General features: G+C 65.4%; 64 protein-coding genes and 1 pseudogene (2 of these 65 only partly in view). 8 read left to right on the plus strand and 57 right to left on the minus strand.

Annotated features, from left to right (window positions below):
* Positions 1-333, plus strand: the final stretch of a protein-coding gene (locus tag ACOGI7_RS15125; protein ID WP_419849572.1) for a KamA family radical SAM protein. It extends 1,032 nt beyond the left edge of the window; 333 of the gene's 1,365 nt are visible here — the last part of the coding sequence; its start codon lies off the left edge, out of view; its stop codon occupies positions 331-333.
* Between the two features lie 12 nt (positions 334-345).
* On the opposite strand, the gene guaA is transcribed toward ACOGI7_RS15125, so the two are convergent.
* The 3 genes from guaA to ACOGI7_RS15140 all read right to left on the minus strand — a co-directional run bounded on the left by guaA (position 346) and on the right by ACOGI7_RS15140 (position 4,779).
* On the minus strand, positions 346-1,899 hold the full coding sequence (gene guaA, locus ACOGI7_RS15130) for a glutamine-hydrolyzing GMP synthase (RefSeq protein ID WP_419851528.1): 1,554 nt from the start codon (positions 1,897-1,899) through the stop codon (positions 346-348).
* A 29-nt stretch (positions 1,900-1,928) separates the two neighbouring features.
* Positions 1,929-3,092, minus strand: a complete 1,164-nt coding sequence (locus ACOGI7_RS15135; protein WP_419849573.1) for a GuaB3 family IMP dehydrogenase-related protein — start codon at positions 3,090-3,092, stop codon at positions 1,929-1,931.
* 91 nt (positions 3,093-3,183) lie between these two features.
* Positions 3,184-4,779 carry a pyridoxal-dependent decarboxylase gene (locus ACOGI7_RS15140; protein WP_419849574.1) on the minus strand — a complete coding sequence of 532 codons (1,596 nt, stop codon included), beginning with the start codon at positions 4,777-4,779 and terminating at the stop codon, positions 3,184-3,186.
* Positions 4,780-4,915: 136 nt separating this feature from the next.
* On the opposite strand from ACOGI7_RS15140, the gene ACOGI7_RS15145 reads away from it, so the two are divergent.
* A complete protein-coding gene (locus tag ACOGI7_RS15145; RefSeq protein ID WP_419849575.1) occupies positions 4,916-5,182 on the plus strand; it encodes a hypothetical protein in 267 nt (88 codons plus the stop codon).
* Complete coding sequence (locus ACOGI7_RS15150) at positions 5,179-5,409, plus strand: hypothetical protein (protein ID WP_419849576.1); 231 nt, start codon at positions 5,179-5,181, stop codon at positions 5,407-5,409. Before ACOGI7_RS15145 ends, ACOGI7_RS15150 begins: the two co-directional genes overlap by 4 nt.
* 57 nt (positions 5,410-5,466) lie before the next feature.
* On the opposite strand, the gene ACOGI7_RS15155 is transcribed toward ACOGI7_RS15150, so the two are convergent.
* The 8 genes from ACOGI7_RS15155 to ACOGI7_RS15190 all read right to left on the minus strand — a co-directional run bounded on the left by ACOGI7_RS15155 (position 5,467) and on the right by ACOGI7_RS15190 (position 11,458).
* Complete coding sequence (locus tag ACOGI7_RS15155) at positions 5,467-5,910, minus strand: NUDIX hydrolase (RefSeq protein ID WP_419849577.1); 444 nt, start codon at positions 5,908-5,910, stop codon at positions 5,467-5,469.
* A 59-nt stretch (positions 5,911-5,969) separates the two neighbouring features.
* Positions 5,970-7,616 (minus strand): chaperonin GroEL, encoded by a 1,647-nt coding sequence (gene groL, locus ACOGI7_RS15160; RefSeq protein WP_419849578.1) that lies wholly within the window; start codon positions 7,614-7,616, stop codon positions 5,970-5,972.
* On the minus strand, positions 7,613-7,903 hold the full coding sequence (gene groES, locus ACOGI7_RS15165; protein ID WP_419849579.1) for a co-chaperone GroES: 291 nt from the start codon (positions 7,901-7,903) through the stop codon (positions 7,613-7,615). Before groES ends, groL begins: the two co-directional genes overlap by 4 nt.
* Before the next feature lie 85 nt (positions 7,904-7,988).
* Positions 7,989-9,077 carry a tRNA (adenosine(37)-N6)-threonylcarbamoyltransferase complex transferase subunit TsaD gene (tsaD, locus tag ACOGI7_RS15170; protein WP_419849580.1) on the minus strand — a complete coding sequence of 363 codons (1,089 nt, stop codon included), beginning with the start codon at positions 9,075-9,077 and terminating at the stop codon, positions 7,989-7,991.
* Entirely contained in the window at positions 9,074-9,598 is a 525-nt protein-coding gene (gene rimI / locus ACOGI7_RS15175; RefSeq protein WP_419849581.1) for a ribosomal protein S18-alanine N-acetyltransferase, read from the minus strand. The genes tsaD and rimI overlap by 4 nt, the downstream gene beginning before the upstream one ends.
* A 113-nt stretch (positions 9,599-9,711) precedes the next feature.
* Positions 9,712-10,401 (minus strand): tRNA (adenosine(37)-N6)-threonylcarbamoyltransferase complex dimerization subunit type 1 TsaB, encoded by a 690-nt coding sequence (gene tsaB, locus ACOGI7_RS15180; RefSeq protein WP_419849582.1) that lies wholly within the window; start codon positions 10,399-10,401, stop codon positions 9,712-9,714.
* Complete coding sequence (gene tsaE, locus ACOGI7_RS15185; RefSeq protein WP_419849583.1) at positions 10,395-10,898, minus strand: tRNA (adenosine(37)-N6)-threonylcarbamoyltransferase complex ATPase subunit type 1 TsaE; 504 nt, start codon at positions 10,896-10,898, stop codon at positions 10,395-10,397. The genes tsaB and tsaE overlap by 7 nt, the downstream gene beginning before the upstream one ends.
* The gene (locus tag ACOGI7_RS15190) at positions 10,895-11,458 is read right to left on the minus strand and encodes a uracil-DNA glycosylase (protein WP_419849584.1); all 564 of its coding nucleotides are present in this window, start codon (positions 11,456-11,458) and stop codon (positions 10,895-10,897) included. Before ACOGI7_RS15190 ends, tsaE begins: the two co-directional genes overlap by 4 nt.
* Positions 11,459-11,611: 153 nt before the next feature.
* On the opposite strand from ACOGI7_RS15190, the gene ACOGI7_RS15195 reads away from it, so the two are divergent.
* The 4 genes from ACOGI7_RS15195 to ACOGI7_RS15210 are packed head-to-tail and all read left to right on the plus strand — an operon-like array spanning position 11,612 to position 15,747.
* Positions 11,612-12,739, plus strand: coding sequence for a DUF1295 domain-containing protein (locus tag ACOGI7_RS15195; RefSeq protein WP_419849585.1), 1,128 nt, complete (start codon positions 11,612-11,614; stop codon positions 12,737-12,739).
* 39 nt (positions 12,740-12,778) lie between these two features.
* Positions 12,779-13,915: an ergosterol biosynthesis protein gene (locus tag ACOGI7_RS15200; protein ID WP_419849586.1), complete on the plus strand. Its 1,137-nt coding sequence runs from the start codon at positions 12,779-12,781 to the stop codon at positions 13,913-13,915.
* 54 nt (positions 13,916-13,969) lie between these two features.
* Entirely contained in the window at positions 13,970-14,860 is an 891-nt protein-coding gene (locus ACOGI7_RS15205) for a P1 family peptidase (RefSeq protein WP_419849587.1), read from the plus strand.
* A 23-nt stretch (positions 14,861-14,883) separates the two neighbouring features.
* The gene (locus tag ACOGI7_RS15210; protein ID WP_419849588.1) at positions 14,884-15,747 is read left to right on the plus strand and encodes an SDR family NAD(P)-dependent oxidoreductase; all 864 of its coding nucleotides are present in this window, start codon (positions 14,884-14,886) and stop codon (positions 15,745-15,747) included.
* Here the strand turns inward: ACOGI7_RS15210 and alr are convergent.
* The 36 genes and pseudogenes from alr to rplC all read right to left on the minus strand — a co-directional run bounded on the left by alr (position 15,744) and on the right by rplC (position 39,581).
* Positions 15,744-16,853, minus strand: coding sequence for an alanine racemase (alr, locus tag ACOGI7_RS15215; RefSeq protein ID WP_419849589.1), 1,110 nt, complete (start codon positions 16,851-16,853; stop codon positions 15,744-15,746). The genes ACOGI7_RS15210 and alr overlap by 4 nt on opposite strands.
* A 34-nt stretch (positions 16,854-16,887) precedes the next feature.
* Positions 16,888-18,291, minus strand: a complete 1,404-nt coding sequence (locus tag ACOGI7_RS15220; protein WP_419849590.1) for an NAD(P)H-hydrate dehydratase — start codon at positions 18,289-18,291, stop codon at positions 16,888-16,890.
* Between the two features lie 66 nt (positions 18,292-18,357).
* Entirely contained in the window at positions 18,358-21,834 is a 3,477-nt protein-coding gene (locus tag ACOGI7_RS15225) for an SIS domain-containing protein (protein ID WP_419849591.1), read from the minus strand.
* Between the two features lie 55 nt (positions 21,835-21,889).
* Positions 21,890-23,200: a phosphoglucosamine mutase gene (gene glmM / locus ACOGI7_RS15230; RefSeq protein WP_419849592.1), complete on the minus strand. Its 1,311-nt coding sequence runs from the start codon at positions 23,198-23,200 to the stop codon at positions 21,890-21,892.
* 40 nt (positions 23,201-23,240) lie between these two features.
* The gene (gene rpsI / locus ACOGI7_RS15235) at positions 23,241-23,654 is read right to left on the minus strand and encodes a 30S ribosomal protein S9 (RefSeq protein ID WP_419851529.1); all 414 of its coding nucleotides are present in this window, start codon (positions 23,652-23,654) and stop codon (positions 23,241-23,243) included.
* A complete protein-coding gene (gene rplM / locus ACOGI7_RS15240) occupies positions 23,633-24,091 on the minus strand; it encodes a 50S ribosomal protein L13 (protein ID WP_419849593.1) in 459 nt (152 codons plus the stop codon). Before rplM ends, rpsI begins: the two co-directional genes overlap by 22 nt.
* A 93-nt stretch (positions 24,092-24,184) precedes the next feature.
* A complete protein-coding gene (truA, locus tag ACOGI7_RS15245) occupies positions 24,185-24,934 on the minus strand; it encodes a tRNA pseudouridine(38-40) synthase TruA (protein WP_419849594.1) in 750 nt (249 codons plus the stop codon).
* Positions 24,935-24,947: 13 nt separating this feature from the next.
* Complete coding sequence (gene rplQ, locus ACOGI7_RS15250) at positions 24,948-25,301, minus strand: 50S ribosomal protein L17 (protein ID WP_419849595.1); 354 nt, start codon at positions 25,299-25,301, stop codon at positions 24,948-24,950.
* A 13-nt stretch (positions 25,302-25,314) separates the two neighbouring features.
* Complete coding sequence (locus tag ACOGI7_RS15255; protein ID WP_419849596.1) at positions 25,315-26,256, minus strand: DNA-directed RNA polymerase subunit alpha; 942 nt, start codon at positions 26,254-26,256, stop codon at positions 25,315-25,317.
* 80 nt (positions 26,257-26,336) lie between these two features.
* Positions 26,337-26,954, minus strand: coding sequence for a 30S ribosomal protein S4 (rpsD, locus tag ACOGI7_RS15260; protein ID WP_419849597.1), 618 nt, complete (start codon positions 26,952-26,954; stop codon positions 26,337-26,339).
* A 1-nt stretch (position 26,955) separates the two neighbouring features.
* A complete protein-coding gene (gene rpsK, locus ACOGI7_RS15265; RefSeq protein ID WP_419849598.1) occupies positions 26,956-27,354 on the minus strand; it encodes a 30S ribosomal protein S11 in 399 nt (132 codons plus the stop codon).
* A 22-nt stretch (positions 27,355-27,376) separates the two neighbouring features.
* Complete coding sequence (gene rpsM / locus ACOGI7_RS15270; RefSeq protein WP_419849599.1) at positions 27,377-27,757, minus strand: 30S ribosomal protein S13; 381 nt, start codon at positions 27,755-27,757, stop codon at positions 27,377-27,379.
* A 3-nt stretch (positions 27,758-27,760) separates the two neighbouring features.
* A complete protein-coding gene (gene rpmJ, locus ACOGI7_RS15275) occupies positions 27,761-27,874 on the minus strand; it encodes a 50S ribosomal protein L36 (RefSeq protein ID WP_419849600.1) in 114 nt (37 codons plus the stop codon).
* Positions 27,875-27,923: 49 nt separating this feature from the next.
* Positions 27,924-28,148, minus strand: a complete 225-nt coding sequence (gene infA, locus ACOGI7_RS15280; protein WP_419845009.1) for a translation initiation factor IF-1 — start codon at positions 28,146-28,148, stop codon at positions 27,924-27,926.
* A 131-nt stretch (positions 28,149-28,279) separates the two neighbouring features.
* Positions 28,280-28,837 carry an adenylate kinase gene (locus ACOGI7_RS15285; RefSeq protein WP_419849601.1) on the minus strand — a complete coding sequence of 186 codons (558 nt, stop codon included), beginning with the start codon at positions 28,835-28,837 and terminating at the stop codon, positions 28,280-28,282.
* Complete coding sequence (secY, locus tag ACOGI7_RS15290) at positions 28,837-30,186, minus strand: preprotein translocase subunit SecY (RefSeq protein WP_419849602.1); 1,350 nt, start codon at positions 30,184-30,186, stop codon at positions 28,837-28,839. Before secY ends, ACOGI7_RS15285 begins: the two co-directional genes overlap by 1 nt.
* Before the next feature lie 36 nt (positions 30,187-30,222).
* On the minus strand, positions 30,223-30,708 hold the full coding sequence (gene rplO, locus ACOGI7_RS15295; protein ID WP_419849603.1) for a 50S ribosomal protein L15: 486 nt from the start codon (positions 30,706-30,708) through the stop codon (positions 30,223-30,225).
* Positions 30,705-30,890 carry a 50S ribosomal protein L30 gene (gene rpmD, locus ACOGI7_RS15300; RefSeq protein ID WP_419849604.1) on the minus strand — a complete coding sequence of 62 codons (186 nt, stop codon included), beginning with the start codon at positions 30,888-30,890 and terminating at the stop codon, positions 30,705-30,707. Before rpmD ends, rplO begins: the two co-directional genes overlap by 4 nt.
* 5 nt (positions 30,891-30,895) lie before the next feature.
* A pseudogene (gene rpsE, locus ACOGI7_RS15305) lies at positions 30,896-31,429 on the minus strand (30S ribosomal protein S5); the annotation flags it as partial.
* Positions 31,430-31,488: 59 nt separating this feature from the next.
* Positions 31,489-31,851 (minus strand): 50S ribosomal protein L18, encoded by a 363-nt coding sequence (gene rplR / locus ACOGI7_RS15310; protein ID WP_419849605.1) that lies wholly within the window; start codon positions 31,849-31,851, stop codon positions 31,489-31,491.
* Positions 31,852-31,866: 15 nt separating this feature from the next.
* Positions 31,867-32,406 (minus strand): 50S ribosomal protein L6, encoded by a 540-nt coding sequence (gene rplF, locus ACOGI7_RS15315; RefSeq protein ID WP_419849606.1) that lies wholly within the window; start codon positions 32,404-32,406, stop codon positions 31,867-31,869.
* Positions 32,407-32,416: 10 nt separating this feature from the next.
* Positions 32,417-32,821 carry a 30S ribosomal protein S8 gene (gene rpsH, locus ACOGI7_RS15320; protein WP_419849607.1) on the minus strand — a complete coding sequence of 135 codons (405 nt, stop codon included), beginning with the start codon at positions 32,819-32,821 and terminating at the stop codon, positions 32,417-32,419.
* Between the two features lie 50 nt (positions 32,822-32,871).
* Positions 32,872-33,057, minus strand: a complete 186-nt coding sequence (locus ACOGI7_RS15325; protein WP_419849608.1) for a type Z 30S ribosomal protein S14 — start codon at positions 33,055-33,057, stop codon at positions 32,872-32,874.
* Positions 33,058-33,061: 4 nt separating this feature from the next.
* Entirely contained in the window at positions 33,062-33,628 is a 567-nt protein-coding gene (rplE, locus tag ACOGI7_RS15330) for a 50S ribosomal protein L5 (RefSeq protein ID WP_419849609.1), read from the minus strand.
* Positions 33,628-33,936, minus strand: coding sequence for a 50S ribosomal protein L24 (gene rplX / locus ACOGI7_RS15335; protein ID WP_419849610.1), 309 nt, complete (start codon positions 33,934-33,936; stop codon positions 33,628-33,630). Before rplX ends, rplE begins: the two co-directional genes overlap by 1 nt.
* Before the next feature lie 5 nt (positions 33,937-33,941).
* Positions 33,942-34,310 (minus strand): 50S ribosomal protein L14, encoded by a 369-nt coding sequence (gene rplN / locus ACOGI7_RS15340; RefSeq protein WP_419849611.1) that lies wholly within the window; start codon positions 34,308-34,310, stop codon positions 33,942-33,944.
* Positions 34,307-34,597, minus strand: coding sequence for a 30S ribosomal protein S17 (rpsQ, locus tag ACOGI7_RS15345; RefSeq protein WP_419851530.1), 291 nt, complete (start codon positions 34,595-34,597; stop codon positions 34,307-34,309). The genes rplN and rpsQ overlap by 4 nt, the downstream gene beginning before the upstream one ends.
* Positions 34,598-34,625: 28 nt before the next feature.
* Positions 34,626-34,865, minus strand: a complete 240-nt coding sequence (gene rpmC, locus ACOGI7_RS15350; protein WP_419849612.1) for a 50S ribosomal protein L29 — start codon at positions 34,863-34,865, stop codon at positions 34,626-34,628.
* Positions 34,866-34,870: 5 nt separating this feature from the next.
* On the minus strand, positions 34,871-35,284 hold the full coding sequence (gene rplP / locus ACOGI7_RS15355) for a 50S ribosomal protein L16 (protein ID WP_419849613.1): 414 nt from the start codon (positions 35,282-35,284) through the stop codon (positions 34,871-34,873).
* Positions 35,285-35,336: 52 nt separating this feature from the next.
* Positions 35,337-36,239: a 30S ribosomal protein S3 gene (gene rpsC / locus ACOGI7_RS15360; protein WP_419849614.1), complete on the minus strand. Its 903-nt coding sequence runs from the start codon at positions 36,237-36,239 to the stop codon at positions 35,337-35,339.
* On the minus strand, positions 36,239-36,901 hold the full coding sequence (gene rplV, locus ACOGI7_RS15365; RefSeq protein ID WP_419849615.1) for a 50S ribosomal protein L22: 663 nt from the start codon (positions 36,899-36,901) through the stop codon (positions 36,239-36,241). The genes rpsC and rplV overlap by 1 nt, the downstream gene beginning before the upstream one ends.
* Positions 36,901-37,179 (minus strand): 30S ribosomal protein S19, encoded by a 279-nt coding sequence (rpsS, locus tag ACOGI7_RS15370; protein ID WP_419849616.1) that lies wholly within the window; start codon positions 37,177-37,179, stop codon positions 36,901-36,903. Before rpsS ends, rplV begins: the two co-directional genes overlap by 1 nt.
* A gap of 11 nt (positions 37,180-37,190) precedes the next feature.
* A complete protein-coding gene (gene rplB, locus ACOGI7_RS15375; protein ID WP_419849617.1) occupies positions 37,191-38,027 on the minus strand; it encodes a 50S ribosomal protein L2 in 837 nt (278 codons plus the stop codon).
* An 8-nt stretch (positions 38,028-38,035) separates the two neighbouring features.
* Entirely contained in the window at positions 38,036-38,326 is a 291-nt protein-coding gene (rplW, locus tag ACOGI7_RS15380) for a 50S ribosomal protein L23 (RefSeq protein WP_419849618.1), read from the minus strand.
* A complete protein-coding gene (rplD, locus tag ACOGI7_RS15385; RefSeq protein ID WP_419849619.1) occupies positions 38,323-38,976 on the minus strand; it encodes a 50S ribosomal protein L4 in 654 nt (217 codons plus the stop codon). Before rplD ends, rplW begins: the two co-directional genes overlap by 4 nt.
* Positions 38,973-39,581: a 50S ribosomal protein L3 gene (gene rplC, locus ACOGI7_RS15390; RefSeq protein WP_419849620.1), complete on the minus strand. Its 609-nt coding sequence runs from the start codon at positions 39,579-39,581 to the stop codon at positions 38,973-38,975. The genes rplD and rplC overlap by 4 nt, the downstream gene beginning before the upstream one ends.
* Before the next feature lie 283 nt (positions 39,582-39,864).
* Here rplC and ACOGI7_RS15395 point away from each other — a divergent pair, with 283 nt between their 5' ends.
* A complete protein-coding gene (locus ACOGI7_RS15395) occupies positions 39,865-41,025 on the plus strand; it encodes an AI-2E family transporter (protein ID WP_419849621.1) in 1,161 nt (386 codons plus the stop codon).
* 7 nt (positions 41,026-41,032) lie between these two features.
* On the opposite strand, the gene tpx is transcribed toward ACOGI7_RS15395, so the two are convergent.
* From tpx to ACOGI7_RS15445, 10 genes are all read right to left on the minus strand, one after another.
* Positions 41,033-41,533 carry a thiol peroxidase gene (gene tpx / locus ACOGI7_RS15400; protein WP_419849622.1) on the minus strand — a complete coding sequence of 167 codons (501 nt, stop codon included), beginning with the start codon at positions 41,531-41,533 and terminating at the stop codon, positions 41,033-41,035.
* Between the two features lie 58 nt (positions 41,534-41,591).
* The gene (locus ACOGI7_RS15405; RefSeq protein ID WP_419849623.1) at positions 41,592-42,461 is read right to left on the minus strand and encodes an HpcH/HpaI aldolase/citrate lyase family protein; all 870 of its coding nucleotides are present in this window, start codon (positions 42,459-42,461) and stop codon (positions 41,592-41,594) included.
* A 12-nt stretch (positions 42,462-42,473) separates the two neighbouring features.
* Positions 42,474-43,646, minus strand: a complete 1,173-nt coding sequence (gene serB / locus ACOGI7_RS15410; protein WP_419849624.1) for a phosphoserine phosphatase SerB — start codon at positions 43,644-43,646, stop codon at positions 42,474-42,476.
* Between the two features lie 51 nt (positions 43,647-43,697).
* The gene (rpsJ, locus tag ACOGI7_RS15415; protein WP_419845036.1) at positions 43,698-44,018 is read right to left on the minus strand and encodes a 30S ribosomal protein S10; all 321 of its coding nucleotides are present in this window, start codon (positions 44,016-44,018) and stop codon (positions 43,698-43,700) included.
* 5 nt (positions 44,019-44,023) lie between these two features.
* Positions 44,024-45,214: an elongation factor Tu gene (gene tuf, locus ACOGI7_RS15420; protein ID WP_419849625.1), complete on the minus strand. Its 1,191-nt coding sequence runs from the start codon at positions 45,212-45,214 to the stop codon at positions 44,024-44,026.
* Between the two features lie 36 nt (positions 45,215-45,250).
* Positions 45,251-47,329 (minus strand): elongation factor G, encoded by a 2,079-nt coding sequence (fusA, locus tag ACOGI7_RS15425; protein ID WP_419849626.1) that lies wholly within the window; start codon positions 47,327-47,329, stop codon positions 45,251-45,253.
* Between the two features lie 22 nt (positions 47,330-47,351).
* The gene (gene rpsG / locus ACOGI7_RS15430; protein WP_419849627.1) at positions 47,352-47,822 is read right to left on the minus strand and encodes a 30S ribosomal protein S7; all 471 of its coding nucleotides are present in this window, start codon (positions 47,820-47,822) and stop codon (positions 47,352-47,354) included.
* 43 nt (positions 47,823-47,865) lie between these two features.
* Positions 47,866-48,237 carry a 30S ribosomal protein S12 gene (gene rpsL, locus ACOGI7_RS15435; RefSeq protein ID WP_419849628.1) on the minus strand — a complete coding sequence of 124 codons (372 nt, stop codon included), beginning with the start codon at positions 48,235-48,237 and terminating at the stop codon, positions 47,866-47,868.
* A 66-nt stretch (positions 48,238-48,303) separates the two neighbouring features.
* Positions 48,304-52,230, minus strand: coding sequence for a DNA-directed RNA polymerase subunit beta' (locus ACOGI7_RS15440; protein WP_419849629.1), 3,927 nt, complete (start codon positions 52,228-52,230; stop codon positions 48,304-48,306).
* Positions 52,231-54,435, minus strand: the 3' portion of a protein-coding gene (locus ACOGI7_RS15445; RefSeq protein WP_419849630.1) for a DNA-directed RNA polymerase subunit beta. The gene runs 1,422 nt beyond the window's last position; only the last 2,205 of its 3,627 coding nucleotides appear in the window; the start codon falls outside the window, past its right edge — the gene reads right to left on this strand; it ends in the stop codon at positions 52,231-52,233.

Raw genomic sequence — 54,435 nt, forward strand, 5'->3', positions numbered from 1 at the left:
GCCTACCAGATCTACACCGACGCCTATAAGCAGGTGTCGGGGCTGGCCCGCACCTGGCGGGGGCCGTCGATGTCGGCCACTCCGGGCAAGGTGCTGGTGGACGGCATCGTCGAGGTCGGCGGCGAGAAGGCGATCGCCCTGAAGTTCGTCCAGGCCCGCGACCCCGACTGGGTGAACAAGATCTTCTTCGCCGCCTATGACGAGGAGGCGTCGTGGCTCGACGAGCTGCGCCCGGCGTTCGGCGAGGAGAAGTTCTTCTACACCGACGAGCTGAACAACATGAAGACCGACACCCCCCAGCGGGTGCAGCTCATCACCACCAGAGCCGCCTAGCTTCGGCTCAGCTCACTCCCACTCGATGGTGCCGGGGGGCTTCGAGGTGATGTCGTAGGCCACCCGGTTGATGCCGTCCACCTCGTTGATGATGCGGCTCGACATCTTCTCCAGCAGTTCATAGGGCAGCCGGGCCCAGTCGGCGGTCATGGCGTCTTCGCTGGTCACCGCTCGGATGACCGCCACTTGGCCGTAGGTGCGCTCGTCGCCCATCACGCCCACGGTGCGGATATCGGGCAGCACGGCGAAGGTCTGCCAGATTTCCCGTTCCAGCCCCGCGGCGGTGATCTCGGCTCGAACGATGGCGTCGGCCTTGGCCAGCAGGGTCACTTTGGCCGGGGTGACCTCGCCGATCACCCGCACACCGAGACCGGGGCCGGGGAAGGGGTGGCGCCACACGATCTCATCGGGCAGACCCAGTTCGTGGCCCACGGCCCGCACCTCGTCTTTGAACAGGTCGCGCAGCGGCTCCACCAGCTCGAAGTCCATCTCCTCGGGGATACCGCCCACGTTGTGATGGCTCTTGATCTTGGCCGCGGAGTCGGAGCCCGACTCGATCACATCGGGGTACAGCGTGCCCTGCACCAGATAGGCCGCCCCGTCCACCTGGTTGGCCGCCTCCTCGAAGATGCGGATGAACAGCTCGCCGATGATCTTGCGCTTCTCCTCGGGGTCGATCACCCCGACCAGGGCGTCGAAGAACCGGTCGGCGGCGTCCACCGCGATCAGCTCGATGCCCTGGGAGCGGCGGAAGGCGTCGATCACCTGCTGGCCCTCGTCTTGGCGCATCAGGCCGGTGTCCACGAACACGCAGGTGAGCTGATGGCCCACCGCCCGATGGACTAGGGAGGCGGCCACCGCGGAGTCGACCCCGCCGGACAGGCCGCACACCGCCCGCCCGTCGCCGATCTGAGCCCGGATGGCGGCCACCGCCTCGTCGATGAACGACTCGGTGGTCCACGAGGGGGCCAGGCCGGCGCCCCGGTACAAGAACCGCTCCAGCACCGCCTGCCCGCCAGGAGTGTGGGCCACTTCGGGGTGGAACTGGACGCCGAAGATGCGCTGCTGAGGATCCTCCAGGGCGGCCACCGGGGCTTGGGGGGTGGAGGCGGTGACCACAAAGCCGTCGGGCGGGGTGGAGATGGAATCGAAGTGGCTCATCCACACTGGGCGCTCGGTGTCCTCGTCGGGACCGAACAGCGTGCCGGGGTCGTTCACGCTCATGGCGGTGCGGCCGTATTCGCCGATGCCGGTGCGGGACACCTCCCCGCCGAGCTGGGCGGCGATAAGCTGGGCGCCATAGCAGATGCCCAGTATGGGGATGCCCAGGTGGTAGATGGCAGGGTCGATGCGGGGCGATCCCTCGACGTGGACCGACTTGGGCCCGCCGGAGAAGATCACCGCCCCGGGCTGGCGGGCGGCGATCTCAGCGGCGCTGATGGAGTGGGGGACGATCTCGCTGTAGATGTGGGCCTCGCGCACCCGGCGGGCGATGAGCTGCGCGTACTGGGCACCGAAATCCACCACCAAGACCGGGTGGTCTCGGCTGGCGGTATCGGTGCCGATGGCCGCCGATAATCCGTCGGCGGTGCTGCTCAACGGCCCATCCCGATGCCCTGGGAGCGCTGGAGGGACTTGCCCTCGGTTTGCAAGGAGGGGGCGATCATGATGTCGGCCTTCTGGAACTCCTTGAGCGACTCATAGCCGCAGGTGGCCATAGAGGTGCGCAGACCGCCGAAGAGGTTGAGGCGACCGTCGTTCTCCCGGGCCGGGCCAACCAGGATCTCCTCCAGCGTGCCCCGGGGGGTGGTCTGCACCCGGGCGCCTCGGGGCAGGGTGGGATGGAAGGTGGCCATGCCCCAGTGGTGGCCCCGGCCGGGAGCCTCTTGGGCGGCGGCCAGCGGTGAGCCGATCATCACCGCGTCGGCCCCGCACACGATGGCCTTGGCGATGTCCCCGCCGGTGGCCATGCCGCCGTCGGCGATGATGTGAACGTACACCCCGGTCTCGTCCAGGTGGCGCATCCGGGCCGCTCGGGCGTCGGCGATGGCGGTGGCCTGGGGCACGCCGATGCCCAGCACCCCCCGAGTGGTGCAGGCCTGGCCCGGCCCCACGCCCACCAGGATGCCGGCGGCCCCGGTGCGCATGAGGTGAAGCGCGGCGTCATAGCTGGCGCAGCCGCCGACGATCACCGGAATCTCCAAGCGGCGCACGAACTGCTTGAGGTTCAACGGCTCGTGGTTCTTGGACTTGTGCTCGGCGGTGACCACCGTGCCCTGGATGACCATGAGGTCGAGTTCGGCGGCCAGCATGTGGGGGGCCAGTTGCTCGGTGCGCTGGGGGGTGACCGACGCGCAGGAGATCACCCCGGCGTCTTTGATCTGACGGATGCGCTCGCCGACCAGTTCGGGTTTGATCGGCTCGGCATACAGCTCCTGCATCCGCAGGGTGGCCTTCTCCGGGGACTGGGCGGCGATCTCGTCGAGGACCGGCTCGGGATCGTCATAGCGGGTCCAGAGCCCTTCCAGGTTCAGCACCCCCACCCCGCCGAGCTGGCCGATGGCGATGGCGGTCTCGGGGCTGACCACGCCGTCCATGGCTGAGGCCATGAGGGGAAGGTCGAAGCGGTAGGCATCGATCTCCCAGGCGATGCTCACATCTTCGGGATCACGGGTGCGGCGAGTGGGCACGATGGCAATGTCGTCGAACCCGTACGCCCGCCGTGCGGTCTTGCCCAGCCCGATGTCAATCTCGGCCATCACGACGCCCCTTTTGCTTGGAAACCAGGAATTCTAAAGCCTTCCGCCTCGCTATAGGGGGATTTACTCCCTCACCAGGAAGGAGGTGAAATCAGGCGGCCGATTGGATGAGATTCCAGAGCTCTTGCACGTGATGGCGCTCGGTTTGAGGGCTGCCGATGGCCACCCGGAGGGTGAAGCGGCCGTCGAGAACGGTGTGGCTCATGAAGGCTCGACCGGACTTGTTGACAGTGTCCATGATGCGGCGACTCGCCGCATCGCCGTCTTTGTGGCGGAAGCACACCAGGCTGACCACGGTGGGGGCGGCCAACTCGAATCGGCTATCGGCCTCCACCCACTCGGTGAGCTCGCCAGCCCACTCAATGTGGCGGCGGATGTGGGTCCGCAGGCCTTCCAACCCGTAGTGGCGGATCACGAACCAGAGCTTCAGGGCCCGGAATCGGCGACCGAGAGCCACCGTCCAGTCGCGGTAATCGACGGCCTCGTGCTCAGCGTCGGCGGTGGCCGCAGCCGCGGTGCCGCCGCTCAGATACTCGGCTTCCACCGCCATGGCATCAAGCAAGTTTGCCCGGTCGGCCACATAGAACACCGAGCAGTCCAAGTTGGTGAGCATCCACTTGTGGGGGTTGAACAGATAGCTGTCCACGTCTTCCAAACCGGCGTTGAGGAATCGCATCTCGGGGCACAGCGCTGCGGTGCCGGCAAAGGCGGCGTCGACATGGGTCCAGACGTCGAAGTTGGACGCCACCCAGGCCAACTCGGGTATGGGATCGACGGCGGTGGTGGAGGTGGTGCCCACGGTGGTACCCACGAAGAAGGGGATAAGGCCGTCGTTTCGATCCTTGACGATCTCGTAGGCCAGATGGTCGGCGCGCATGGCGTAGTCGGGGGTGGTGGCGATCAGGCGGATGCGGCTGTCGGCAATCCCGGCGACCCTCAGTCCCTTGGCGATGGAGTAGTGGCTTTGTTCGGAGGTGTAGGCCACCATCTGGTCCAGCTTCTCATTGCCCCCCGCTCGGGCCCGGGCGGCGAGGATGGCGCAAAGGGTGCTGGAAGAGGCGCCGTCGGTGATCACCCCGTTGCCTCGAAACGCTTCTGGCAGGCCAAGGGCAATCACCAGCCAGTCCAAGACGTGCTGTTCCAGCTCAGTGACCGCCGGGCCGGTGGTCCACATGGCTCCGTGGGCCCCCAGACTGGCCGCAATCAACTCGCCCAGCGCTGCGGGACCACTGGTGTTGGCCGGGAAATAGCCGTACATCCCCGGTGCCTGCCAGTGGGTCATTCCGGGCATGATCACTCGGTCGAGGTCGGCCAGCACGTCAGAGAAGTCCTCGCTGCGGCTCGGCGGCTCAGCGGGAAGCTTGTGCCGGACGTCGCCCGGCTTGACGTCGGCCATCACCGGCAAGTCGCCCAGGCGGGCCATGTAGTCGGCCACCCAGTCCACCGCCTGGTACCCCCGCTGCCGGAACTCCTCCGGGCTCATATGGTTCGGTCGCTCAGCCATTGCTGCCATTGTTGCCGAAGAGCGAGCGGAGGTGTGGTGTTGGGTTTCGAGGTATTGAGCGGCTGCGGTGTGGTGGACGGCGAGGTTCTGGATGTAGCGGATGACGGTGGCGGGGGATTTCCAGCGGCCTGCCAGCATGAGGCCGGCCATGTCAACGCCGCTGGCGGCGAGGTCTTGGGCCATGCCGACGCGCAGTGAGTGGCCGGAGATGCCTGAGGGGTCGATGCCGGCGGCTTGGGCTGCGCTGTGGTGGCCTCGGCTCCCCTGGGCGTTTGGTTCGGTGTCGACGGTGCGATATTCAAATGAATATCCTGGTGGCGTGTTGAAGATTGAACCTAAACATCGCCGCAGGAAATTGCCCTGGTATGACTATCTGTTCGGTCTTGTCGGTGTACCGGTGTTTTCCTTTCTTGTCGATTGGTTGCACGATTTTGGCGTCTCTCCCCTAATCGTGATCTTCGGCGCTATGGCCGGTGGCCCCGCCGCTGGTTATTTGGCTGTTCGTGTGGGGAAGTGGTTGAGCGGCCGCTTTCCCGCGTTTGAAACCGAGTACGTTTCGTACTTTGACCGCCGACCGGGCCGGTGAACCCGTCCGAGGCCCAAGCGGCGGCCGCGGCTGTGGCGAAGTGCGAAGAGCTGGCGGCTGTTGCCGATGAGGTACGGCGGGCTTTGGCCGATTTGGTGGCGGCTGTCGGCTACCAGACTGCCGCCGCGCATGTCGGGTTGAGCGTCGGCGCTTTGCAGCGATGGGTTGTCAGAGTGCCGGTGTCGGCCACGCTTGACGCCGCCCGCAAGCGCCGCAGCGACTCCTAGCTCCCTTTTTTGCCTGCGCTTTTGGTGATGCCGTAGTCTCCATTGGCGTGGCATAACCTATGCCGTGGCCATGGTGAGGAGTTGGCGGAGCATGGCGGCGGTGGCGCCCCAGACGGTGTCGCCGTAGAGCTCGAAGAAGGTGATGGCCCGGTCGTTGCCGTTGATGGACCAGATCTCCTCCCGCCAGGCTTCGTCGGACAGCAGTTCGGTGGTGGAGACCAGCAGGATGCGCTCCACCTCGGCAGGGTCGGGGACCAGCCCGGTGGGCGGGCCGGGCAGAATCCCGACGTAGGGGTGGACCATGGAGCGGCTGCCCACGGTGACGTAGCGGTCGATCTGGCCGATGACCTCGACGGTTTGGGTGTCGAGGCTGATCTCCTCGCGGGTCTCCCGCTTGGCGGTGTCGAGCAATGTGGCGTCGTCGGATTCCTGGCGGCCACCGGGGAAGGCCACCTCCCAGCTATGGGAGCGAAGGTGCCGGGCCCGGCGAATGAGCACCACAGATCGGTCGCGATGGCAGCCCCCAGACTGTTCTTTGGGTTGTTGATGCGGCCAGGTGGCTACATCATGCCGCCCATGCCGCCCATGCCGCCCATGGGATCGCCACCGGGGGGCATCGGGGGGGCAGGGGGCTCGGGCTTGTCGGCCACCAGGGCCTCGGTGGTGAGCAGCATGGCGGCGATAGAAGCCGCATTCTGCAAACCGGCCCGGGTCACCTTGGCCGGGTCGATGACGCCTGCGGCCACCAAGTCTTCGGTGACGCCGGTAGCGGCGTTGAACCCGATAGTGCCTTCGGTTCCCTCGATGTCGCGCACCACGATGGAACCCTCGAAGCCGGCATTGGAGGCGATAAGCGAGCACGGCACGGTCAGCGCTTCGAGCACGATCTTGGCCCCAGTGGCCTCGTCGCCGCTCAGGTTCTCGACCACGTCGGCCACCGACGGACGAGCCCGGAGCAGGGCGGTGCCGCCCCCGGCAACCACGCCCTCCTCGATGGCGGCCCGAGTGGCCGACAGCGCATCCTCGATGCGGTGCTTCTTCTCCTTGAGCTCCACCTCGGTGGCGGCGCCCACCTGGACGACGGCGACGCCGCCGGCCAGCTTGGCCAAGCGCTCCTGGAGCTTCTCCCGATCCCAGTCGGAGTCGGTGTTGTCGATCTCCTGGCGGATCTGGGCCACCCGGCCGTCAACATCAGACTTGGTGCCGGCGCCTTCCACGATGGTGGTGTCGTCTTTGGTGACGATCACCTTGCGGGCAGTGCCCAGCAAGTCGAGGGTGACACCCTCCAAGTTGAGCCCGACCTCCTCGGCCACCACTTGGCCGCCGGTGAGGATGGCCATGTCTTGAAGCATGGCCTTGCGGCGCTCGCCGAACCCGGGGGCCTTGACGGCCGTGGAGTTGAACGTTCCTCGGATCTTGTTCACCACCAGGGTGGCCAAAGCCTCGCCCTCGATGTCCTCGGCGATGATCAAGAGCGGCTTGCCGGTCTGCATGACCTTCTCCAGCACGGGGAGCAAGTCCTGTACCGAGCTGATCTTGCCCTGGTTGAACAGAATGTAGGGCTCATCAAGCACGGCCTCTTGGCGCTCGGCGTCGGTCACGAAGTAGGGCGACAAGAATCCCTTGTCGAACTGCATGCCCTCCACGAAGTCGAGCTCCATCCCGAAGGTGTTGGACTCCTCCACGGTGACCACGCCGTCTTTGCCCACCTTGTCGATGGCGTCGGCGATGACGTCGCCGATGGCCGTATCGGCAGCCGAAATAGAGGCCACCTGGGAGATCTCCTCCTTTTGGGAGATGTCCTGGGACTGGTCTGCTAAAGAATCCACCGCGGCGGCCACTGCCTTCTCGATGCCCCGCTTGAGGCTCATCGGGTTGGCGCCGGCGGCCACGTTGCGCAGACCGTTGTGGACCATGGCCTGGGCCAGCACGGTGGCAGTGGTGGTGCCGTCACCGGCGATGTCGTTGGTCTTGGTGGCCACCTCTTTGATGAGCTGGGCGCCCATGTTCTCGAACTTGTCCTCCAGCTCCACCTCGCGGGCGATGGATACGCCGTCGTTGGTGATGGTGGGGGCGCCGAACTTCTTGTCGAGGACCACGTTGCGGCCCTTGGGGCCCAAAGTCACCTTGACTGCGTCGGCAAGCTGGTTGACGCCTGCCTCAAGGCCGTGGCGGGCCTCCTCCCGGAACTTGAGAATCTTGGTCATTTGACGATTGCCAGCACGTCGCGGGCCGACAGGATCAGCAGATCCTCGCCGTCCACGGTGATCTCGGTACCGCCGAACTTGCTGTACACCACGGTGTCGCCCACAGAGACGTCCACCGGGATCAGCTCACCGGTATTGTCAGACCGCTTGCCCGGTCCAACAGCGATGACCTCACCCTGCTGGGGCTTCTCTTTGGCGGTGTCGGGGATGACCAGGCCGCTGGCGGTCATCTCTTCAGACTCGCCGGGGCGGACAACGATTCGGTCATCAAGGGGCTGTAGCGCCATCTTGGCCTCCAAATGATTGACTTGAGCTTTAGCACTCTCGATACGCGAGTGCTAAGCGTAGGACAGAGGCCGCGTTGAGGCCAACTCAGGCTGCTGGTTCGCCCGACAGGATGAAGGGGAGGGCAAGGTTGGGGTCGGCGCCGGTATCCAGCGGGGAGGGACCGTCGAGCTGGAGCCGCTGCCATCCGGCCGCGGCCACCATGGCGGCGTTATCAGTACACATGGATCGGCTGGGCAAGAACCCGCTGATGCCGGCGGCCACGCAGGCGTCGAGCAGGCGCTCCCGCAGAGAGGAGTTGGCCGCCACTCCTCCCGCCAGGCACAGGCCTCTGGCCCCGTACTCCTCGGCGGCCTTGCGGGCCTTGTGAACCAGCACGTCCACCACGGCTTCCTGAAACGACGCCGAAATGTCGGCCACGTCGAGGTCGGGGTTGTTCCGCACGTGGTTGACCACCGCGGTCTTGAGGCCGCTGAAGGAGAAGTCGTAGCCGTCGTCGTACATGGGACGGGGGAAGGCCACCGCCTCGGGATTGCCGTCCATGGCCAGCCGGTCAATGACCGGGCCGCCGGGATAGCCCAAGTCCATGAAGCGAGCCACCTTGTCGAACGCCTCGCCGGCGGCGTCATCCAGAGTCTGACCGATGAGCCGGTAGCGGCCGAACGCCTCCATCAGCACCAGGAGGGTGTGGCCGCCGGAGACCAGCAGCACCACTACCGGCAGCTCCAAGTCGGGTTCCTCCAGGAACGAGGAGTACAGGTGGGCCTCCAGGTGGTTCACCGCCACGAAGGGGACATCCCAGACCAGGGCCAGGGACTTGGCCGCGCTGACCCCCACGAGGAGGGAGCCGATAAGGCCGGGACCGGCGGTAGCGGCTACCGCCTCCACTTCGTGATCGCTGAGCCCGGCCTCGATCACCGCTTGGGCGACCACCGGAGTGAGCAATTCCACGTGGGCCCGGCTGGCGATTTCCGGGACCACGCCGCCGTAGCGGGCATGCAGATCTACCTGGCTGCTGATCACCGACGAGAGGACGTCGGAGGGGCCGGAGACCACGGCGGCCGCGGTCTCATCACAGGAGGTCTCGATGCCCAGCACGATGGCGGGGGTGTGCGGGGGAGGATCCGAACCCAGCACGATGGCGGGGTCTTCTTGGGAGGGAACCTGGGAACTCATGCGCGGTCCAGTTCTACCGCGATTTTGGTGAGACGGTCGACATAGTCGGGCTGTTGGATGTTGTCGACCCGCATTACCACGGCGTCGGGCGACAGCCCCATGTTCTTGTAGTACCCCCGCTGAATGCCCACCGGGGCCAGGCCGAAACGCCGGTAGAGGGCCTGGGCAGCGGGATTGTCAGCAGCTACCTCCAAAGCGAGGCTGGTATTGCGGCGGCAGGCGGCCAACGCCAGGGCCAAGAACAGCCGGGCACCGATGCCTTCACCGCGGGAATCGGGGGACACCGTGACCGTGGTGATGTGGGCTTCGCTCTCCTCGAAGGCCACCCCGGCGTGACCGACCACTCGATTTGGGCTGGAGCTCTTGGCATTGGGATTACCGACCACTCGATCGGGGCGCGCTATCACGTAATAGCGATCATCGGTGCGGGCCAATTCCGACTCGTAGACTTCTCTGGACCAGGGGATCGGGTAACACTGGGCGTCGATGGCCATCACCTGTGGAAGATGATCAGGGGTCATGGGAACGATCATCGTGTCAAGGGGCCTGAGAAGGTGGGAACGATCATCTGATCAAGGGGCCTGAGAAGGTGGGAACGATCATCTGATCAAGGGGCCTGGGAAGGTGGGAACGATCATCGGGTTTTCCAGTTGATGTCGGCGTCGGGAACCCGAAGGTAGATCGGTTTCAGCTCCCACGGCTTGACGAATTCTTCTCGCAGGGCGCGGGCGTGGGCCAGCTGCACTAGCGAGGCGGCTGAGGGGTGGGCCAGATCCTGTTCGGCGATCTCGGTCTTCTGAAGCCGGTCGAAAACCTCGGAGTAGCGGCGGGCACCGTCGCCTACCAACAGCACCTCCTCGCTGGTGGCCAACAGTTCGGAGGCCAGATCATCGGGAGTGCCCACTTGGGCATCGGATACTCGTTGGACACCGCCGGGCACTTGGCGATAGAAGGCGTAGAACAGCTCACTGCGCCGAGCGTCGATGGCGGCCACGATCACCCGGTTGGTATGGCGCACAGCGAAGGCCAGCAGATCGAGGCTGGACACGCCGATCATCGGCACCCCCAGGGCGTAGGCCATGGCCATGGCGCTGGAGATGCCCACTCGCAGGCCGGTGTACAAACCCGGCCCGAGGTCCACGGCCACGCAGCCGACATCTTGAAGCTCGACCCGAGCTTGGCGGGTGACGAACTGAACTTGGGGGGCGATGGTCTCGGCGTGACGGCGGCCCCGGGCGCTATGGGCCGAGGCGAGCACTCCTTCGTGCCCGCCAAGAGCGCATCCCACCTGTTGGGTAGCCGATTCGATGCCCAAGATCAACACGGTGGGCCTTCTAGCCACTGCTCGGTGGCGGCAGCCAATTGGTCGGCTCGGGCCTGCCATCGGGGTCCCACTGGGGTCAAGACCACGATCCGCTCGTCAGGGGGGCTGGGGTGGCCCTCGATGAAGGTCAGCGCTATCTCGAGATAGTCATTGGGCAGGGCCTGGCGGATGGCGTCACCCCACTCGATAAGGATCACTCCGCCGCTGTCAAGCAGTTCGGGCAGGCCCAAGTCGAGCACTTCGGAAATCTGGTCGAGTCGGAAGACGTCGAGATGATGGAGGAGCAGCCGTCCGTGGTATTCCCGGGCCAGGGTGAAGGTGGGGCTGGTGACCGGCTCGCTGATGCCCAAGGCGGCGGCGAACCCCTGAGCGAAGGTGGTTTTGCCCGCGCCCAAGTCACCCACCAGCAGCAAGAGATCGCCCGACTGGGCCTGCTCGGCCAGGCTGGCGGCCAGGTTCCTCGTGTCTTCGGGTGAGCGGGTGCGGGTTCGGATCATTCCGACATCGCCATGCGGGCTCGGACCAGATCAGAGCGCATCTGGGCCTCTTGAAGACCGCCGCCCCGCAACACTGCGGCCGGGTGGTACGTGGGGATGATCACTGCATCGGCGTTGGGCATCGGGTAGCTCTGGCCTCGCAGCCTGGTGATCCCGGTCTTGGTGTCCAGCAGCAGCTTGGAAGAGAAATTGCCCAGGGTGACCACCACCCTTGGGGCAATGAGCTCAACTTGCTGCTCCAACCACGGGCGGCAGGCGTCGATCTCGTCGGGTTTGGGATCTCGATTGTCGGGAGGACGGCATTTGACCACATTGGCGATGTAGCAGCTGTCGCGGGTCAGCCCGATTTCCTCGGCCATCAGCCGGTCGAGCAGCTTGCCCGAGCGGCCCACAAAAGGAAGGCCCTGCTTGTCCTCCTCGGAGCCGGGTCCCTCGCCCACGAACATGAGGTCGGCGCTGGGGTTTCCCATGCCGAACACCACTTGCCTGCGGCCCTCGGCCAACCCGCATTTGGTGCAGTCGGCAGCTTCGGCGGCAACCTCGGCCAACGTCAACGTCACAGGCCAAGAATACGCCCCCCACCAGCAGATTCGATAGGGGAGTTGCAAGTTATGGACTTGGGCGGGTGCTGCGCCGCCGGAGTGCCTCGGTCCCAAGCCGCTGACGGCAATACTGGTATTCTGCGCAGGCAGGCGCGAAGAGGGGTGCAGATCATGATCGACTGGCTCGGCATCGACCATCTGTTCAAGTTGTCCGGCGGCGAGGTGGTGCTGGGATTCCTCACGCCGCTGTTCGTCTGCGCCGCGGTCTTCGTGGCGCACATGATCCTGCCCGCGCGGCGCGTGCCCGGCTACGCCATCAACCGCAAGACCGGCGAGCCCCTCAACTACCGGCTCAACGGATTGGCGGTGTTCGTGCTTGCCCACCTCGTGTGGGCATTCGCGCTGCCGCGCGACTGGTTCTACCGGTCGACCATGTATGCGATAGCGAGCGGCTTCGTGATCGCGATCATCGCGACGATCTTCGTGGTGTTCTCCCAGCCCGAAGGCGCACAGAAGAACCGCTTGCTTGCGTTCTATCTCGGCCGTGCCCAAGAGCTGCAATTCTTCAACAACCGCTTCGATCTCAAGATGTACTTCTACATCGTGGGCGGCACGATGCTGTCGCTCAATTGTTGGTCCGCAGCCGCATGGCACAACGACAACGTTGCCGATGCCAACCCCGGCTTGTTCCTCTACGCCGCCATCAACTGCTTCTACATCTTCGACTACTTCGTCTGGGAACGGGTGCAGCTCTACACCTACGACCTCACCTACGAGAAGATCGGATTCAAGCTCGTCTGGGGCGGGCCGTTCGTGTGGGGCTGGATGTTCGTGCTGCCGCTGTGGGGCTTGGCCCCACTGGCCGACCCCGGCATTTCAGGCGGCTGGATGTATTTCTGGCTGATCGGCAGCGCAGCACTGTTCTTGGTGGGCTGGACGATCTCCCGCGGCTCCAACATGCAGAAGTACACGTTCAAGCGCTGGCCCGAACGCAAGTTCCTCGGCATCATCGAGCCGGAGTACATCCAGGCCGGCGAGCGCAAGATTCTGTGCAGCGGGTTCTGGGGGAAGGCACGGCACTTCGGCTATTTCGGCGAAGGCCTGTACGGGATAGCCGTGGCGCTGACCTTTGGGCTCTTCTCCAACCTGTGGGCCTGGACGTACGTGGTGTTTATCGTTGCGTTCTTCGTTCCCCGCCAGTTCGAGGACGACAAGGTCTGCGCCGAGAAGTACGGCGAAGAGAAGTGGGCCGAATACCAGGCCCGAGTTCCGTACCGGATCGTTCCCGGCATCTTCTAGCGCCAACCGGCTGAAGCGGTACCGGAAAGGAGGCCACCCTTGTTCGAGCGGCTCGGCGTCGGGCACCTGACTGAGTTGACTGCGGGCGAGGCGGTGCTGGGCTTCCTCACGCCCTTGTTCGTGATGGCCGCCTTCGTTGTGCTCCAGATGATCCTGCCCGGCAGGCGCGTGACCGGCTACGTCGTCGACGCGGCCACCGGCCAGCCCCGCAGCTACCGCCTCAACGGCCTGCTGGTGTTCGCTGCGGCTCAGCTTCTGTGGTGGTTCGAGCTCACCGGCATGCCGCGAGACTGGTTCTACCGGTCATCGCTGTACGCCGTGGCCGGCGGAACGGTGCTCGCCGCCATCCTGACCGCGATAGCGGTGTTCACCCAGCCCGAAGGCGAGGTCAAGAACCGTTTGCTTGCCTTGTGGTTCGGGCGGGCCTCCGAGATGCAGTTCTTCAACGGCCGCCTCGACCTCAAGATGTACTTCTACGTGGTCGGCGGAACCATGCTGTCGCTCAACGCGTGGTCCGGCGCAGTGTGGCACCACGACAACATCGGAGATCTCAATCCGGGCGTCTTCGCGTTCGCAGCATTCGTCACCTTCTACGTCTTCGATTACTTCATCTTCGAACGGACGATGCTCTACACGTACGACATAATTCACGAGCGGCTTGGCTTCAAGCTGTTCTGGGGCGGGCTCTTCGTCTACGGCTGGGTGTTCATCATTCCGATGTGGGGGCTGGCGGCCCATCCCGACCCGGGGCTCTCGGGCGGCTGGCGCATGCTGTGGCTGATCGGTGCGCCTGCGCTGTACGCCGCCGGATGGGTCATCACCCGCGGCGCCAGCTTGCAGAAGTACACGTTCAAGCGCTGGCCCGACCGCACGTTCCTCGGGGTGTTCGCGCCGCAGGTCATCGAGGCTGGCGACCGCAAGATCCTGTGCAGCGGCTTCTGGGGCGCCGCCCGGCATTTCAACTACATGGGCGAGTGGTGCTTCGGCCTCGCCATCGCCCTGGTCTGGGGTCATTTCGACATCCTTTGGGCGTGGGTCTACTTCGTCTACGTCATCGCGTTGTTCCTCCTCCGCCAGAGTCAGGACGACCGGCACTGCGCCGTCAAGTACGGCCCCGAGAAGTGGGCCGAATACCGGCAGCGAGTTCCCTACCGGATCGTTCCCGGCATCTACTGATCCGGCTCGCGAGCCGATGCGCGGTTCAGTGAGGGTGCGGTACGGTCGGCAGTGATGTTGGGAGTCGGCGGGGGTGTGTTGGTGGGGCATTGGACCTGCGAGGCGGCCCTGACGGGATGCACGGTGGTGGTGTTTCCCGAAGGCACGACAGCTTCGGGGGAGATTCGGGGGGGCGCGCCGGCCACCCGGGATTTCGCGCTGCTGGCCCCGGAGCGGACGGTGAGCCAAATAGACGCGGTGGTGTTGTCGGGGGGATCGGCGTTCGGGTTGGCCGCGGCTGATGGGGTGATGCGATGGTGCGAGGAGCAGGGTCGGGGGTTCGAGACTCGGGGCGGCCGGGTTCCCATCGTGGTGGGCATGTCGCTCTACGACCTGACCGAGGGCGACGGCTCGGTACGGCCTGGGCCCGACGCCGGATACGCCGCCGCCCAATCGGCCTGCGAAGGGGATCCCCCGTGGGGACGGGTGGGGGCCGGCGCCGGGGCCACCATGGACAAGTGGCGGGGCGCAGAGAACCGCCGGCCGGGTGGGCTGGGCAGCGCTCTGCTTCAAGTGGACGATGTGCTGGTGGGCGCGCTGGTGGCGGTGAATGCCTCGGGGGCGATCAACGATGGTGAAGTGCAACGAGCGCTGGTCGATGGCACCTATCAGCACCAGCCTGCCGATCCGTTTGCCGACAGCAATGACGAGGCACACACCAACACCACCATCGGGGTGATCGCCACCAACGCGACGCTTGGCAAGTTGGATTGCTTCCGGATGGCTCGCAGCGGCCACAGCGGCATGGCCCGGGCGCTGCTGCCCGCTCATACCGACGGCGATGGGGATGCGTTGGTGGTTGGGGCGACCGGTCAGGTCGAAGCAGATATTGGACTGGTTCGGCTGATGACGGCGACCGCCGTGGAGACAGCCATCCGATCTATGGGCCATGATGTCGGCGACTGATTGCGATCAAAAAGGGGATTGAGATGAAGGACTTGGCCGGAAAGGTGGCGGTGATCACCGGGGCGGGCAGCGGCATGGGTCGGGCCATGGTGCGAAAAGCCGCCTCTGAGGGGATGCGCATTTTGGCGGGCGACATCGACGAGGCCGGGCTGGCTGAGACCGTCGGCGGGCTGGAGAACGCCCAGCTCATGTTGACCGACGTGACCAGCCCCGACGCCAATGAAGCACTGGCCAATGCGGCCCTGGAGCGGTTCGGCGGCATTCACCTGGTACACCTCAACGCTGGGGTGCTCACCGGCGGGTTCACCTGGGAGAACACCGTGGACGACTGGCGCTGGGTGCTGGATGTGAATCTCTGGGGCGTGATCCACGGGGTGCGCAGCTTCATCCCCCGGATGCTGGAGAAGGGCGAAGACGGCCACGTGGTGATCACCGCCTCGGTGGGCGGCCTCACCTCCGGGGGGTTGCTCGGGCCCTACACCACCTCGAAGTACGGCGCGGTGGCCATCGCCGAGTCGCTCCATCGGGAGTTGGACATCATCGATGCACCGATCGGGGTGTCGTGCTTGTGCCCCGGCCCGGTGGCCACTGGCATCTTCCGCTCGGAGCGCAACCGCCCCGACACCTACGACGACACCTGCGGCCCCATGTCGGCCGACGCTGAGGCCGCCGCCTTCCACACGGCTTTGATCAACGCCATCGATGAGGGGACCGATCCCGCGGTGATCCCGGAGTTGGTGTTCGACGCGGTGCGCGACGACAAGTTCTGGATATTTCCCCACCCCGACTTCAAGGAGCGGATCGCAGCCCGCACCGAGTCGATCATGAACGAGACCAATCCCGAGTACACGGTGGGACTGCCGGACGCGATACCGCCGTCGCGCTAGAGAAAACGCAGGGGAACGCGGCGGCCGAATTGGCAGACGATCTCGTAGGCGATGGTGTCGACGCGTTGGGCGATCTCGGTGGCGGTGATCTCTTGATCGCCCTGTTGCCCCAGCAGGATCACCTCGTCTCCGGGTGACACGGGGTGGTCGAGGCCGCACTCCACCATGGTCTGGTCCATGGTCACCACTCCGGCGACGGGCCGCCGGTGACCGCCGATCAGCACCTCGCCGCCACGAGTTCCCAGTCGCCGGGTCCAGCCGTCGGCGTAGCCGATGGGGATGGTGGCCAGCTGGGTGTCGGCCGGGGCCGAGTAGTGGTGGCCGTAGGACACCGGGGTGCCCGCGGCGATGGTCTTGACCATGGATACTTCGGTGCGCACCGTCATGGCCGGTTGAAGTGGAAGGCAGTCGGCTAAGGCCGGCGCCGGGGGGATCCCGTAGAGAGCGATGCCACAGCGCACCATGTCGAACCGGCCAACCGGGTGAGCCATGGCCACCGCAGAATTGGCCAAGTGGCGGCAGAAGTCGTGGTGACCGGCGAGTCTGAGCCGGGACAGCAGATGGTTGAACTGCTCGATCTGGTAGGCGGTAAACGGGTTGTCTGGCTCATCGGCCACCGCGCAGTGCGTCCACACCCCGGCCAACTCCAGGGTTTCGCGCTCGGCGATGGCGTCGGCCAGCATCAGCACCTCCGCAGGCGGAGCGCCGATTCGGGCCATGCCGGTGTCGACTTTGAGATGGACGGGCAAGCGCTGGTTGGCGGCTGTCGCGGCTGCGGCTGCGGCCGCCAAACCTTCGCCTTGATACACGGTGGGGATGAGTCGGTGCTCGACGACTTCGGCGAACTCGTAGGGGCGGGGCTCGGACAGCAAAAGGATGGGCACCTCGATTCCGTCTTCACGCAGCCGTCGGCCTTCCTCCACCAAGGCCACCGCCAACGTGGCGGCGCCGGCGTCCACTGCGGTTCGGGCCACCGGAAGCATGCCGTGCCCGTAGGCGTCGGCTTTGACCACTGCGCATAGCTCGGCGGGGTGGACCAATTCGGCCAACAGCCTGGTGTTGTGGGCGATGGCCTCCAGGTTGATGTCGGCCCAGGTCGGTCTCATGGCGTCCCTCGGTTGGAAGTGGCTTCGCCGGGTCTCATGGCGCGGCTCCTTGCTGAATAGCGGCCTCCCAGGCGAGGGGCAGGGCGAGGAGCAGGTCGGATGCCGCCATTCCTCCGGAGGGACGGCTGGTGGCTGCTTGCCCATGAAGCCAGGCCGCACTGGCAGCGGCCTTCATTGGTTCGACTCCGCCGCTGAGCAGGCCGCAGATGAGCCCGGCCAGCACGTCACCGGTCCCGGCGGTGGCCAGTCGGGCGTCGCCATTGGCAATGGCCAGCGCGGCTCCGCCGGGGTCGGCCACCACCGTGGTGGGACCCTTGAGCAGGACGTGGACACCGGTGGACGAGGCCAGCGAGCGGGCGGCGGCGAAGCGGTCGGGATCGGGCGCTTCCCCAGTGAGGATGCGGTATTCGCCGTCGTGAGGAGTGAGGACGGTGGGGGCGGTGCGGCCGGCCACCACATCAGCGGCGTCGAGACCGAGGGCAAACAGGCCGTCGCCGTCGATGACCAGGGGAAGCGGTGTGTTGGCGGCCAGCTCCCGGACAGATTCGACGGTGCTCGGCCGCCTCCCCAGACCGGGACCGACTGCCATGGCCCGAAAGCGCGCCTGGTCGTCGGCTTCGATGACGGCTGCCCAATTATCGGCGGGCAAGGGGTGGCCGACAGCCTCGGTGGGAGCGGTGCGGCCAGCCAGTACTTCCATGCCAGGTGTGCTGAGTCGGACGTAGCCCGATCCGCTTCGCATGGCGGCGCCGGCGGCCAGGTGGGCGGCACCGGTCATGCCCGGCGATCCGGCGACGACCCAGCAGGCCGTCTGCCACTTATGGGTCTCGGCGGGTCGAACGGGAAGCCAACAGCTGACGTCCTCGGCGGTGACCAGATGGGTGCGGGCGGAGGAGACGTCGAGCCCGATGGGCGCCACCGTGAGCAGACCACAGTGCTGAGCCCCGGGATGGAGGACGAGCCCGGGCTTGAGGGCGCCGAAGGTGACCGTTTGGTTCGCGGTCCAGGGTTCGCCAACCAATTCGCCGGTCAATCCGTTGACTCCCGAGGGAATGTCGGCGGCCAGGACCGGAGCCACCCGGTCGGGGTGGTCGAGCAAGGGTGCCGGTGGCGGTGGAACATACGGCCGCCGAAGACCGGTGCCGTAGGCGGCATCGATGGACAAGTGGGCGGGAGGAAGCTGCTCGGGCTCATCGGCCGCGTCGACCACGACCACCCGGACACCTCGCCGCCGCAGCCGCCGGGCGGCGGCCCGCCCGTCGGCCCCGTTATTCCCCTTGCCGGCCAGCACGGTCACCCGTCTTCCATAGCCTCCTCCCAGCATGTCCAGCGCGGCTCGGGCCAGGGCGGTGCCGGCCTGTTCGATCAGCTCCTCGACCGGTTCAGGGGCTGCCGCGTCGATGGCGGCCATCTCATCTGGGGTGACGACCGGGATCATGTCAGTCGGAGTCTGGTTGGACATCGCCACCCGGCTCCACGCTGCTTATGGGAGTCTCCACCGGGATCATGGACGCCAGCGGTCAGCCAGCTCGGTTACCGGTTCCAGTAAGAGTTCTTCTGTGCCGATGGCACCCAGCCGGTCGAGGCGAAAGTCGGGCTCGGTCTCGGTGACCTCGTCGCGCAGGGCGGCGAACCGGTTCCGGTAGCCCTCCAGCACCTGCTGGGCCACGTCGGGGGAGAGGCGGGATTGGAATCGAACGTGCAGCAGGGTGAGCCCGGTGGTCTGGCGGTCTTTGACCTCAGGGATCAGCACAATGGTCCGTCCGTCGGAGCGCCCCCGGGTGGCCAGAACCTGCCGTTCGATCGCCACCAGGTGCTTGCTGCCTCGCAGGATTGGGTCGCGTTCGGTGCGGGAGGCCAGCCCCACGGTGATGCCGCCCCGGTCGACCACATGGATGGTGGTGTTGGATGCTTCGGGGTCGCCGCTGATGGCATACCGGATATAGCCCGTGACCTCGGCGACCGCGGGGTCGAGCGCGGTCAGAGTGCGCAGCGTCTGGTAGCTGAGCTGGTGGCGGGGGGCGCCGGCGTCGAGGGCGGCCCGGACCAAGGGCAGCTCGAGCAGTGATTCCTCGGCCCGGGAGATCCCGACGGTGACGGTCTTGGCCTGGTGGCGGATGGCGTCCACCGGCCGGGTCAACTCGCCCACCGCCACGGTGAGCATGGCGGTGAGGTCTTCTAACACCACCGCCGGCGTGCCCACCCGCCCCCGCTCCAGCTGGTAGGCGTCGAGCGGGGCGATGCCCAGGGCGTAGCGGTACATGGAGGCCATCTCGGCGGCGGTACCCGCCTCTAGGCAGCCGTTGTAGCGGCCTTGGCGCAGGTCCTGGAAGAACCGCTGGGCGGCGGGGGCGAACTGCGAGCGAAGCTTGGCCAGCATCTCCTGGCTGTCGATGCCACCGTCGCTGTCGGGATCGCTGGCGGCCACCTCGGCCTCGATTGCCGCTCGGGTCTCCCGCAGGGGCTGAGCCAACTCATCGATGGCCAGCGCGGACTCATACCCGAACAGGTGGCCCACCATGGTGGCCAGCACGAAGGCCAGCTCGGGTGAGCCGGGGCTGGGGGTGGCAATGACCTCGGACGCCGCGTCGAAGCGGGCTTCGGTGTCGCTGGTGATCACGATGGGTGCCGCCTTGTGGGCTCGGAAGATGGCCACCTCCTTGGCCACGTCGTCTGCAGTGGAGTCGAGCAGGCCGGCGGCGCACACCAAGATCAGCGGTTCCGACGACAGATCGATGTGCTTCTTGTCCTCGGTGGTATCACAGGCGATGGACTTGTAGCACAGCTCCGAGAGCTTGATGCGTACTTCCTCGGCGGCCACGCGGTTGAGACCGTTGCCCACCACTGCCCAATAGGTGCGGCCCAGAGCGTGGCGGCGGACGATGTCGGCGATCTGGCTGTGGAGGCCCAGCACCTCGGTCATGGCTGTGGGCAGGTCGCGCAGCGAGTTCAGAAGTCGCTGGCGGCGCTCTTGGGCGCGGGCATCAGCGGGCGGACCGCCGTTGGTGGCGTTGGCCAGGGCAACGGCCAGCAGCACGCCAGCGGCCACCTGGGCGTAGAACGCCTTGGTAGAGGCCACGCTCATCTCCACATCTCGGCCGTCTGAGGTGTAGAGCACCCCATCGGCCTTGTCGCACAGGTCGCTGTTGCGCCGGTTGACGATGGCGATGACGGCTGCACCCCGCCGTCGCACCAGATCGACGGTGCGGTTGGTGTCGGTGGTGGTTCCCGACTGGCTGATGGCGATCACCAGGGTGTTGGCCATGTCGCCGTGCAAGCCGAATCCCGACAATTCGGTGGCCAGTACCGAGCTGACGTGCCGGTCGGGCAGCTCTTGGCGGAGGAAGTAGGCCAGGCTGTGGGCCGCAACCGCGGCGGTTCCCTGGCCGATGACCACGATGTCGGTGATCTGGCCGCGGGCCAGGCGATCAACCAGGGAAGCAGGCAGAGTTTCTGGTCCTAGGCTCACCGACAGCAATGGCGCCTGCCGATCTTGCTCAGTGGTCACGATGTGGCCTCGCAGGGTCTTGCGGAAAGACTCGGGAGACTCGGTGATCTCTTTCAGCAGGTAATGGCGGAAGTTGCGGCGGTCGACATCGCGGGTGGTTATCTCGGCATCCACGATGTCGGAATCGGTTATGGGCAGCGATGTGCCGTCGTAGGAGAGCCTCTGAATCCGGTGGAGGTCGCCGGCGTTGTCTTGGCTCAACACCACCACTTGGCCCCGGCTGGCCGTGGCGTTTTCTGGGTCGGACGGGGTTTCGCCGTCCATCCGCACGTAGCGGTCGGACTGCTCCACCAAGCCGTAGGGCTCGCTGGCCACCACGTAGGCGTCTTGGGCCGCGCCGATGTACAGCGCCTGGCCGCTGCCCCGCAGGGCCAGCAAGAGTTGGTCGGGTTGAGCCGCGGTCTGGCCGGCTATGGCCACCGAGCCATTGAGATCTGCCACTGTTCGGCGGAACGCGTCAATAGGGTTGGCCGAGTCGTTCAACCGGGCAGACCAGAGGGAGGGGATGACTTTGGCATCGGTGGTGATGCCGGGATCCAAGCTCAGGCCGTGGTCAGCCACCAGATCGGTGTGGTTGTCGACGTCGCCGTTCAGGGCGCCGATGGTGTAGGGCCGGGAGGGGCCTTCGGCCAGTTCGGAGTTGAGGGGGTGGGCATTGGCCTCGTTGATCATGCCCACACTGGCCCATCGGGTGTGTCCGATGACGACCGCAGATGCCTCCGGAGCGTCCACTGCGGCGGCCAGCAGTTCATCAGCCGCAATGGCAGCTCGCAGAGCGGCGGTGTTGTCGCCGAGTTCGCCGATTTCGGCGGCCGCCTTGTATACGAAGCTCAAACAGCCCTCGGCCCAGCGCACAGATCCCGACCGGAACAGTGGATCGGCGACTCGCTCGGCCAACGCTGCGGCCACTGCAGGGGCTGTGGGGTCGAGACCGTGGTCGCTGATCAGCAAGTGGAGCCCTGCCGAGTCCCGGCCTCGAACCTCGAGGCGGTCCAACGCTGACAGGGCGACCTGCACTGAGCTGAACGCCGCCAGTGCGGCTTGCTCGGCGGTGGGTCCGGCCAAATCAGCCACCGCGTCGGCGGTCTTGAGCCGATCGTTCCCGATGGCCCATACCGCATCCTTCATCTGAAGCAGAGCGGCGTTGACTGCTTCCGAGGCCCGGTTGCCAGCCGACCAGTCGAGGTCGGCTTCCAGAGCGCCAATCAGCCGGTCGATTTCGCCCAGGGTCGCTCGGATGGTGGCCCGCAGCGGCTTTTCGGCCAACAGCGCTCGGAGTCCGGCGGTCCCCTGAAGCAGGCGATCAGCTCGAATCAGATTCTGAGCTCCAGCACTGATGTGTCCCGCCAGGTCGTCAGAACTGCTCAGGTCGCGCAGAGACACGACCACCGGGCTCAAAAGGTCGAGGACCTCGGCCGAGGTCGGGGGAACACGCTGTGAGTCGCGCCGGACCACCGCGACAATGCCGCACATCTCCCCCAAGGTTAGTGGTGCGTAACCGGAATAACCCGGCGGGAGCCAGTACGGCTCAGAAGGTGATCGCAGCGGCGACTTCGGTGGCGATGGATTCGGCGATCTCTGGGGTCTCGGCTTCGACCATTATGCGGATGACCGGCTCGGTGCCAGAGGGACGGACCAGGATTCGGCCGCTTTCGCCGAGGGCTTCCTCGGCGTCGGCCACGGCGGCCGACATGCGGTCTTGGTCGATGGAGTCGGGGTCGACGACCACGTTGTGGAGCACCTGGGGCATTTTGGTCATGGCCTCAGCGGCCAAGTCGTGCAGCGGCAATCCTCGGCGGGCAACAACGTCCAAGAGTTGCAAGGCGGTGACCAGGCCGTCGCCGGTGGTGGCCAAAGAGGGGAAGATCACATGGCCCGACTGCTCTCCTCCTAGGCCCCAATCGCGGTCTTGGAGGGCAGACCACACGTGGCGGTCACCCACCGGGGTGGTTACCACGTTGATGCCCCGTTGAGCCATGGCACGATGGAAGCCCAGGTTGGTCATCACCGTCACCACCACGGTGTTGTCTGGCAGCCGACCTTGTTCGTGGCGGTCGATTGCGCAAATGGCGATGATCTGGTCGCCATCAACAAGGTCGCCGTAGTGGTCCACCGCCAGCACCCGGTCGGCATCACCGTCGAAGGTGAGCCCCAAGTCGGCGCCTTGGCTGCGGACCACCTGGGCCACTGCTTCTGGATGGGTTGAGCCGCACCGATGATTGATGTTTCGGCCATTGGGTTCGGAGTTGATAACTGTGGTGGCCACTCTGTGGGCGCGTAACGGCCCAGGGAGGGTGGTAGTGGCTGACCCATGGGCCGCGTCCACCACCACGGTGAGGTTTCCCCCGTCAAAATCAGCAGTGTTGGCCACTGCGTCCTGATATTCCTGCAACAGCCTCGAACCATCGGAAGTTCGCCGGGGGGTGCCAAGGGAGGGCACTGCGCTGCGGTTGGGGTCGCCCACGGTGGACTCCAAGGCGGCCTGGACCTCGTCATCGAGCTTTCGGCCCTCAGGGCCGAAGAGCTTGATGCCGTTGTCATACCACGGATTGTGCGATGCCGAGACCATGGCGCCCGGGGTGCGGGCTTTTGCCGCCGCCCAGGCCACCGCGGGAGTGGGGGCCACTCCCATGTCAATGGTGGAAACTCCGACCGAGCTGAAGCCAGCGGCTAATGCGGCGGCGAATTCAGGGCTGGAGTCCCGGGTATCACGGCCGATGACCACTGGGCCGGCCGGGGTGAGGACTTCCGCAGCTGCTTGGGCCAGTCGGACGACGTCGTCGGGAAGGAGCTCTTCGTAGGCTCGACCCCGAACCCCGTCGGTTCCGAAGCGCAGCACTGGACTCAGCCCCTGAGTAGCAGACCTCTGGCAATCTGGCTTAGCGCTTCGAGTACTGAGGTGCCTTGCGGGCTTTTTTCAGGCCGTACTTCTTGGATTCCTTCTTGCGATCGTCGCGGGTGAGGAATCCTTCCTGTTTGAGGGCATCCCGCAATTCCGGATTCATTGCCACCAACCCACGGGCGATACCCAAGCGCAGGGCTCCGGCCTGGCCGTTGGCGCCGCCACCGTGCATGTTCACGTCGATGTCGTACGCCTCGGCGGTGTTGGTGAGCCGGAGGGGCTCCATGAAGGCCATTCGGTGGCTGCGGGAGGGGAAGTAGTCCTCAGCTTTGCGGCCGTTGACAGTCACCTGGCCGGTGCCGTAGCTGAATCGGACACGGGCAACCGCTCGCTTGCGCCGTCCGGTGGCCTGGGTTAGGGGTGCGGTCATCAAGAGTCTCCGATGTGGGATCGAGCCCCGGCAATCTCCAAAGGCTGGGGCTGCTGGGCTTGGTGGGGGTGGAGCGGCCCGGCGTAGACCTTGAGCTTGCGGAGCATCTGGCGGCCCAAGCGGTTCTTGGGGAGCATCCCCTTCACGGTCCGGCGCACGGCCTCGGCGGGTTGGGTCTCCAGCAGATGGCCGTAGCTGATGGTGTGCAGGCCGCCGGGGAAGCCAGAGTGGCTGTATACCTGCTTGTCGGTGGCCTTGCGGCCGGTGAGCACCACCTTGTCGGCGTTCACGATGATCACGTGGTCGCCGTTGTCGATGTGGGGAGTGAAGTCGGGCTTGTGCTTGCCCCGGAGCACGCGGGCCACTTCAGTGGCCATTCGACCGAGGACGAGGCCGTCGGCGTCAACGACGTGCCACGCGCGTTCGATGTCTTTGATTTTCGGGGAGTAAGTGGGCATCGGCTTTCCTTCAGATGCGATCCCGGGAAAGGCAATGATACGGCCCGAATCGGGGGAGTGACAACTGCCCCAGCCAGTGCCTCGGCCAACGATTCACGGGTAGGAGACCGACCACAGGCAGAGCCCGTGGGGCGGGGCCAGGTTGGGGGCACCGGAACGGTCTTTGGCGGCCAAAATGGCGGCCAGGGCCTCGGGAGGACGCCGCCCGGCGCCGATGTCTACCAAGGTGCCGGTGATGGAGCGCACCATCTGATGACAGAAGGAGGAGGCTTCGATTTCGAAGCGCAGCAGGTCTTGCTCGGCTGCGTGCCACGAGGCCCGGAAGACGACGCGCACTCGTGATTTCTCCAAACCGTCGGCGGTGTGCTGCCGACGGCAGAATGACGAGAAGTCGTGCTCGCCCACGATGGCGGTGGCTGCGGCGTTCATGACGTCGACGTCGAGCCCGCGGGAACAGTGCCATGCGGTGGCGGCCAAGAAGGGATCGGGCACCTCTCGGTCCAACACGGTGTAGTGGTAGGTGCGGCTGGTGGCGTCGAACCGGGCGTCGAATTCCTCCGGCGCGGCCTCCACGTCGCGCACCGCGATGGCCGGAGCCAGCATGCGGTTCACCGCGGTGCGAACAGCCAGCAGATCGACGTCGTCTGGGGCGGAAAAGCTCACCACCTGTCCCCGGGCATGGACCCCGGTGTCGGTGCGGCCCGCGCAGGTCAGCTCGACCGGTTGGCGCAGGCAGCGGGAAAGGGCGTCTGTGAGGTCGCCCCCCACCGTGCGAACCCCTTCGTTGACGGCAAACCCGTGGAACGGCCCGCCGTTGTAGGCGACCGTGGCGCGGACTCGCACGGTTGCCGAGTAACTAGACCAGCTCGATGCGGGCCATGGGGGCGTTGTCGCCGTGGCGAGGCCCCAGCTTCAGGATGCGGGTGTAGCCGCCGGGCCGGTTGGCGTAGCGGGGGCCGATGTCGACCATGAGCTTGTCGGTGATCTCCGGATCGCCCAACTGGGCCAAGATCTGACGGTGGTTGTGCCGCCCGCCCTTCTTCGCTTTGGTGATGAGCTTCTCGGCCACCGGACGCATGGCCTTGGCCTTGGCCTCAGTGGTGGTGATTCCCTCAGCCGCGATCAGGGAAGCGACCAGGTTGGCCATCATCAGCTTCTGGTGCTGCGAGCTGCCGCCGAAGCGCCGCCCCTTGCGTGGTTGTCCGGGCATGCCATCCCCTCTTTTACGAACGGGGGCCGGCCAGCGCGAGGCCGCGTTCGTCGAGCTTCTCGTTCACCTCGTCCAGCGACTTCTGGCCGAAGTTGGTGATGGCCAGCAGCTCGTCCTCGGTGCGGGCCAGCAATTCGCCGATCATGTTGATCTGCGCCCGCTTGAGGCAGTTGCGGGGCCGCTCAGACAGCTCGAGGTCTTCGATGGGCAGGTCGAGGTCGGGGGCGCCGGCCGGGGCGCTGCCCGCCTCCGCCATGCTCAAGCCCTGGGGCTCATCGCTCATTTCCTCGACGAGTTGCACGAGGGTGCGCAAGGTGGCGCCGGCGGAGGCCAGCGCTTCTTGAGGAGTGATGGAGCTGTCGGTCTCGATGTCCAGCACAAGGCGGTCGAACTCCGTGGACTGCTCCACTCGGGTGGGCTCCACGTTGTAGGCCACCCGGCGCACGGGGGAGAAGATGGAGTCGATCGGAATCACGCCGATGGTGGAGTCCACTTTGTTGACCTCGGCTGAAACGTAGCCCCGGCCCTGGGCGACGGTGATGTCCATGGCCAGACGGGCCTTGTCGTTCAACCGGGCGATGACCAGCTCAGGGTTCAAAATCTCGACATCGGGGTTGACCGCCAAGCTGGCTCCGGTGACCTCGCCCGGCCCCCGCTGGTCGATGCGGAGTTCAACTGGCTCCTCGCTGTGGCACCGCAGTACGAGATCCTTCAGGTTCAACATGATGTCGGTCACGTCCTCGGCCACACCGGTGATCGTGTCGAACTCGTGGAGGGCATCGTCGAATCGGGCCCGGATCACCGCGGCGCCCGGTATCGACGACAGCAGGGCTCGGCGCAGGGAGTTGCCGAGCGTGTGTCCGAAGCCAGGCTCCAGCGGGCCGATGGCGAACTTCTGGCGGTTGTCTTCGAGCTCGGTAACCGACTCGACAGTGGGTCGTTGCATTACCAGCATGTTCCGGCTCCCTCAGTTCTTGGAATGGTGATGGTCAACTTGATTGAAAGGTCTTCGTGGGAGGCAAGAGGCAGCGCGGCCTACTTGCTGTAGAGCTCGACGATGAGCTGTTCTCGAACCGGCACATCGATCTGCTCTCGCAGGGGGGCATCTCGTACGGTGGCTTCGAAGCCGTCGTCGGCCCGGCTCAACCAGGCGGGCGGTTCCCGGTCGAGAACATCCAGGTTCCACCCCACTACGATCATCTCCCGAGCTTTGTCCCGCAGCGAGATCACATCGTCTTTGCGAAGCCGGTAGCTGGGGATATTCACCCGTCTTCCGTTCACGTTGATGTGTCCGTGGGAGACGAGCTGGCGGGCCTGAGGTCGGGTGGCGCCCCACCCGAGGCGGTACACCACGTTGTCGAGGCGCAGCTCCAAGAATCGCAGCATGTTCTCGCCGGTGACCCCCTTGTGGCGGGCCGCCTCCTTGAAGACGTTGCGGAACTGGCGCTCGTTGAGCCCGTAGGTGTAGCGGGCCTTCTGCTTCTCCTGAAGCTGGAGCAGGTATTCCGATACGTTGCCCCGCCGGCGGGACCGTCCGTGCTCGCCCGGGGGGTAGGGGCGACGTTCTAGGGCGATGGTCTCGCCCTTGGTGCCCCAGACGTTCACGCCGAGGCGTCGGGAAACCCGCGATCGCGGACCGGTATAGCGAGACATGTCAGACCCTCCGCCGCTTGGCCGGGCGGCAGCCGTTGTGGGGAATGGGGGTGACGTCTTTGATGCCGGTGATCTCGATGCCCACCCCCTGGAGCGAGCGAATGGCGGTCTCGCGACCCGAGCCCGGTCCGCGGACATGTACGTCCACCTTGCGGATACCGTGCTCCATGGCCTTGCGCCCCGCCTGCTCGGCGGCCATTTGCGCGGCGAATGGGGTGGACTTGCGGGACCCCTTGAAGCCGACGTTGCCGGCCGATGCCCAGGAGATGACGTTCCCCTGTTGGTCGGCGATGGTCACGATGGTGTTGTTGAAGGAGCTCTTGATGTGGGCCACCCCGTAGGAGATGTTCTTGCGCTCCCGGCGGCGGGGCCGACGCCCTCCGGCTGATGGCTTTGCCATTAGCGGTACATCCTTTCCTGCTTCACTTCTTCATCACCTTCTTCTTTCCGGCCACGGTCTTCTTCGGCCCCTTGCGGGTGCGAGCGTTGGTGTGGGTGCGCTGGCCGCGCACGGGAAGCCCCCGTCGGTGGCGCAGGCCCTGGTAGCAGCCGATCTCCATCTTGCGCTTGACGTCCTGGCTGGTCTCCCGGCGAAGGTCGCCCTCCACCCGAAGGTTGCTCTCGATGAAATTGCGCAGCCGGGCTACCTCTTCATCGGTGAGATCGCGCAGCCGGGTGCTCTCGTCAACGTCGGTTTCAGCGCATACCTGGCGGGCCAGGGTTGGCCCGATGCCGTAGATGTAGGTCAGAGAGACGACGGTGCGCTTCTCCCTCGGGATGTCGACGCCGGCGATACGGGCCATCGCTCAGCCCTGCCTCTGCTTGTGGCGAGGGTTGGTGCAGATCACCCGCACGCGCCCGTGTCGGCGTATGACCCTGCACTTGTCGCAGATTTTCTTCACACTGGGGCGGACTTTCACGGTGTGCCTTTCGATGATCCGTTGTGCCCTTCGGCTGCTGTTGTTGTGGCTATTTGTACCGGTAGGTGATCCGGCCCCGTTGAAGGTCGTAGGGGGTCAATTCCACTTGGACCCGGTCGCCGGGGAGAATCCTGATGTAGTGCATCCGCATCTTGCCGGAGATGTGGGTCAGCACCTTGTGCCCGTTCTCGAGTTCTACTCGGAACATGGCGTTGGGAAGAGACTCGGTAACTGTCCCTTCCATGATGATGGCGTCTTCCTTGTTCTTCGCCAAGGGCGACCTCTCCTGACGTCTTGACAAGCTGGTGCGGCGAACCGCGCGAATAGCGGCCCACTAGGTGAGCCGAATAGCCATGCTATACGGCGCTTTCGACAGGGACAAACCGGCTGATGGGCGGAAATGTCCTAGAGAGCGCTGATGACATCGGTCAGGCGGGCAAACACCTCTTTTTCGGTCCCCATCCCGTTGACTACGGATAGACGTCCCCGCTCTTCGAACCAGGCCAGCAGCGGAGCGGTCTCGGCCTCGTACAGCTCCAGCCGGCGGGAAATAGCCTCTTCGGTGTCGTCGTCCCGGCCTCGAGCCAGCATTCGCTCGGTGACCTCGGCAATGGGAACGTCCAAGTTGACGGCCAGGTCGGGGCCGGTGCCCCCCAGAATCCTCGCAAGGGCGTCGGCCTGGGCGGTGGTGCGGGGAAAGCCATCGAGCAGCACCCCGTGGGCCTGGATGTCGTCGGCGGCCAGCCGCTCGTCCACGATGCCGATCATGATGTCGTCGCCGACCAGGTTGCCGGCGTCCATTACTGCTTTGGCCCGAATCCCCAGCTCGGTGCCCGCGGCCACGGCGGCCCGCAGCATGTCGCCGGTGGAGACGTGGACCACCCCGTAGCGCTCGGCCAGCAGCGCGGCCTGGGTTCCCTTGCCTGAGCCCTGGCGGCCCAGTATGACCAGCACCAAGGGCATTACTTCAAGAAGCCCTCGTAATTTCTCATCATGAGCTGGCTGTCGATCTGCTTCATGGTCTCGAGGGCCACGCCCACGGCGATCAGCACGGAGATGCCGCTGAAGCTGTACGCCGTCGCGCTCCGGCTGTCGATGTACTGGGAGAGAGCGATGGCGGGGATGACGGCCACCGCGGCGATGAACAGCGCTCCGGGCAGTGTGATGCGGGACAGGATGCGGCCGAGGTAGCGCTCGGTTTGGCGGCCGGGTCGGATGCCCGGAATGAACCCGCCCTGCTTGCGAATCTGGTCGGCCTGCTTGACCGGGTCGAAGGTGATGGCGGTGTAGAAGTAGGCGAAGCCCACGATCATCAGGGCGAAGACGATCAAGTACACCGTGTCGGCTGGGTCGCCCAAGTGGACGTTCACCCAGTTCTGCACGCTCTCCCCCCAGGTGTTGTGGTCGGGGTTGGAGTCCGAGGGCAGCACCGCGGCGAGCAGGATGGGCAGGTAGAGAACCGAGCTGGCGAAGATGATGGGGATCACGCCGGACTGGTTCACCTTCAGCGGGATGTAGGTGCTCTGGCCGCCGGCCATGCGACGGCCCACCACCCGTTTGGCGAACTGCACCGGGATCTGGCGCTGGCCGTTCTCCACGAACACGATGGCCACTAAGAGCACCAGGTACATGAGGGCGATGACGAACACCGCGCCCCACCCCTCCGACGCCTTCACCAGTGAGAACTGGTTGGGGATGGTGGACACCACCGAGGCGAAGATGATCAGCGACATGCCGTTGCCGATGCCCTTTTGGGTGATGAGCTCGCCCATCCACATCAACAGCGCAGTGCCGGCGGTGAGGGTGAGCACCACTAGGAACACCCGGGGGGCGGTGAAGTTGGGCAGCAGGTCGATGGCTTGGTTGGCGTTGCCGCCAGTGAGGCTCAAGCCGCCCCCGCCGTTGTGGAACAGGAAGGAGAACGAGGTGGCCTGGATGATGGCGATGGCGATCGTCAGATAACGGGTCCACTGAGTGATCTTGCGCTGGCCCACCGCCCCCTGGTTCTGCCATTGCTCGATGCGGGGGATCACCACGCCCAGCACCTGCATGATGATCGACGCGGTGATATAGGGGAAGATGCCCAGGGCGAAGATGGCGAACTGCGACAGGGCGCCGCCGGAGAAGAAGTTCAACAGCCCGGTGACCCCGCCGGCGTCGGCCTGGTTGCGGAGCTGATCGACGGCGTCGAGGTCGACGCCGGGGGAGGGAATGGCGACGCCCAAGCGGAAGATCACCAGCATCGACAGGGTGAACAGGATCTTGTTCCGCAGGTCGGCGACCCGGAACATATTGGCAATCCTGGTGAGCACGGCGACTCCTACTCCTGCGACCTCGTCGGGCTTCGCCTAGCGGTTGGTAAGGGCGTTGCCCTTGGCCGGTGGCCGCCCGGTGAAGGGCTTGGGCAACACCTCTACGCTACCGCCTGCGGCCTCGATGGCTGCTTTCGCCGACTCAGAGAAACCGTGAGCCTTGACGGTGACGGCCCGGGTCAGCTCGCCGCGGCCGAGGACTTTGGCCAAGGCGCCCTTGTGCAGAAGCCCTCGCTCGTGAAGCACCTCGGGGGTGATCTCGTTCAGCTCGGTGGCCTCGATGACGTCGAGGTTGATGGCCTGGTACTCCACTCGGAAGGGGTTCTTGAACCCGCGCAGTTTGGGCACCCGACGGGCCAGCGGCATCTGGCCGCCCTCGAACCCGACGGGGATCTTGCTGCGGGCCCGCTGTCCCTTGGTTCCCCGGCCTGCTGTCTTGCCGCCTTTGCCGGCGATTCCCCGAGCTTTGCGCTGGGGCCGCTTGCGGGATCCCGGGGCTGGTTTCAGATCATGGACCTTCATGACTCGTCGGTCTCCTCCCAGGAGATCAGGTGGGACACCTTGTCGATCATCCCCCTGATCTCAGGGGCATCCGGCAGGGTGTTGGTCTGGCCGATGCCGCGCAGGCCCAAGGCCCGCAGCGTGCCCCGCTGCTTGGGCCGGGTACCGATCTGAGACCGGATCTGGGTGACCTTGATCGCCATGGCGGCTACTCCTCGTCGTCCTCGACGGGGGCAGCGGCCGACAGGCGCTCAGACTCCCGGTAGGCCGCCAGCAGCCCGGCGGGCACGAACTCATCGGCGGGGATGCCCCGGTGGCGGGCAACCTCGTCGGGCCGCTTGAGGGCCTTCAGCCCGGCGATGGTGGCCCGAGCCACGTTGATGTGGTTGGGCGAGCCCAGCGACTTGCACAGCACGTCGCCGATCCCGGCCTCTTCGAGGATGGCCCGAGCAGCGCCACCGGCGATCACGCCGGTACCGGGCGCCGCGGGCTTGAGCAGCACCCGACCCGCGCCCATCTCCCCGACAACCGGGTGGGTAATGGTGGATGCGGCCAGCGGAACCCGGAACAGGTTGCGCCGGGCCTCCTCGGTGCCTTTTTGAATGGCCAAGGGAACCTCCTTGGCCTTGCCGTAGCCCAATCCGACACGGCCTGCCCCGTCGCCGATCACCACCAGCGCGGTGAAGGAGAAGCGGCGCCCGCCCTTGACCACCTTGGCCACCCGGTTGATGTTGATCACCCGGGAGTCGCGTAGCTGGCCGTCGGGCGTCGGGGTCGGTGTTGAGGTTGAAGTATCGGTCATCAGAACTCCAGTCCAGCTTCACGGGCCGAGTCGGCCAGGGCGGCGACTCGTCCGTGGTAGCGGAAGCCGCCCCGGTCGAAGACGACCGCGGTGATGTTCTTGTCCTTGGCCCGCTCGGCGATGAGCTTGCCCACCGCAGCGGCCCCGGCCACGTTTCCGGTAGGGCCGGATCGCAAGTCGGCCTCGGTGGTGGAGGCCGAAACAAGGGTGTGGCCCGCGGTGTCGTCGATGAGCTGGGCGATGATGTGGCGGTTGGACCGGTAGACGGCCAGGCGAGGGCGCTCGGCGGTGCCCCGGATCTTTTTCCGAACCCGGCGATGGCGCCGGACCCGGCTCTCGTGTTTGTGCTTGACGCTGCTCATGACTCTTCCCGTGTCCTACTTCGCGGCCTTACCGGCCTTGCGGATGATCCGCTCGCCGGCGTAGCGGATGCCTTTGCCCCGATAGGGCTCGGGCTTGCGGATGGCCCGGATGTCGGCGGCCACTTGGCCCACCGCCTGCTTGTCGATCCCCAGCACATGGATGCTCGTCTGGTTGGGCACTTCGAATGTGACGCCGTCGGGGGCCTCGACGTGTACCGGATGGCTGAAGCCCAGTTGCAACTCGATCTTGCTGTTGCCCTGGGCGATGGCCCGGTAGCCCACTCCCACGATCTCCAGCTCTTTGCGGTATCCCTCGCTGACGCCGGTGACCATGTTGGCCAGAAGCGAGCGGCTCAACCCGTGGAGCGCCTTGGTGTTGCGCTGCTCGTCGGTCCGCTCAACGACAACGGAGCCGTCTTCGATCCGGGCCGAGATCACCTCGGGGAGGTCGTGCTCCAGCGTGCCGCGGCTGCCGGTGACGGTAACGTGGGCGCCGTCGATGGCAACGTCCACGCCGTCTGGCACCGGGATCGGGTTCTTTCCGACTCGTGACACGGCAGGCCTCCTACCAGACCACGCAGACGACCTCGCCGCCCATGCGGCGGCGGCGGGCCTCGCGGTCGCTCATCAGGCCCTTGCTGGTGGACACGATGGCCACACCCAGGCCTCCGAGGACGCGAGGGATCTTGTCCGACTTGGAGTACACCCGCAGGCCGGGCTTGGACACTCGAGTGATGCCGGAGATGACCCGCTCTCGCTGGTCGGAGTACTTCATGTCGATGGTGAGGGTCTGCCCGGGGCCGGATTTGGCCTCAGCGACGGCGAAGTTGCTGATGTAACCCTCCTGCTTGAGGACGTCGGCCAGCGCGACCTTCAATTTGGAAGACGGCATCGTCACTTCGTCGCGCATCGCGGTGTTGGCGTTGCGGATGCGGGTCAACATGTCGGCGATGGGATCGGTCATAGTCACAGTCGCATCACCTCACCAGCTCATAGGGGTGGATCATCGCTTCAATCACCTCACCAGCTCGCCTTGGTCAGGCCGGGGATCTCGCCGGCGTGGGCCAGCTCCCTCAGACACACTCGGCACAAGCCGAACTTGCGGTACACGGCCCGGGGCCGGCCGCAGCGTCGGCAGCGGGTGTAGGCCCGCACCTTGAACTTCGGTGTCCGCTGTTGCTTTTGGATAAGCGCCTTTTTTGCCATTGAGTTACTGTCCCTCGGCTTGGAATGGGAACGAGAAGGCCTCGAGCAGTGCCCGGCCCTCCTCGTCGGTGGTTGCGGTTGTGACGATCGTGATGTCCATGCCCCTGATGACGTCGATGGAGTCGTAGTCGACCTCGGGGAAGATGAGCTGCTCGGTGACTCCGAAGGAATAGTTGCCGTTCCCGTCGAAGGAGCGGGGCGACAACCCCCGGAAGTCCCGGATGCGGGGGATGGCCAAGTTGATGAGGCGATCTAGGAATTCCCACATGCGAGGCCCCCTCAAGGTGACCTTGGCCCCGATGGGGTTCCCCTCGCGGATTTTGAAGTTGGCGATGGACTTCTTGGCCCGAGTGATGACCGGACGCTGACCGGCGATGGTGGTCAAGTCGGCCACCGCGCCATCGAGAAGCTTGGCTTGAGCCACGGCTTCGCCAACGCCCATGTTCACGACGATTTTCTCGAAGCGAGGCACCTGCATGATGTTGTCCAGCCCCAGATGCTCCTTGAGCTGGTCTCGGATCTCTTCCCGGTACAGGGTTTGCAGTCGGGGGGTGGTCGCGGTGGCAGCCATCACAGATCAACTCCCGTGCGGCGGCAGACGCGGATCTTTCGGCCATCGGTGTCGAACCGGTATCCCACCCGGGTGGGTCGGCCGTCGGCCGGACTGATGACGGCCACGTTGGAAGCCTTGATGGGCATCTCTTTGTCGATGATCCCGGTCTGCATGATCCCCTGGCGAGGACCCTGGTGCTTGGTGGCGATGTTCACGCCGTCGACGATCACCGTTTCCTCGGTCGGGAAGGCGAACATGACCTCGCCTTCCTTGCCCCGGTCCTTCCCGCTGAGCACCCTGACCCGATCTCCCTTGCGGACCTTCATGGCGGCTACAGCACCTCCGGTGCGAGCGACACGATGCGCATGAAGCGCTTGTCGCGCAGTTCCCGACCCACCGGGCCGAAAATGCGAGTTCCCCGAGGCTGCTGCTGCTCGTTGATGAGCACGGCAGCGTTCTCGTCGAAGCGGATGTAGGAGCCGTCTTTGCGGCGCTTCTCTTTCTTGGCCCGGACCAGAACGCAGCGAACTACTTCGCCCTTGCGGACTGCGGCACCGGGCATGGCGTCTTTGACGGTGGCCACGAACACATCGCCGATGGTGGCGTAGCGCTTGCGGGACGACCCCAGCACGCGAATGCACAGCACCTCTTTGGCGCCGGAGTTGTCGGCCACCTTGACCCGGGTCTCTTGTTGGATCATCGGGCACGCTCCACGATCTCCAGCAGCCGCCACCGCTTGTTCTTGGACAGTGGGCGGGTTTCCTGCACCCGGACCCTGTCGCCCACCGCGAGCTGGTTGGACTCGTCGTGGACGTACAGGCGGGTATTGCGCTGCACGGTCTTGTTGTAACGGCGATGGCGGACGCGATCGGTGGAAACCACCACCGCGGTCTTGTCCATGGACACTGACGTCACCATCCCCTCCCGCACCTTGCGGCGGTTGGGCCGGGTTTCGGTCTGCGTCTCAGTTGTCGGGTCAGCTGTCATGGCTGCCTCACTCGTTTCAACGTTGGGGTCAGCCATTGCCGGCCTCCTGCATTTGGGCTTCAAGCGCCTCAGCGGCTTGGATCTCCCGCATCCGCAGCTCGGTGATGGCCCGGGCCACTTCCTTTTTGGCCTGCTTGAGGCGGGCGGTGTTGTCCAGCCGCCCGGTGACGATTTGGAAGCGAAGCTTGAACACTTCTTCTTTGGCCTCGTCCAGTTGCTCGACGAGATCGGCGTCGCTCAGGTTCTGCCAGTTGGTCTTGCGAGCCATGGGGATCAACCCTCCTGGCGCTCGACGAACCGAGCTTTGATCGGGAGCTTCTGGATTCCCCGCTCGATGGCCGTCCGGGCCACCTCGCGGTCGTGATAGGACAGCTCGAACAGGATGCGGCCGGGCTTGACCACCGCCACCCAGCGCTCGGGGTTGCCCTTGCCCGAGCCCATGCGGGTCTCGGCTGGCTTCTCGGTGACCGGCTTGTCGGGGAAGATGTTGATCCACACCTTGCCGCCCCGGCGGATGTGACGGGTGATGGCGATACGGGTGGCCTCAATCTGGCGCGCGGTGATCCATCCCGGCTCGAGGGCCTTGATTCCGTACTCGCCGAAGGTCACGGTGGTACCGCCCTTGGCGGTGCCCTTGGTCCGGCCTCGATGATGCTTGCGGTGCTTGACCTTCTTGGGCATCAACATGGTTCGACCTGGCCTTTGCGGAGTCGGATGGTCGTGGGCGTCATCATGGCAATCAGTCGGCGTCGCCCGGCCGGAAGTGCGGCGTCTCGCGGTGCTCGCGGGTGGAGCGGAGGATGTCCTCTTCTTCCTCGAGCAGCTTTTCGAACTCAGGATCGGCTTCTTTGATCAAGGGTGCGGGCTCTTCGGTCTCATCGGGACGCTCGAGATCGCCCTGGCGCCGAGCCGCCGCTGAAGACACCACGGCCCGGGGCTTTTGGGTTCCGGATGCCTCGCCCACTGCCATCGCTGCCTCTCGGCTGATCTTGTCCTCGGCCTGGGTCTTGTAGGGGAGGATGTCGCCCTTGTAGATCCACACCTTCACCCCGATGCGGCCGTAGGTGGTGTGGGCCTCCCGGAATCCATAGTCGATGTCGGCCCGGAGGGTGTGCAGGGGAACCCGGCCCTCTCGGTACCACTCGGTGCGGGCCATCTCCGAGCCGCCCAAACGGCCCGAGCACTGCACCCGGATGCCGAGAGCGCCGGCCTTCTGGGCGTTTTGGACCGCCCGCTTCATGGCCCGGCGGAAGGCCACCCGGTTGGCCAGCTGGTCGGCCACCCCCTGGGAGATGAGCGCGGCGTCCAGCTCGGGCTGCTTGATCTCCTGGATATTGAGCTGCACCCGATTGTTGCCGGTGATCTTGGCCAGGCCGTTGCGGAGCCGGTCGGCTTCGCTGCCCCGGCGCCCGATGACGATTCCCGGCCGGGCGGTGTGGACGTCCACTCGGAGCCGGTCGCGGGTGCGTTCGATCTCGATGCGGCTGATGGCGGCGTGGGGGAGTTCCGACATCAGGTAATCGCGCACCTTCCAGTCTTCGATGATGAAGTCGCCGTATTCCCGACGGTTGGCGAACCAGCGCGACTTCCAGTCGGTGGTGACCCCGAGTCGGAACCCGTAAGGATTGATCTTCTGGCCCATCAGGATTCCTTCTCGTCGTCTTCTTCGGCGTCGGCTTCGTCTACTGCGGCGGTCTCGTCGATATCGTCGTCGGTCGCTTCTTCGACGGCGTCTTCGACATCGTCCTCAAGGACCTCGTCTTGCAGACCCTCTTCGAAGGCTTCGATGTCGTCCTCGTCGTGGTCCTGCTCCTCGGCCCGGGCCGCGTCGCGCTCCCGGCTGGCTGCTACTCGCCGTCGTCGGGCTTCGGCGGCCGAGCTGCGCCGGCCAGAGCCCTTGAGGGCCATGCGAGCGTCGATGGCGGCCAGCTCCTCGTCGGTGTAGCGGGCCACCACCACGGTGATGTGGCAGGTTCGCTTGCGGATGCGGGTGGCCCGACCCCGGGCCCGCGGCCGCCAGCGTTTCAGCGTGGGGCCCTCGTCGGCGTAGCAGGCGGCGATGAACAACTCCTCGCCGTCGAGCTCGTCGTTGTGCTCGGCGTTGGCCACCGCGGAGTCGAGGCACTTGGCGATCGTGTCGGAGATGCGCCGCTCAGAGAAAGTCAGAATCTCCCGAGCCTCCGAATACGACTTCCCTCGCACCAAGTCGAGCACTTCCCGGGCCTTGAAGGCCGACGAGCGCACATACTTGGCCACGGCCCGGCTGCCCGGGCGGGTCTCGTTGTCCACGGTGATCACAGCCATCAGCGACGGGCTCCCCGTTCTTGGCCAGCGTGGGCCCGGAACGTGCGGGTGGGGGCGAATTCGCCCAGCTTGTGGCCCACCATCGACTCGGTGATGTACACCGGCACATGCTTGCGCCCATCGTGGACCGCGATGGTGTGGCCCACCATGTCGGGAATGATGGTGGAGCGGCGGGACCAAGTTCGGATGACCTGCTTGTTGTTCTGATCGTTGAGCGCATCGACCTTGCGCAACAGGTGGCCGTCGACGAACGGGCCTTTCTTCAAACTTCTGGGCATGGGCAATCCCCCTAGCGACGCCCGCCGCGGGTGCGGCGCCGTCGGACGATCATCTGCTGTGACTTCTTCTTCTTATTGCGGGTGCGGCCCTCGGCCTTGCCCCACGGCGACACCGGGTGGCGTCCACCGGATGACTTGCCCTCGCCGCCGCCCAAGGGGTGGTCCACTGGGTTCATGGCCACGCCCCGAGTCTGGGGCCGCACGCCCTTCCAGCGGGATCGGCCAGCTTTGCCCAGCTTGATGAGCTCGGCTTCGGCGTTGCCCACCGATCCCACCGTGGCCCGGCAGTCGATGGGCACTCGGCGCATCTCGGTGCTGGGCAGCCGGATAGTGGCGAAGCTTCCCTCTTTGGCCACGAGCTGCGCGCTGGCTCCGGCCGAGCGGGCCATGCGGGCACCGCCGCCCGGCTTCAGCTCCACGGCATGGACCGTGGTGCCCACCGGGATATAGCGCAGCGGCAGGGCATTGCCCGGCCTGATCTCCGAGCCGGGTCCGTTCTGAAGGACGTCGCCCACGCCGACGCCGTCCGGGGCCAGGATGTAGCGCTTCTCCCCGTCGTGGAAGTGCAGCAACAGGATGCGGCAGTTGCGGTTGGGGTCGTATTCCACCGAGGCCACCGTGGCCGGAACGCCGTCTTTGGCCCGCTTGAAGTCGATGACGCGGTAGCGCTGCTTGTGGCCACCGCCCCGATGGCGGGAGGTTTTGCGGCCGTGGTTGTTGCGCCCACCGGTTGAGGTCTTCTTGGCGACCAGCGACTTCTCTGGCTTGGTGGCGGTGATGCCGGAGAAGTCGGACACCGTCTGAAAGCGTCGGCCGGGGCTGGTGGGGTTTCGTCTACGTACTGCCATGATGTGCCTCAGACGTCGAACAACTCGATCTCATCGCCCTCGGCCAGGGTGACCAACGCCCGTTTGGTGTCGGGTTTGCGGCCGTAGGAGAGGTTGCGCCGGTTGCGGCGGCGCTTGCCCTTGCGGTTCATGGTGTTGATTTTGAGAACGGTGACATCGAACAGCGACTCGATGGCGTCCTTGATCTCTGGTTTGGAGGCGCTGGGGTGAACTTGGAAGGTGTAGACGTTGGTCTCCAGCAGCTCGTAGGACTTTTCCGAGACCACTGGGGCCAGCACCACATCACGGGGGTCTTTCATGATTCATCCCCTTCGTCAGCGGCTTCGGTCTCGGCTGGCGCGGTGGAGGGCAGGGTGTCGAGGGTGAACACGACCACATCGGACACCAATACGTCGTAGGCGTTCAGCTCTTCGGGGCTGATGAGATGAACCTGGGGGAGGTTGGCGAAGCTCTTCCACACTTCTCGCTCATCGCGTTGGACCACCAGAAGGACCCGGCCCTCGGCCTTCAAAGCCGCGAGCGCCGCGATCGCGTCCTTGGTGCGGGGGGACTCGAACCGCCAGCGGTCGACCACGACAACCTTCTCGTCGCGAGCCCGATCAGACAACGCCGACCGCAGGGCTAAGCGAACCATCTTCTTCGGGGTGCGCTGGCGATAGCTCCGAGGCTTGGGTCCGAGGGCCACGCCCCCTCCTCGCCACTGCGGATTGCGGGTCGAGCCGTGGCGGGCCCGGCCGGTGCCCTTCTGGCGCCACGGCTTGCCGCCACCGCCTCTGACCTCAGATCTGGTCTTGGTGCTCTGGGTGCCCCGGCGCCGGGCCGCCAACTGGGCGGTGACCACTTGGTGCATGACGAATACGTTGGGCTCGATGCCGAATACCTCGGGGTCTAGGTCCACCGACCCGGTTTTCCGCCCAGAGGAGGGGTTGCGAACGGTGACAGTGGTCATTTCGCCCCGTTCTTCACCGCGCTGCGAATCAGCACGGTGGATCCTCGACGACCGGGTACCGAGCCCTTCAGCAGGATCAGATCGTTCTCGGTGTCCACCCTCACCACCTGGAGGTTCAGCGTGGTGACCTTCTCGGCGCCGGCTCGTCCTGGCATCTTCTTGCCTCGGAAGATTCTCGAGGGCGTGGCGCACTGGCCGACGGCGCCGGGCTTGCGATGGACCTTGTGGGCCCCGTGGCTGGCTTTTTGGCCGCTGAAGTTGTGCCGCTTCATGACCCCGGAGAAGCCCTTGCCCTTGCTGACGCCAGTGACGTCCACCCGCTCGCCGCCGTCAAACACGTCGACGCTGATCTCCTGGCCGGCTTCATAGGCGCCCACGTCGTCGATGCGCAGTTCCACCAGCTTGCGACCGGGAGCAACGCCGGCTTTATCCAAATGGCCGCGTTCTGGCTGGGTCAGCCGGTCGGGGCTCTGGGTTCCAAAGGTCACCTGGAGGGCGGAATAGCCATCGGTCTCCGGCCGCTTGACCTGCACAATTCGGCAGGGTTCCACCCGCAGCACGGTGACGGGGACGACGCGGTCGTCCTCGTCCCACACCTGGGTCATTCCTATCTTTTCGCCGACAATCGCCTTGGCAACCATCGCGACCCTGCCTTCACGCGAACGCTCCGCACGGGTGCAGACCCAGTGGGTGGGACTTACCGGCGGAGCGGGCTTCGGTTGTGCCGTCCGGTTCCCGGAGCAGGGTGATTGCACCTTGCAGGCCTAGACGGACGTCGTTTGACACGAACAGTGCCGACCGGAGCCGGCACGAAACAAAAAGGATAGCGGTTGCTGGAGCAATGGCCAAATCCCCGATTGGGCAAAAGGCGAGGGTTAGCGTGAAAACGTGGACGACGTTTCGTCCGAAGAGACACCGTCCCGGAAGGTTCCGCCGTGGCTGTTTCGCGCCATCCTGACTGGCGCGGCGGCTCTCGGCGGGCTGTACGTGCTGGGATGGCTGATCGAAGAGCTCAAAACGCTGATCGTGATCGTGCTGGTGTCGTTTTTTGTCTCGTTCGCGCTGGAGCCTGCGGTGAACCGAATGGAGCGGATGGGCATTCGCCGGGGCCTGGGTACCGGGATCATGTTCTTGGCGCTCTTGGCCGCGTTGGGCTTGTTTCTGTGGGCCATCGGCGCAGTTCTGGCCGACCAGATCGGCGAGTTCGCCGACGATGCTCCCGGCTACATCAACGACATCGAGAACTGGCTGGAGGACGCGTTCGACATTGAGGTCGACGCCCAAGGGCTGCTTGATGAGTTCCAAGAGGGCGGGGCGGTGGCCAATCTGGCCACTCGGCTGGCCGACAATTTGATCAATCTGGGCGCCACGGTGCTGCAAGTGCTGTTCCAGATTCTGACCATCGTGCTGTTCACCTTCTATCTGGTTGCTGAGGGGCCCAAGCTGCGGCGCAATATCTGCTCCCTGCTGCCCCCCGAGCGTCAGCGTCAAGTGCTGAACATCTGGGATCTGGCCATCGACAAAACCGGGGGCTACATCTACAGCCGACTCATCTTGGCGGTGGTCTCGTTCTTGGTCCACTGGCTGGTGTTCTGGCTGGTGGGGGCGCCGTTCCCTGTCCCCATGGCGCTGTGGGTGGGGCTGGTTTCGCAGTTCGTCCCGGTCATCGGCACCTATATCGCCGGAGCGCTGCCGGTGCTGATTGGGCTGTTGGACAAGCCATCGACCGGGCTGGCCATCCTGATTGCCATCGTGGTCTACCAACAGGTGGAGAACTACCTGCTCCAGCCCAAGGTGACTGCCCACACCATGGAAATCCACGTCACCGTGGCTTTCGGCGCGGTGATCGCCGGAAGCCTGCTACTGGGGGCCGTGGGGGCGTTGCTGGCTCTACCGGCCGCCGCCACTATCCAGGCCTTTCTGTCCAGCTACCTCGAACGACAGGAGGTGGTGCAGGAGCTCGAAGACGCCGAGGCAGCCCAGCATCCCGATCGCGATCCCTTCAGCCAGCGGATCCGCAGGGTCCTCCGCCGAGAGGTCAAGTCCTGAGCAGAGGTCAGGAACAGGCGCTCAGTGCGGCGTCGTAGTCGGGCTCGGTGGCGATGGCGCCCACCAGCTCGGTGTGGGCCACGGTGCCGTCGGGGCTGATGACCACCACAGCCCGGGCCGTGAGTCCGGACAGGGGGCCGTCGACCATCTCCACGCCGTAGTCGTCCAAGAACTCCCGGTTGCGGAAGATGGAGCCGATGGTCACGTTCTCGATGCCCTCGGCGCCGCAGAAGCGGGCGCCGGCGAAGGGCAGGTCCATCGAGGCGCAGACCACGGTGGTGTTGTCAAGGGCGGCGGCCCGCTCGTTGAAGGCCCGCACGCTGGCCTGGCACACGCCGGTGTCGATGCTGGGGAAGATGTTCAGCACTACGTTGCGGCCAGCCAGGCTCCCCAGCGTGACGGGGGACAGATCGCCCCCGGTAAGGGTGAATCCCGGTGCCGCCGACCCCACCGCGGGGAGGTCGCCGCCGGTGTTGACTGTCATGTCTTTGAATGTGGTTTGGCCCATAGCCGTTTTGTAGCACCCCCGCCGGTTGATTCTGTTGCCGAGGAGGGAATTCTCCGCTTTAGCAGAGGCCCAATCGCTCCGCGCGGGAGAGGTTCTGTCGGGCAGTGAGGAGGTGGGCGTGGTCGATGAGGCGGCCTTCGTGGCGGAAGGCGCCGATGCCTTGGATATCGGCTTCTTCGACAGCGGCGATGAGACGGCGCCAGGCGGCGATGTCCTCGGGGGTGGGGGAGAAGATCTGGTTGACGATCGGGATGTGGCTGGGGTGGATGATCATCATCCCCTCGTAGCCGAATTGTCGGGTCTGTTGGGCGAAGTGAGTGAGGCCGTCGAGATCGTCGATGGTGCCCCAGAGGCCCGAAAGGGGGTTGGGCACTCCGGCCGATCGCACATCGATGAGCACTTTTTGGCGCAGATAGAGGGTCTCTGTCCCCTCAGGAGTCCATTCGTAGCCTATTGATCGGGCCAGATCGCCTTGGCGAGACGTGGCACCGCCCATATAGGCCACCCGGTCGGACGCAGTGGCCAGCTCATAGGCCCGTTGCACGGCGGAGGCGGTTTCCACCAGCGGCATGATCCGGGCATCGGTGCTTTTCAGGGCGGAGTCGGTGGCTGCCACTTCCTCGGGTCCAGTGACTTGGGGCAGCATCACCGCGGTGAGCGATGGATGCAGACAGGCGTCCAGATCAGAGGCGAAATCAACAGTGCCGACTGCCGAAACCCTCACGAACACTGCGGGTTGATCTGGTGTGTGAGATTCCAGCGCGTGACAGACGTTGGCCCGGGCCTCGCCAGCCGTTCCCCGGGTGATAGCGCTTTCCAGGTCGAACACCACCCCGTCGGCGTCGGAGGCCAGTGCCTTTTGCATCCGGTCGGCCCGGTTGGCCGGCACGAACAACAGGCTGCGGATCGGCGGCGGGTCGCTTTGCATCTCAGCCGCGATTCAGATTCCCTCAGCCTCGACCTCTTCGCGGCTGACGCCCAACACGAACAGCACGGCGTCGAGGTAGGGAACGCTCACCGCGGTGTCCACTGCCTGGCGGACCTTGGGCTTGGCGTTGAAGGCGATGCCCAGCCCGGCGGCGGTGAGCATGTCGATGTCGTTGGCACCATCGCCCACTGCCACCACCTGCTCGGGGGACACGCCCTCAGCAGCGGCAATCTCGTGGAGGATCTCCGCTTTGCGGGCTCGGTCCACGATCGGGCCCTCCAGGTTTCCGGTCAGCTTGCCGCCCACCATCTCCAACGTGTTGGCGAAGGCGTAGTCGAGTTCGAAGCTCTGCTTCAGCCGGTTGCAAAAACGGGTGAAGCCGCCGCTGACAATGGCGATGGTGAAGCCCAGCCGTTGAAGGGTCATGACAAAGGTGCGGGCTCCGGGGGTAAGCGTCACCTGGTCCCACACTCGCTCCAGCGCGGCCTCGTCCAAACCGGCCAAAAGACGGACTCGCTCCCGGAGCGAGGTCTCGAAGTCGATTTCTCCCCGCATGGCCTGTTCGGTCAGCTTCCGGCATACCTCCTCGCAGCCGGCCTCGGCGGCCAAAAGGTCGATCATCTCGTCTTGGATGAGGGTGGAGTCCACGTCGAGCAGAGCCACACGCATGGCCCTGCGGGCCAGACCTTCTCGCTGGATGGCCACGTCGAATTCGGGGTTGGCACCAGCCACCGACAACAGGTTGTGGCGGATGACATCGGCTTCGCCCCCCTCAACCACCAGTTCGTAGCTGTAGATGGGGTAGCGGGAGAGGCGCACGATGCGTTTGATGTTCCCGCCCCCGTCGGCGATGGCAGTGGCGGTGGTGGCCAGCATCTCCGGGGTCAGCTCCCGGCCCAGCACGGTCACCGCATGGGCATCGGCATGGGCGGAGGGTGTGGGATCGACAACGTCGAACTCCACGGTGACCCGCTGCTCCCAGCCGAAAAGGAGGAGGTCTTTGAGCAGGTCCTGGCCTCGGGGCACCTCCATGACGATTCCCAGGGCCAGTTGGCGGCGGATGACGTTCTGCTCGACATCTTGGATTCGAGCCCCGCCGTGGGTGAGCACGTTGAGCAGGGCCGCGAAAAGGCCGGGCCGGTCGGGTCCGGAGACCCTCAGCAGGATGACTTGATGGGGGGCCATGGCTTACCCGGACTCGGTCCGTCGCCCCGGCATTGCTGCTCTAGTTCGGCCTCAGCCGTGTTGGAGCTTGATCTCGATGTCGACGCCCGCGGGCAGGTCCAGCCGTTGCAGCGAGTCCACGGTCTTGGGACCGGGATCCACGATGTCGAGCAAGCGCTTGTGGATGCGTATTTCGAAGTGCTCGCGGCTGTCCTTGTCCTTGTGGGGTGACCGGATCACGGTGAAGCGGTGTTTCTCGGTGGGCAGCGGAACAGGGCCCCGCAGATCGGCCTGGGTGCGCTTGACCGTCTCCACAATCTTCTTCGTGGACTGGTCGATGATCTCGTGATCGTAGGCCTTCAGCCGAATGCGAATCTTCTGTCCTGCGGCCATGAGAGCTACTTGACGATCTTGGTGACGGTGCCCGCGCCCACGGTGCGGCCGCCCTCGCGGATGGCGAAGCGCAGGCCCTCGTCCATGGCGATCGGGGCGATCAGGTCCACGACCATCTCGGTGTTGTCGCCGGGCATGCACATCTCGGTGCCTTCGGGCAGGGCGATGGTGCCGGTGACGTCGGTGGTGCGGAAGTAGAACTGGGGCCGGTAGTTGCTGAAGAACGGCTTGTGGCGCCCGCCTTCTTCCTTGGTCAGCACGTAGACCTGGGCTTCGAAGTTGGTATGGGGGGTGATGGATCCGGGCTTGGCCAGCACCTGGCCCCGCTGGACCTCGTCCTTGTCGGTGCCCCGCAGCAGAGCGCCGATGTTGTCGCCGGCGCGGCCCTCGTCGAGCAGCTTGCGGAACATCTCCACTCCGGTACACACCGTCTCCTCGGTGTCCCGGATGCCGACGATCTCCACCTTGTCGCCGGTGTTGACGATGCCCTGCTCCACCCGACCGGTGACCACGGTGCCCCGTCCGGTGATGGAGAACACGTCTTCGATGGGCATCAGGAAGGGCTTGTCCACATCCCGTTCGGGCTCCTCGATGTAGGAGTCCACCTGCTCCATCAGGTCGATCACCTGCTGGGCGGCGTCGCCGTCGCCGTCGAGCGCCTTGAGGGCGGACACCGGGATCACGGGGATGTCATCGCCGGGGAAGTCGTATTCGCTGAGCAGCTCGCGGACCTCGAGTTCGACCAGCTCCAGAAGCTCATCGTCGTCGACCATGTCGACCTTGTTCAGGGCCACCACGATGGCGGGCACGCCCACCTGGCGGGCCAACAGCACGTGCTCCCGAGTCTGGGGCATGGGGCCGTCGGCGGCCGACACCACCAATATGGCGCCGTCAACCTGGGCGGCGCCGGTGATCATGTTCTTGATGTAGTCGGCGTGGCCGGGCATGTCGACGTGGGCGTAGTGGCGGTTCCCTGTCTCGTACTCCACGTGGGCCACGTTGATGGTGATGCCCCGCTCCCGCTCCTCGGGAGCCTTGTCGATGTTGTCGAACTCGGTGAACTGCGTGGTGGTGGGATCGGCCTCTGACAGCACCTTGGTGATCGCCGCGGTGAGGGTTGTCTTGCCGTGGTCGATGTGGCCCATCGTGCCCACGTTCAAGTGCGGCTTGGTGCGCTCGAATGTTTCTTTAGCCATTTTTCATCCTCCGAAAACGGGCTCTTTTGCCCCTGATTATTCGCCCCTAATCCGGGCGACGATTTCCTCTTGTACCTTGGCAGGAGCCTGCCGGTAGGTGTCGAACTGCATGGTGTGGGTTGCACGCCCCTGCGTCCGCGACCGGAGTTCGGTAGCGTACCCGAACATTTCCGATAGTGGCACATGGGCCTTGACAATTTGTTCGCGGCCCCGCTGCTCCATGCTGTCGATCTTGCCCCGCCGGCCGTTCAAGTCTCCGATGACATCGCCCATGTACTCCTCAGGAGTCACCACGTCGACGGCCATGATGGGTTCCAACAAGATGGGCTTGGCCCGGCGGGCGGCGTCCCGGAAGGCAGCGGTGGCCGCAATCTTGAAGGCCATATCGGACGAGTCCACCTCGTGGTGCTTGCCATCGGTGAGGGTCACCTTGAGGTCCACCACTGGGAAGCCGGCCAGGGGCCCGGTGGTCATGGCGTCCTGCATGCCGCTGTCCACTGCGGGGATGTACTCCTTGGGAATGCGCCCCCCGCTGACCTGGCTGGCGAACTCGTAGCCCTTTCCGGGGTCGTTCGGCTCCAGGTCGAAGGTGATCTCGGCGTATTGGCCCGAGCCGCCGGTCTGCTTCTTGTGGGTGTAGGTGAACTTGCCCACCGGCGCGGAGATGGTCTCCCGATAGGCCACCTGCGGCTTGCCCACCGAGGCGTCCACGTTGAACTCCCGCAGCATCCGCTCGACCAGCACCTCCAGATGGAGCTCGCCCATGCCGGCGATGAGGGTTTGCGCGGTCTCCTCGTCGGTGCGGACCTGGAACGTGGGGTCCTCTTCGGCCAGCGCCGACATGGCCTTTCCCAGCTTGTCCTGGTCGGCCTTGGTGCGGGGTTCCACCGCCACCTGGATCACCGGATCGGGGAAGTCCATCTGCTCGAGCTCGATGGGGTGGTTGGGATGGGCCAGAGTGTCGCCGGTGCGCACGTCCTTGAGGCCGATGCCGGCCACGATATCGCCGGCCCGGACAACGTCGAGGTCTTCGCGGTCGTTGGCGTGCATCTCCAGAATGCGGCCGATCCGCTCCTTGCGCCCCGTACGGGTGTTCACCACTTGGCTGCCCTTGTCGAGCTGGCCGCTGTACACCCGGAAGTAGGTGAGCTTGCCGACGTGGGGGTCGCTCATGATCTTGAACGCCAACGCGCTGAACGGGGCCTCGTCGTCGGCGGGCCGCTCGGCCTCCTCGCCCTTGTGGACGCCGGTGACTGGAGGGATGTCCAGCGGGGAGGGGAGGTACTCGATGATCGCGTCCAACAAAGGCTGAACGCCCTTGTTCTTGAAGGCCGACCCGCACAGCACCGGGACGACATCGAGCGACAAAGTGCAGGCTCGCAGCGAGGCCCGCAAGTCGGCTGGGGTGATCGAGTCCTCGTCCTCGATGTACTTCTCCAGCAGGTTTTCGTCGAACTGAGTCAGCAGGTCGATGAGCTCGAGGCGGGCTTCCTCGGCCTTGTCCTTGAGGTCGTCGGGGATCTCGGTGACGTCCCAGGTGGCCCCCAAGTCGTCGCCCCGCCAGACCAGGCCCTGCATCTCCACCAAGTCGACCACGCCGAGCAGGTCGGCCTCGATCCCGATGGGCAGCTGCACCACCGCAGTGGTGGCCCGCAGGCGCTCGGAAATGGTGAGCACGGCGCGGTCGAAGTTGGCGCCCGTGCGGTCGAGCTTGTTGATGAAGCAGATGCGGGGGACGCCGTATTTGTTGGCTTGGCGCCAAACCGTCTCCGACTGGGGTTCCACGCCGGCGACGCCGTCGAACAGGGCCACCGCCCCGTCGAGCACCCGCAGAGAGCGCTCCACCTCCATGGTGAAATCCACGTGGCCGGGCGTGTCGATGATGTTGATCCGGTGCCCGGCCCACTCCGCAGTGGTGGCGGCCGAGGTGATGGTGATGCCCCGCTCCTGCTCCTGCTCCATCCAGTCCATGGTGGCGGCGCCGTCGTGGACCTCTCCGAGCTTGTAGGCCTTGCCGGTGTAGTAGAGGATGCGCTCGGTACAGGTGGTTTTGCCCGCGTCGATGTGGGCCATGATGCCAATGTTGCGGGTCTTTTCCAGCGGGTGACGAGACATGACGCTCAGGAAGTAAGACCGCTTACCAGCGGTAATGGGCGAAGGCCCGGTTCGACTCAGCCATCTTGTGCAAGTCGTCGCGTCGTTTTACCGACGCACCCAGGCCATTGGAGGCGTCCAGGATTTCATTGGCCAGCCGATCGATCATGGTGCGCTCACGCCGTTCCCGGGCGTGATTCACGATCCAGCGGATGGCCAGGGTGTTCGCCCGTCGAGGGCGCACGTCTACAGGGACCTGATAAGTGGCCCCGCCGACCCGTCGGCTGCGGACCTCGAGTTGCGGGCGGACATTGTCCACGGCCCGCTTCAGGGTGCCCAGTGGCTCGGCGCTGGTCTTCTGCTCCACGATGTCGAGCGCGCCGTACACGATTCGCTCCGCGGTGGAGCGCTTGCCCCGCTGGAGGATCTTGTTGACGAACTGGGTGACCAGCAAAGAGTCGTAGACCGGGTCGTTGGGAAGGTCGCGTCGCCCCGCCGGGCCCTTGCGAGGCATGGCTAGGCCCTTCTTTCAGCGCCGCAGGAATTGCTGAGCATTTTCAGCCGTCCTTCTTGGCGCCGTAGCGGCTGCGGGCTTGTCGGCGGTCGGAAACTCCGGCGGTGTCGAGGGTGCCGCGGATGATCTTGTAGCGCACGCCCGGCAGGTCGCGGACCCGTCCGCCGCGCACCAGCACAATGGAGTGCTCTTGGAGGTTGTGCCCTTCGCCGGGGATGTAGGCGGTGACCTCCATGCCGCTGGTCAAGCGGACGCGGGCCACCCGTCGGAGCGCGGAGTTCGGCTTTTTCGGGGTGGTGGTGTAAACCCGAGTGCATACCCCCCGCCGCTGGGGCGCGCCCTTGAGAGCCGGCGTCTTCTCCTTGCGGAATTTGGACTGGCGACCCTTGCGCACCAGTTGCTGAATCGTGGGCACAGCACTTCCTAGGGCTGATTGGAAAAAGATTGAGGGCGCAGCGAAGGCCGCGCTCCAATTCTAAGTTTACGCCCCTAGGTTCCCCATCGGCAACACGTCGGCTTCCTCGTCGTCGGCCGAAGAGGCCCACTGGGCAAATTGATCTGCCAGGTCAACGTCGTCGTCGGCTGAGGTGTAGTACTCCATGGGGGTGTAGTCGGGAGCGTGGGTGGCGATCTCCCGGTACATCTCCATTCCGGTCCCGGCGGGGATCAGCTTGCCGATGATGATGTTCTCCTTGAGGCCGATGAGCCCGTCTCGACGGGACTCGATGGCCGCCTCGGTCAGAACCCGAGTGGTCTCTTGGAACGATGCGGCCGACAGCCAGGAGTCGGTGGCCAGCGAGGCCTTGGTGATGCCCATGAGCTCGGGCCGTCCCTCGGCCGGGCGCTTGCCCTCTTGGGCCAGGGAGCGGTTCACGTTGGTGAAGACCTGGGAGTCCACCCGCTCGCCGGGCAGGAAGTCGGAGTCTCCGGGTTCCTGGATGGCCACCCGTCGGGTCATCTGGCGAACGATCAGCTCGATGTGCTTGTCGTGAATGGAAACGCCCTGGTCACGGTACACCCGCTGCACTTCGTCCACGAGGTACTGCTGGGTTTCCCGCACGCCGCGGATCTCGAGGAGCTCTTTGGGGTCGCGGGGACCGTCGGCTTGGGCAACCGGATCGCCGGCCGACACCTCTTGGCCCTCGACCACCGCCAGCTTCCATGCCGGGTCGATGACGATGGACCACTCGGCACCGTCGTCGCCTACCACCGCCAGCCGGCTGGCCTTGCCGTCTTCCTCGTTGATGCGGACCACTCCGGAAATCCGGGTGAGTTCGGCCTTGCCCTTGGGAGTGCGAGCCTCGAATAGCTCCACAACCCGGGGCAGACCGCCGGCGATGTCCTTGCCGGCCACGCCGCCGGTGTGGAAGGTGCGCATGGTCAACTGCGTGCCCGGCTCGCCGATGGACTGGGCGGCGATAACGCCGACTGCCTCACCCACCTCGATGGGCTGGCCGGTGGCGAGCGAGAGCCCATAGGACGCACGGCTGATGCCAACCTCGGAATCATCGGTCAGGGGGGACAGCACTCGGACCCGGGTCACCGTGGGATCGTCGCGCAGCAGGACGATCTCGTTGTCCCCGATGATGGAGCCCCGCTCCAGCACAGTGCCGTCGCCCAAGGTCACATCGTCGGCCAGGGTGCGGCTGAACAGGCGGGTTTCCAGGTAGGTTCGCTTGCCCGGCTCATCGGGCATGACGTCGCCGATCCAAATGCCCCGAACCGGCCCTCCCGACTCGAACGGGTCCCGGTCGTTGATGATGACCTCTTGGGCCACATCGACCAGGCGGCGAGTGAGGTAACCGGAGTCTGCGGTGCGCAGCGCGGTGTCCACGAGGCCCTTGCGGGCGCCCGGGGTGGCGATGAAGTACTCGAGCATCGCCAAGCCCTCGCGGAAGTTGCTCTTGATGGGACGGGGGATCATGTCGCCGCGGGGGTTGGCCACCAGGCCGCGCATGCCCGCGATCTGGCGGACCTGCATCATGTTTCCCCGGGCGCCGGAGCCCACCATCATGTCGATGGGGTTGAACTTCTCGGACTGGAGCACCGCTTCCATGCGCTGACGCACCATCTCAGTGGCCTCGGTCCAGATCTCAACCTCTTTCTGGCGACGCTCACCGTCGGTGATGATGCCCCGCCGGAACTGGTTTTCGACCTTGTCGGCTTCCTTCTCGTAGCGGTCCAGGATGCTCTTCTTGTCGTGCGGGACCTTGATGTCGTCCACCGACACGGTGAGCCCGGACTGGCTGGCGAACTCGAAGCTCAGGTTCTTCAGGGCGTCGAGGCTGGTGGCCACGACTTCTTTGGTGTACTGCTGGGCCAGCTGGTCCACGATCGTGGTGATGTCCCGCTTGGTGGCCACCCGGTTCACATAACCGAAGTCGTCGGGCAGGGTGCTGTTGAACAACACCCGCCCCACCGTGGTGGGGGTGTAGGTGGCCGCGTCGCCGTTGGCCGGGGTTTCCACCAGCTCGGGAATGCGGAACTCGATGCGGGCGTGAAGCGCGACCTCGCCGGCTTCGTAGGCCCGCTCGATCTGGTGCTGATGGCGGAAAATCCGCCCCTCGCCCAGCGCGCCCTCCACTTCCTCAGTGAGGTAGTAGGCCCCGATGATCATGTCTTGGCCCGGCGTGACCAGGGGACGGCCGTGAGCAGGGCTCAGCACGTTGTTGGCCGAGAGCATCAGCACTCGGGCCTCGGCCTGGGCCTGGGCCGACAGCGGCAGGTGAACTGCCATCTGGTCGCCGTCGAAGTCGGCGTTGAAGGCGGTGCACACCAGCGGGTGGATCTGGATGGCCTTGCCTTCCACCAGCACGGGCTCGAACGCCTGGATGCCGAGGCGGTGCAGGGTGGGGGCTCGGTTCAGCAGCACTGGATGCTCTTGGATGACCTCGTCGAGCACGTCCCACACCTGGGGACGGCGGCGCTCAACCATCCGCTTGGCCGACTTGATGTTCTGGGCCAGGTCTTCTTCCACCAGCTTCTTCATGACGAAGGGCTTGAACAGCTCCAGGGCCATGAGCTTGGGCAGGCCGCACTGGTGCAGCTTGAGGGTGGGGCCGACCACGATGACCGAGCGGCCGGAGTAGTCGACCCGCTTGCCCAAGAGGTTCTGGCGGAAGCGCCCCTGCTTGCCCTTGAGCATGTCGGACAGCGACTTGAGGGGCCGGTTGCCCGGACCGGTCACTGGGCGTCCTCGGCGGCCGTTGTCGAACAGGGCGTCGACGGCCTCTTGCAGCATTCGCTTCTCGTTGTTGACGATGATCTCAGGGGCGCCCAAATCAAGCAGCCGCTTGAGGCGGTTGTTCCGGTTGATGACCCGGCGGTAGAGATCGTTCAGGTCAGAGGTGGCGAATCGTCCGCCGTCGAGCTGCACCATGGGGCGTAGTTCGGGGGGGATGACCGGGACGGCGTCCAAGATCATGGCCCGGGGGTCGTTGATGCGCCGACCGTGCTGATCGCGCCGGTTGAACGCCGACACGATCTTCAGCCGCTTGATGGCCTTCTGCTCCCGCTGCTGAGAGAGTTTCTTCTGACCCTCGGGGGGGTCGAGCTGCTCCCGCAGCTTGCGCTCTTCCTCGTCGAGGTCGACGCTGTCGATGAGCGTGGCGATGACCGCCGCGCCCATGCCTCCGGAGAACAGGTCGCCGTAGCGCTCCTCCATCTCCCGCCACAGCTCTTCGTCCTCGATGATCTTGCGGGGGAACAGGCTGGAGAACTCTTCGAATGCCCGCTCGACCAGTTCGATTTCCTCGGCGTACTCCTCGTCGAGGGCCTCCAGGTCTTTCTCCGCGGCCTTGCGCCTCTTGTCCAGGTCCTTGCTGTCGGTGTCCTCGAGCTCGGCCAATTCCGCCTCGAGCTCGGCCAGGCGCTCGTCTTTGCGCTCCTGGTGCTCATCGCGGATGGCCTGGATCTCTTCGCGCATCTCCTGCTCGAGCTCGGGAAGCCGCTGGTGGCGCTCCTCCTCATCCACTTCGGTCACCAGGTTGGCCGCGAAGTAGATGACCTTCTCGAGTTGCTTGGCCTTCAACTCCTCTTTGGGCTCGGTGCCCATGAGCAGATAGGCCAGCCATGATCTCGTGCCCCGCAGGTACCAGATGTGGACCGCCGGAGCGGCAAGCTCGATGTGCCCCATGCGGTCACGGCGCACCTTGGAGCGGGTTACCTCCACTCCGCAGCGCTCGCAGATGATGCCCTTGAAGCGGATGCGCTTGTACTTGCCGCAGTAGCACTCCCAGTCCTTGGTCGGACCGAAGATCTTCTCGCAGAACAGGCCGTCCTTCTCGGGACGAAGCGTGCGGTAGTTGATGGTCTCGGGCTTCTTCACCTCACCGTTGGACCACGTCCGAATGGCATCGGCGGTGGCTAGCCCAATGGAGAGCTGGTCGAATGCATTGACGTCCAACATCTAGAAGCTCCTCCCCATGACTCGGCGGTCGTCTTCATCGTCTGATCCCCGTTCGGGGCGGGAGATGTCGATGCCCAGCTCTTCTGATGTGCGGAAGGCGTCGTCGTCCAGCTCGGTGATCTCCACCTGCTGACCGGCGGTATCTCTGACCTCCACGTTCAGGCATAGGGCCTGCATCTCTTTGATGAGCACCTTGAAGCTCTCCGGGATGCCCGGTTCGGGGATGTTGTCGCCCTTGACGATGGCTTCATACACCCGCACCCGGCCGAGCACGTCGTCGGACTTGATGGTGAGCAGCTCTTGGAGGCAGTAGGCCGCGCCGTAGGCCTCCAGCGCCCAGACTTCCATCTCGCCGAAGCGCTGGCCGCCGAACTGCGCCTTGCCGCCCAGCGGCTGCTGGGTGATCATCGAGTACGGGCCGGTGGAGCGAGCGTGGATCTTGTCATCCACCAGGTGGGCCAGCTTCAGCATGTACATGTAGCCGACCATGATCCGATTGTCGTAGGGCTCTCCGGTGCGGCCGTTGTAGAGCACGGCCTTGCCGTCTTCTCCGATGAGGCGCCCGCCATCGACGGTCTCCGGCTTGATGTTGGCCAGGAGCTGCTGGATGGTGGGGTGCTGCCCGGAGTGCCCTGCCTCGTCCCAATGGGCGCCGTCGAACACCGGGGTTGAGACCAGCGTGGCCGCGTGCGTGGTGGGACGGGTCTTGCGGCCGTCGCCCCGCTCGGGCTCTTGGCCCACCGTGCCTTCCACATCCCAGCCCCAGCGGGCGGCGTAGCCCAAGTGGGCTTCCAGCACCTGTCCCACATTCATGCGGGAGGGAACACCCAGCGGGTTCAAGATGATGTCCACCGGCGTGCCGTCGGCCAGATAGGGCATGTCCTCCATGGGGAGGATCTTGGAGATGACGCCCTTGTTGCCGTGTCGTCCGGCCAGCTTGTCGCCCACCGAGATCTTCCGCTTCTGGGCCACATACACCCGGACCAGCTGGTTCACCCCGGGGGGAAGCTCATCGCCGGTGAAGCGGTTGAACTTCTTGACGTCGATGACCTTGCCATTCTCGCCGTGGGGGACCTTGAGGCTGGTGTCTCGCACTTCTCGGGCCTTCTCCCCGAAGATGGCCCGCAGCAGGCGCTCCTCGGGGGTGAGCTCGGTTTCGCCCTTGGGGGTTACCTTGCCCACCAGCACATCGCCGGGGCCGACTTCGGCACCGGGGCGGATGATCCCCTCCTCATCGAGATCGGCCAGGATCTCCTCGGAGAGGTTGGGGATGTCCCGAGTGATCTCCTCGGGGCCGAGCTTGGTGTCGCGGGCATCGATCTCGTGCTCGTGGATGTGGATGGAGGTGAGCACGTCGTCGCGCACCAGCCGGTCGCTGAGGATGATGGCGTCCTCGAAGTTGTAGCCCTCCCAGGCCATGAAGGCCACCAGCAGGTTCTTGCCCAGTGCCATCTCGCCGTTGTCGGTAGAAGGGCCGTCGGCCAGGATGTCGCCTTTGCGGAACCGGTCGCCCGCGTTCAGCAGCGGCTTCTGGTTGATGCAGGTGTCCTGATTGGACCGCTCGAACTTCATCAGCTTGTAGGGGGTGGAACCGGCGTTCTTGTATGAGACGGTGAGGCTGTCGCCCGCTACGTCGGTAATGGCGCCGTCCTCTTGGGCGATGATCATGTCGGCGGCGTCCCGAGCGGCCTTGCCCTCGATGCCGGTTCCCACATACGGCGCCTCCGGTCGGACCAGGGGCACGGCCTGGCGCTGCATGTTGGCCCCCATGAGGGCCCGATTGGCGTCGTCGTGCTCGAGGAACGGGATCAGCGCGGTGGCAACCGAGACGATCTGCTTGGGGGAGACGTCCATGAGCTGGACCTCGTCGGGGGGCACTGAGGAGATCTCAGTGGTGGCCCCGAAGAACACTTCCTGCTCGAGCTGGGCCTGCAACCCCTTCATCGTGGCGGCCTGGGGAGATCGCCGCACCAAGACGCGGTCGTTGACGAACCGATTCTGCTCGTCGAGAGGGGCATTGGCCTGAGCGACCACGTACTCCTCCTCGTCATCGGCAGCCAGCCAGATGATCTCGTCGGTTACCTGGCCGTCGATCACCTTGCGGTAGGGGGATTCGATGAAGCCGAACTCGTTGACCCGGCCGTAGGAGGCCAACGCGCCGATCAGGCCGATGTTGGGTCCCTCGGGGGTCTCAATGGGGCACAT

The sequence above is a fragment of the Candidatus Poriferisocius sp. genome, from assembly GCF_965204145.1.
In the GTDB taxonomy this organism is placed as follows: Bacteria; Actinomycetota; Acidimicrobiia; order Acidimicrobiales; family Bin134; genus Poriferisocius.

Excerpts from the sequence above, each read along its gene's own strand:
- ACOGI7_RS15135 (WP_419849573.1), bottom strand. The coding sequence starts at position 3,092 with ATGGCCGAGATTGACATCGGGCTGGGCAAGACCGCACGGCGGGCGTAC.
- ACOGI7_RS15140 (WP_419849574.1), bottom strand. The coding sequence starts at position 4,779 with ATGGCCCAAGACCTCGCCGCCAGCGGCGTTGACATGGCCGGCCTCATG.
- groL (WP_419849578.1), bottom strand. The coding sequence starts at position 7,616 with ATGACCAAGATTCTCAAGTTCCGGGAGGAGGCCCGCCACGGCCTTGAG.
- groES (WP_419849579.1), bottom strand. The coding sequence starts at position 7,903 with ATGGCGCTACAGCCCCTTGATGACCGAATCGTTGTCCGCCCCGGCGAG.
- tsaD (WP_419849580.1), bottom strand. The coding sequence starts at position 9,077 with ATGAGTTCCCAGGTTCCCTCCCAAGAAGACCCCGCCATCGTGCTGGGT.
- rimI (WP_419849581.1), bottom strand. The coding sequence starts at position 9,598 with ATGACCCCTGATCATCTTCCACAGGTGATGGCCATCGACGCCCAGTGT.
- tsaE (WP_419849583.1), bottom strand. The coding sequence starts at position 10,898 with ATGATCCGAACCCGCACCCGCTCACCCGAAGACACGAGGAACCTGGCC.
- ACOGI7_RS15195 (WP_419849585.1), top strand. The coding sequence starts at position 11,612 with ATGATCGACTGGCTCGGCATCGACCATCTGTTCAAGTTGTCCGGCGGC.
- ACOGI7_RS15205 (WP_419849587.1), top strand. The coding sequence starts at position 13,970 with ATGTTGGGAGTCGGCGGGGGTGTGTTGGTGGGGCATTGGACCTGCGAG.
- ACOGI7_RS15210 (WP_419849588.1), top strand. The coding sequence starts at position 14,884 with ATGAAGGACTTGGCCGGAAAGGTGGCGGTGATCACCGGGGCGGGCAGC.
- alr (WP_419849589.1), bottom strand. The coding sequence starts at position 16,853 with ATGAGACCGACCTGGGCCGACATCAACCTGGAGGCCATCGCCCACAAC.
- ACOGI7_RS15220 (WP_419849590.1), bottom strand. The coding sequence starts at position 18,291 with ATGATCCCGGTCGTCACCCCAGATGAGATGGCCGCCATCGACGCGGCA.
- ACOGI7_RS15225 (WP_419849591.1), bottom strand. The coding sequence starts at position 21,834 with ATGTGCGGCATTGTCGCGGTGGTCCGGCGCGACTCACAGCGTGTTCCC.
- rplM (WP_419849593.1), bottom strand. The coding sequence starts at position 24,091 with ATGCCCACTTACTCCCCGAAAATCAAAGACATCGAACGCGCGTGGCAC.
- rplQ (WP_419849595.1), bottom strand. The coding sequence starts at position 25,301 with ATGCCCGGACAACCACGCAAGGGGCGGCGCTTCGGCGGCAGCTCGCAG.
- ACOGI7_RS15255 (WP_419849596.1), bottom strand. The coding sequence starts at position 26,256 with ATGCTGGTAATGCAACGACCCACTGTCGAGTCGGTTACCGAGCTCGAA.
- rpsD (WP_419849597.1), bottom strand. The coding sequence starts at position 26,954 with ATGTCTCGCTATACCGGTCCGCGATCGCGGGTTTCCCGACGCCTCGGC.
- rpsK (WP_419849598.1), bottom strand. The coding sequence starts at position 27,354 with ATGGCAAAGCCATCAGCCGGAGGGCGTCGGCCCCGCCGCCGGGAGCGC.
- rpsM (WP_419849599.1), bottom strand. The coding sequence starts at position 27,757 with ATGGCCCGTATCGCCGGCGTCGACATCCCGAGGGAGAAGCGCACCGTC.
- ACOGI7_RS15285 (WP_419849601.1), bottom strand. The coding sequence starts at position 28,837 with ATGCCCTTGGTGCTGGTCATACTGGGCCGCCAGGGCTCAGGCAAGGGA.
- rplO (WP_419849603.1), bottom strand. The coding sequence starts at position 30,708 with ATGAAGGTCCATGATCTGAAACCAGCCCCGGGATCCCGCAAGCGGCCC.
- rpmD (WP_419849604.1), bottom strand. The coding sequence starts at position 30,890 with ATGGCGATCAAGGTCACCCAGATCCGGTCTCAGATCGGTACCCGGCCC.
- rplR (WP_419849605.1), bottom strand. The coding sequence starts at position 31,851 with ATGAGCAGCGTCAAGCACAAACACGAGAGCCGGGTCCGGCGCCATCGC.
- ACOGI7_RS15325 (WP_419849608.1), bottom strand. The coding sequence starts at position 33,057 with ATGGCAAAAAAGGCGCTTATCCAAAAGCAACAGCGGACACCGAAGTTC.
- rplE (WP_419849609.1), bottom strand. The coding sequence starts at position 33,628 with ATGGCTGCCACCGCGACCACCCCCCGACTGCAAACCCTGTACCGGGAA.
- rplX (WP_419849610.1), bottom strand. The coding sequence starts at position 33,936 with ATGAAGGTCCGCAAGGGAGATCGGGTCAGGGTGCTCAGCGGGAAGGAC.
- rplN (WP_419849611.1), bottom strand. The coding sequence starts at position 34,310 with ATGATCCAACAAGAGACCCGGGTCAAGGTGGCCGACAACTCCGGCGCC.
- rpsQ (WP_419851530.1), bottom strand. The coding sequence starts at position 34,597 with ATGACAGCTGACCCGACAACTGAGACGCAGACCGAAACCCGGCCCAAC.
- rpmC (WP_419849612.1), bottom strand. The coding sequence starts at position 34,865 with ATGGCTCGCAAGACCAACTGGCAGAACCTGAGCGACGCCGATCTCGTC.
- rplP (WP_419849613.1), bottom strand. The coding sequence starts at position 35,284 with ATGTTGATGCCCAAGAAGGTCAAGCACCGCAAGCATCATCGAGGCCGG.
- rpsC (WP_419849614.1), bottom strand. The coding sequence starts at position 36,239 with ATGGGCCAGAAGATCAATCCTTACGGGTTCCGACTCGGGGTCACCACC.
- rplV (WP_419849615.1), bottom strand. The coding sequence starts at position 36,901 with ATGGCTGTGATCACCGTGGACAACGAGACCCGCCCGGGCAGCCGGGCC.
- rpsS (WP_419849616.1), bottom strand. The coding sequence starts at position 37,179 with ATGCCCAGAAGTTTGAAGAAAGGCCCGTTCGTCGACGGCCACCTGTTG.
- rplB (WP_419849617.1), bottom strand. The coding sequence starts at position 38,027 with ATGGCAGTACGTAGACGAAACCCCACCAGCCCCGGCCGACGCTTTCAG.
- rplW (WP_419849618.1), bottom strand. The coding sequence starts at position 38,326 with ATGAAAGACCCCCGTGATGTGGTGCTGGCCCCAGTGGTCTCGGAAAAG.
- rplD (WP_419849619.1), bottom strand. The coding sequence starts at position 38,976 with ATGACCACTGTCACCGTTCGCAACCCCTCCTCTGGGCGGAAAACCGGG.
- rplC (WP_419849620.1), bottom strand. The coding sequence starts at position 39,581 with ATGACCCAGGTGTGGGACGAGGACGACCGCGTCGTCCCCGTCACCGTG.
- tpx (WP_419849622.1), bottom strand. The coding sequence starts at position 41,533 with ATGGGCCAAACCACATTCAAAGACATGACAGTCAACACCGGCGGCGAC.
- ACOGI7_RS15405 (WP_419849623.1), bottom strand. The coding sequence starts at position 42,461 with ATGCAAAGCGACCCGCCGCCGATCCGCAGCCTGTTGTTCGTGCCGGCC.
- serB (WP_419849624.1), bottom strand. The coding sequence starts at position 43,646 with ATGGCCCCCCATCAAGTCATCCTGCTGAGGGTCTCCGGACCCGACCGG.
- rpsJ (WP_419845036.1), bottom strand. The coding sequence starts at position 44,018 with ATGGCCGCAGGACAGAAGATTCGCATTCGGCTGAAGGCCTACGATCAC.
- tuf (WP_419849625.1), bottom strand. The coding sequence starts at position 45,214 with ATGGCTAAAGAAACATTCGAGCGCACCAAGCCGCACTTGAACGTGGGC.
- fusA (WP_419849626.1), bottom strand. The coding sequence starts at position 47,329 with ATGTCTCGTCACCCGCTGGAAAAGACCCGCAACATTGGCATCATGGCC.
- rpsG (WP_419849627.1), bottom strand. The coding sequence starts at position 47,822 with ATGCCTCGCAAGGGCCCGGCGGGGCGACGCGACCTTCCCAACGACCCG.
- ACOGI7_RS15440 (WP_419849629.1), bottom strand. The coding sequence starts at position 52,230 with ATGTTGGACGTCAATGCATTCGACCAGCTCTCCATTGGGCTAGCCACC.